44 protein-coding genes and 1 pseudogene are annotated in these 49,430 nt (G+C 42.4%); 32 read left to right on the top strand and 13 right to left on the bottom strand.

Annotation, left to right across the window (positions count from 1 at the left end; genetic code table 11):
- The first annotated feature begins 153 nt into the window (after nt 1–153).
- The 12 genes from pfkA (at nt 154) to ACW6QP_RS14100 (ending at nt 11,501) form a co-directional block, all read left to right on the top strand.
- Complete coding sequence (gene pfkA, locus ACW6QP_RS14155) at nt 154–1,140, top strand: 6-phosphofructokinase (protein WP_457911523.1); 987 nt, start codon at nt 154–156, stop codon at nt 1,138–1,140.
- A 21-nt stretch (nt 1,141–1,161) separates the two neighbouring features.
- Entirely contained in the window at nt 1,162–2,160 is a 999-nt protein-coding gene (gap, locus tag ACW6QP_RS14150) for a type I glyceraldehyde-3-phosphate dehydrogenase (RefSeq protein ID WP_457911522.1), read from the top strand.
- 96 nt (nt 2,161–2,256) lie between these two features.
- Nucleotides 2,257–3,114, top strand: coding sequence for an N-acetylglucosamine kinase (locus ACW6QP_RS14145; protein WP_457911521.1), 858 nt, complete (start codon nt 2,257–2,259; stop codon nt 3,112–3,114).
- Between the two features lie 54 nt (nt 3,115–3,168).
- A complete protein-coding gene (locus tag ACW6QP_RS14140; protein ID WP_457911520.1) occupies nt 3,169–4,707 on the top strand; it encodes a YifB family Mg chelatase-like AAA ATPase in 1,539 nt (512 codons plus the stop codon).
- Between the two features lie 76 nt (nt 4,708–4,783).
- Nucleotides 4,784–5,941 (top strand): DUF2891 domain-containing protein, encoded by a 1,158-nt coding sequence (locus ACW6QP_RS14135; RefSeq protein ID WP_457911519.1) that lies wholly within the window; start codon nt 4,784–4,786, stop codon nt 5,939–5,941.
- Complete coding sequence (locus tag ACW6QP_RS14130) at nt 5,938–7,158, top strand: Nramp family divalent metal transporter (protein WP_457911518.1); 1,221 nt, start codon at nt 5,938–5,940, stop codon at nt 7,156–7,158. The genes ACW6QP_RS14135 and ACW6QP_RS14130 overlap by 4 nt, the downstream gene beginning before the upstream one ends.
- A 9-nt stretch (nt 7,159–7,167) precedes the next feature.
- Entirely contained in the window at nt 7,168–7,905 is a 738-nt protein-coding gene (gene pxpA, locus ACW6QP_RS14125) for a 5-oxoprolinase subunit PxpA (RefSeq protein WP_457911517.1), read from the top strand.
- Nucleotides 7,905–8,636, top strand: coding sequence for a 5-oxoprolinase subunit PxpB (gene pxpB, locus ACW6QP_RS14120; protein WP_457911516.1), 732 nt, complete (start codon nt 7,905–7,907; stop codon nt 8,634–8,636). Before pxpA ends, pxpB begins: the two co-directional genes overlap by 1 nt.
- Complete coding sequence (locus tag ACW6QP_RS14115; protein ID WP_457911515.1) at nt 8,629–9,486, top strand: 5-oxoprolinase subunit C family protein; 858 nt, start codon at nt 8,629–8,631, stop codon at nt 9,484–9,486. The genes pxpB and ACW6QP_RS14115 overlap by 8 nt, the downstream gene beginning before the upstream one ends.
- A 352-nt stretch (nt 9,487–9,838) precedes the next feature.
- Complete coding sequence (locus ACW6QP_RS14110) at nt 9,839–10,222, top strand: hypothetical protein (RefSeq protein ID WP_457911514.1); 384 nt, start codon at nt 9,839–9,841, stop codon at nt 10,220–10,222.
- 22 nt (nt 10,223–10,244) lie between these two features.
- On the top strand, nt 10,245–10,988 hold the full coding sequence (locus ACW6QP_RS14105) for a hypothetical protein (RefSeq protein ID WP_457911513.1): 744 nt from the start codon (nt 10,245–10,247) through the stop codon (nt 10,986–10,988).
- A 126-nt stretch (nt 10,989–11,114) separates the two neighbouring features.
- Nucleotides 11,115–11,501, top strand: coding sequence for a hypothetical protein (locus ACW6QP_RS14100; protein WP_457911512.1), 387 nt, complete (start codon nt 11,115–11,117; stop codon nt 11,499–11,501).
- 112 nt (nt 11,502–11,613) lie between these two features.
- Here ACW6QP_RS14100 and ACW6QP_RS14095 read toward each other — a convergent pair whose 3' ends face one another.
- Both ACW6QP_RS14095 and ACW6QP_RS14090 read right to left on the bottom strand, forming a co-directional pair.
- A complete protein-coding gene (locus tag ACW6QP_RS14095) occupies nt 11,614–12,483 on the bottom strand; it encodes an IS3 family transposase (protein WP_457911524.1) in 870 nt (289 codons plus the stop codon).
- The gene (locus tag ACW6QP_RS14090) at nt 12,480–12,914 is read right to left on the bottom strand and encodes a transposase (RefSeq protein ID WP_457911511.1); all 435 of its coding nucleotides are present in this window, start codon (nt 12,912–12,914) and stop codon (nt 12,480–12,482) included. Before ACW6QP_RS14090 ends, ACW6QP_RS14095 begins: the two co-directional genes overlap by 4 nt.
- Before the next feature lie 687 nt (nt 12,915–13,601).
- Here ACW6QP_RS14090 and ACW6QP_RS14085 point away from each other — a divergent pair.
- The 17 genes and pseudogenes from ACW6QP_RS14085 (at nt 13,602) to argH (ending at nt 33,607) form a co-directional block, all read left to right on the top strand.
- A complete protein-coding gene (locus ACW6QP_RS14085) occupies nt 13,602–14,387 on the top strand; it encodes a sensor histidine kinase (RefSeq protein ID WP_457911510.1) in 786 nt (261 codons plus the stop codon).
- Complete coding sequence (locus ACW6QP_RS14080) at nt 14,384–15,013, top strand: response regulator (protein ID WP_457911509.1); 630 nt, start codon at nt 14,384–14,386, stop codon at nt 15,011–15,013. The genes ACW6QP_RS14085 and ACW6QP_RS14080 overlap by 4 nt, the downstream gene beginning before the upstream one ends.
- Before the next feature lie 76 nt (nt 15,014–15,089).
- Nucleotides 15,090–16,613 carry a bifunctional GNAT family N-acetyltransferase/carbon-nitrogen hydrolase family protein gene (locus tag ACW6QP_RS14075; protein ID WP_457911508.1) on the top strand — a complete coding sequence of 508 codons (1,524 nt, stop codon included), beginning with the start codon at nt 15,090–15,092 and terminating at the stop codon, nt 16,611–16,613.
- 414 nt (nt 16,614–17,027) lie between these two features.
- On the top strand, nt 17,028–18,701 hold the full coding sequence (gene ilvD, locus ACW6QP_RS14070; RefSeq protein ID WP_457911507.1) for a dihydroxy-acid dehydratase: 1,674 nt from the start codon (nt 17,028–17,030) through the stop codon (nt 18,699–18,701).
- Nucleotides 18,702–18,712: 11 nt separating this feature from the next.
- A complete protein-coding gene (ilvB, locus tag ACW6QP_RS14065) occupies nt 18,713–20,446 on the top strand; it encodes a biosynthetic-type acetolactate synthase large subunit (RefSeq protein ID WP_457911506.1) in 1,734 nt (577 codons plus the stop codon).
- Nucleotides 20,446–20,976: an acetolactate synthase small subunit gene (ilvN, locus tag ACW6QP_RS14060; protein ID WP_457911505.1), complete on the top strand. Its 531-nt coding sequence runs from the start codon at nt 20,446–20,448 to the stop codon at nt 20,974–20,976. The genes ilvB and ilvN overlap by 1 nt, the downstream gene beginning before the upstream one ends.
- A 9-nt stretch (nt 20,977–20,985) precedes the next feature.
- Nucleotides 20,986–22,461, top strand: coding sequence for a ketol-acid reductoisomerase (gene ilvC / locus ACW6QP_RS14055; RefSeq protein ID WP_457911504.1), 1,476 nt, complete (start codon nt 20,986–20,988; stop codon nt 22,459–22,461).
- A 1-nt stretch (nt 22,462) separates the two neighbouring features.
- Nucleotides 22,463–23,737, top strand: a complete 1,275-nt coding sequence (gene ilvA, locus ACW6QP_RS14050) for a threonine ammonia-lyase (protein WP_457911503.1) — start codon at nt 22,463–22,465, stop codon at nt 23,735–23,737.
- Between the two features lie 351 nt (nt 23,738–24,088).
- Nucleotides 24,089–24,711 (top strand): annotated as a pseudogene (locus tag ACW6QP_RS14045) (GNAT family N-acetyltransferase).
- 79 nt (nt 24,712–24,790) lie between these two features.
- Nucleotides 24,791–25,978 (top strand): argininosuccinate synthase, encoded by a 1,188-nt coding sequence (locus ACW6QP_RS14040; protein WP_457911502.1) that lies wholly within the window; start codon nt 24,791–24,793, stop codon nt 25,976–25,978.
- Nucleotides 25,975–26,937 carry an N-acetyl-gamma-glutamyl-phosphate reductase gene (gene argC / locus ACW6QP_RS14035; RefSeq protein WP_457911501.1) on the top strand — a complete coding sequence of 321 codons (963 nt, stop codon included), beginning with the start codon at nt 25,975–25,977 and terminating at the stop codon, nt 26,935–26,937. Before ACW6QP_RS14040 ends, argC begins: the two co-directional genes overlap by 4 nt.
- 301 nt (nt 26,938–27,238) lie before the next feature.
- On the top strand, nt 27,239–28,033 hold the full coding sequence (proC, locus tag ACW6QP_RS14030) for a pyrroline-5-carboxylate reductase (RefSeq protein WP_457911500.1): 795 nt from the start codon (nt 27,239–27,241) through the stop codon (nt 28,031–28,033).
- A gap of 2 nt (nt 28,034–28,035) precedes the next feature.
- The gene (locus tag ACW6QP_RS14025) at nt 28,036–29,163 is read left to right on the top strand and encodes an aspartate aminotransferase family protein (RefSeq protein WP_457911499.1); all 1,128 of its coding nucleotides are present in this window, start codon (nt 28,036–28,038) and stop codon (nt 29,161–29,163) included.
- Between the two features lie 117 nt (nt 29,164–29,280).
- Nucleotides 29,281–30,219, top strand: a complete 939-nt coding sequence (locus ACW6QP_RS14020) for an N-acetylornithine carbamoyltransferase (protein ID WP_457911498.1) — start codon at nt 29,281–29,283, stop codon at nt 30,217–30,219.
- 94 nt (nt 30,220–30,313) lie between these two features.
- The gene (gene argB / locus ACW6QP_RS14015; RefSeq protein ID WP_457911497.1) at nt 30,314–31,093 is read left to right on the top strand and encodes an acetylglutamate kinase; all 780 of its coding nucleotides are present in this window, start codon (nt 30,314–30,316) and stop codon (nt 31,091–31,093) included.
- Nucleotides 31,093–32,187 (top strand): M20 family metallo-hydrolase, encoded by a 1,095-nt coding sequence (locus ACW6QP_RS14010; protein ID WP_457911496.1) that lies wholly within the window; start codon nt 31,093–31,095, stop codon nt 32,185–32,187. The genes argB and ACW6QP_RS14010 overlap by 1 nt, the downstream gene beginning before the upstream one ends.
- A gap of 142 nt (nt 32,188–32,329) precedes the next feature.
- Entirely contained in the window at nt 32,330–33,607 is a 1,278-nt protein-coding gene (gene argH, locus ACW6QP_RS14005; RefSeq protein ID WP_457911495.1) for an argininosuccinate lyase, read from the top strand.
- A 169-nt stretch (nt 33,608–33,776) separates the two neighbouring features.
- Here the strand turns inward: argH and leuB are convergent, their stop codons facing one another.
- Genes leuB through ACW6QP_RS13985 form a run of 4 tightly spaced genes read right to left on the bottom strand, consistent with a single transcriptional unit; the run spans nt 33,777 to nt 38,086 of the window.
- Nucleotides 33,777–34,892 (bottom strand): 3-isopropylmalate dehydrogenase, encoded by a 1,116-nt coding sequence (leuB, locus tag ACW6QP_RS14000; protein ID WP_457911494.1) that lies wholly within the window; start codon nt 34,890–34,892, stop codon nt 33,777–33,779.
- Nucleotides 34,893–34,915: 23 nt separating this feature from the next.
- Complete coding sequence (gene leuD / locus ACW6QP_RS13995) at nt 34,916–35,530, bottom strand: 3-isopropylmalate dehydratase small subunit (RefSeq protein WP_457911493.1); 615 nt, start codon at nt 35,528–35,530, stop codon at nt 34,916–34,918.
- A gap of 1 nt (nt 35,531) precedes the next feature.
- On the bottom strand, nt 35,532–36,914 hold the full coding sequence (gene leuC / locus ACW6QP_RS13990; RefSeq protein ID WP_457911492.1) for a 3-isopropylmalate dehydratase large subunit: 1,383 nt from the start codon (nt 36,912–36,914) through the stop codon (nt 35,532–35,534).
- Nucleotides 36,914–38,086 (bottom strand): 2-isopropylmalate synthase, encoded by a 1,173-nt coding sequence (locus ACW6QP_RS13985; RefSeq protein WP_457911491.1) that lies wholly within the window; start codon nt 38,084–38,086, stop codon nt 36,914–36,916. The genes leuC and ACW6QP_RS13985 overlap by 1 nt, the downstream gene beginning before the upstream one ends.
- A gap of 148 nt (nt 38,087–38,234) precedes the next feature.
- On the opposite strand from ACW6QP_RS13985, the gene ACW6QP_RS13980 reads away from it, so the two are divergent.
- A complete protein-coding gene (locus tag ACW6QP_RS13980; protein ID WP_457911490.1) occupies nt 38,235–39,779 on the top strand; it encodes a hypothetical protein in 1,545 nt (514 codons plus the stop codon).
- A gap of 3 nt (nt 39,780–39,782) precedes the next feature.
- Here ACW6QP_RS13980 and ACW6QP_RS13975 read toward each other — a convergent pair whose 3' ends face one another.
- From ACW6QP_RS13975 to panB, 3 genes are read right to left on the bottom strand one after another with little or no spacing between them, the layout of a single operon-like run.
- Nucleotides 39,783–40,505, bottom strand: coding sequence for a hypothetical protein (locus tag ACW6QP_RS13975; RefSeq protein WP_457911489.1), 723 nt, complete (start codon nt 40,503–40,505; stop codon nt 39,783–39,785).
- A 30-nt stretch (nt 40,506–40,535) separates the two neighbouring features.
- Entirely contained in the window at nt 40,536–41,234 is a 699-nt protein-coding gene (locus tag ACW6QP_RS13970; protein ID WP_457911488.1) for an RluA family pseudouridine synthase, read from the bottom strand.
- Between the two features lie 54 nt (nt 41,235–41,288).
- Nucleotides 41,289–42,107, bottom strand: a complete 819-nt coding sequence (gene panB, locus ACW6QP_RS13965) for a 3-methyl-2-oxobutanoate hydroxymethyltransferase (protein ID WP_457911487.1) — start codon at nt 42,105–42,107, stop codon at nt 41,289–41,291.
- A gap of 64 nt (nt 42,108–42,171) precedes the next feature.
- Here panB and ACW6QP_RS13960 point away from each other — a divergent pair, with 64 nt between their 5' ends.
- A complete protein-coding gene (locus ACW6QP_RS13960) occupies nt 42,172–42,636 on the top strand; it encodes a nuclear transport factor 2 family protein (protein WP_457911486.1) in 465 nt (154 codons plus the stop codon).
- Here ACW6QP_RS13960 and ACW6QP_RS13955 read toward each other — a convergent pair.
- The 4 genes from ACW6QP_RS13955 to ACW6QP_RS13940 all read right to left on the bottom strand — a co-directional run bounded on the left by ACW6QP_RS13955 (nt 42,633) and on the right by ACW6QP_RS13940 (nt 47,084).
- On the bottom strand, nt 42,633–43,667 hold the full coding sequence (locus ACW6QP_RS13955) for a formylglycine-generating enzyme family protein (RefSeq protein ID WP_457911485.1): 1,035 nt from the start codon (nt 43,665–43,667) through the stop codon (nt 42,633–42,635). The genes ACW6QP_RS13960 and ACW6QP_RS13955 overlap by 4 nt on opposite strands.
- Nucleotides 43,668–43,788: 121 nt before the next feature.
- Nucleotides 43,789–44,793, bottom strand: a complete 1,005-nt coding sequence (locus tag ACW6QP_RS13950; RefSeq protein ID WP_457911484.1) for an alcohol dehydrogenase — start codon at nt 44,791–44,793, stop codon at nt 43,789–43,791.
- 69 nt (nt 44,794–44,862) lie between these two features.
- Entirely contained in the window at nt 44,863–45,540 is a 678-nt protein-coding gene (locus ACW6QP_RS13945; protein ID WP_457911483.1) for a CPBP family intramembrane glutamic endopeptidase, read from the bottom strand.
- Between the two features lie 110 nt (nt 45,541–45,650).
- Nucleotides 45,651–47,084, bottom strand: a complete 1,434-nt coding sequence (locus ACW6QP_RS13940) for an L-serine ammonia-lyase (protein ID WP_457911482.1) — start codon at nt 47,082–47,084, stop codon at nt 45,651–45,653.
- A 208-nt stretch (nt 47,085–47,292) separates the two neighbouring features.
- Between ACW6QP_RS13940 and dnaK the strand changes: the two genes are divergently transcribed.
- Nucleotides 47,293–49,227, top strand: coding sequence for a molecular chaperone DnaK (dnaK, locus tag ACW6QP_RS13935; protein WP_457911481.1), 1,935 nt, complete (start codon nt 47,293–47,295; stop codon nt 49,225–49,227).
- Nucleotides 49,228–49,430: the final 203 nt, after the last annotated feature.

Genomic DNA, 49,430 nt, shown 5'->3' with positions numbered 1-49,430 from the left:
TTAGCTTTCATACCATGAAAATAATACTATCCTGAATTATTTCCAATAAAAAAGAGACTGCCTTTTCAGACAGCCTCGTTAGTTATTAACCGAAAACGATTGAGATTTTCTGTAAATTAGGTTATATTGTTTAATAAAATTAGATTTGGCCTGATGGCAAAAAAAATTACCAACATTGCAGTACTAACCTCGGGTGGCGATGCCCCCGGAATGAACGCCGCGATTCGCGCCGTTGTTAGAGCTTGTTCTTATTATCATATAAATTGTACCGGAATTTACCGGGGCTACCAGGGCCTAATCGAAGCAGACTTCGAAAAGCTCGATGCCCGGTCGGTTCGAAATATCATCAATAAAGGAGGGACTTTTTTAAAATCCAGCCGTTCCCTGGAGTTCAAAACTCCCGAGGGCCGCAAAAAAGCCCACGATAATCTTACCAAAGCCGGGGTAGATGCTCTGGTGGTAATTGGAGGTGATGGTACCTTTACCGGGGGGCTACTTTTTAATCAGGAATTTGATTTTCCGGTAGTGGGTATTCCCGCAACTATAGATAATGACATTAGCGGTACCGATTATACCCTCGGGTACGACACAGCTCTGAATACTGTAGTAGAAGCTATCGATAAAATTCGCGATACGGCAAGTTCTCATAACCGTCTTTTTTTAATCGAGGTTATGGGTCGTGATGCAGGAGATATCGCGCTAAACAGCGGGATTGGTGCCGGTGCCGAGGAGATTCTGCTTCCGGAAGAAGGCGAGGGAGTTCAGCGAATGATGGATTCTCTTGAAAAAAGTAAAAAGTCGGGTAAAACCTCCAGCATTATCGTGGTGGCTGAAGGTGAAAAAAGTGGAAAAAATATCTTCCAGCTTGCCGAATTTATATCTCAAACCCACGAGGAGTACGATATTCGGGTGTCGGTACTGGGGCATATTCAGCGGGGAGGCTCTCCCAGTTGTTTTGACCGTGTACTGGCCAGTAAGCTTGGCGTTGGTGCCGTAGAGGCGTTAACCGACGGGAAGTCGAATATTATGGTTGGGGTTCATCACCAGAAAGTGGTGCACGTGCCCCTGGAAAGTGCTATCAAAGACGAAAGGCCTTTTGATAACGAATTAAGAAGGGTGGCAAACATCACTTCAGTGTAACAACAATTAAAAATTTAAATTATGAGTACAAAGATTGGAATTAACGGTTTTGGCCGAATTGGGCGAATCGCCTTTAGAATTGCGGCTGAAAGTAAAGATGTGGAAGTAGTGGCGATCAATGACCTGCTTGAGGTAGATCACCTGGCGTATTTGCTAAAATACGATTCTGTACACGGAAAATTCAAAGGAGAGGTAGAGGTTAAGGATGGAAATCTTGTAGTAAACGGGAATACCATTAGAGTAACCGCCGAGAAGAATCCGGCCGACCTTAAGTGGGGAGACGTAAATGTAGACGTGGTACTTGACTGTACCGGAATTTTTAAGGAAAAAGATTCGGCCCAGGCTCACCTTGATGCCGGCGCCAGGAAAGTAGTGATCTCGGCTCCTTCTAAAACCGCTCCAATGTTTGTGATGGGAGTAAACCACGACCAGGTAAAACCGGAAGATACTATTGTTTCTAATGCATCCTGTACTACCAACTGTTTAGCTCCTTTGGCTAAAGTAATTGATGATGAGTTTGGAATCGTAGAAGGTTTAATGACAACTGTACACGCTACTACTGCAACCCAGTTGACTGTAGACGGTCCTTCTGCCAAAGATTTTAGAGGTGGAAGAAGTGCGCTTCTTAACATTATCCCTGCTTCAACCGGAGCTGCAGTAGCTGTAGGAAAAGTAATTCCAAAATTAAATGGCAAACTTACCGGGATGGCCTTTAGAGTACCAACTGCCGATGTATCTGCAGTAGATCTTACCGTGCGTACCGAGAAGTCTGTTTCTTACGATGAGGTAAAAGCCGCTTTCAAGAAAGCTTCAGAAGGAAAATACAAAGGAATCATTTCTTACACTGAAGAAATGGTGGTTTCTCAAGACTATGTTTCCGATGCGCATACCTGTAATTTTGATGCCGAAGCAGGAATTGCTCTTAACGACAATTTCTTCAAATTGGTGGCCTGGTATGATAACGAATATGGTTATTCTGCTAAATTGGTAGAATTGGCTGCACACGTTAATTCACTTTAAAAAAAAGCCTTAATTTAGAGCCTGAAGAAATCTGGAATCGTTTTGGACTTAACTCCCTGATTTCTTCAGGCTTTATACTAACCATATTCTTATTCAATGATATTAATAGCGGACGGTGGCTCGACTAAATGTGACTGGATTCTTCTTAGCGATCAGGGAGAACAGTTGTTAAAAACCCGTACTAAGGGATTGAATCCTGCAGTTTTTCCCGAGCTCATTCTCGAACAACGCATAGAAGAAAATTCAGATCTTCAGGAAGTAAAGGATAAGGTGAAGCGAGTGCATTTTTATGGTGCCGGTTGCGGAACTCCTACTCCCAATAAACTTTTGCAAGGCATACTCGCTAACTTTTTTACCAATGTAGACGAGGTAATCGTAAAAGAAGATATGGTAGCTGCAGTTTACGCTGCCACTACCGAGCCAGGAATCGTTTGTATCTTAGGTACTGGTTCCAACTCCTGTTTTTATGATGGTGAAAATATTCACCAGGCAGTACATTCCCTGGGATATATCTTAATGGATGAAGCCAGCGGAAATTACTTCGGAAAACGCCTTATAAGAGATTATTATTACAAAAGAATGCCTCCGGAACTGGCCGAGATTTTTGGGCAGAAGTATGACCTGGAAAGCGATGAGATCAAGAAAAATCTTTACCGCAAAGAAAATCCCAATACTTACCTCGCCAATTTTGCTGAATTCATTTTCACCAACGAGCGTAACGGGTATTTCTATAAACTCGTGCACGAAGGTTTGACCGATTTTATACATTCCAGGGTATTATGTTACAAACAGGCTCAAAATGTACCGGTGCACTTTATAGGTAGCATAGCCTACTTTAGCGAAGATATTATTCGTGCCGTTGCTCAGCCCTACGGAATTGAAATTGGTAATATAGTTAGAAGGCCTATCGATGCCCTTATTGACTATTATCGAGAAAACGTGCTGAACAACTGATTTTCAAATTTTTAAAAATCTTATTTGCTACATTTAAGAAAAACTACTTCTTAAATGTTGGTAAAAGTATATGGTAGCGCGGTATTTGGCGTAGAAGCCACCACGATCACTATAGAGGTGAATGTGGCCACCGGTATTGGCTACCATTTGGTAGGCCTGCCCGATAATGCGGTACGTGAAAGCAGTTACCGCATCGCCGCGGCCCTGCAAAATTCGGGCTACAACTTCCCAGGTAAAAAGATCATAGTAAATATGGCCCCTGCCGATCTTCGCAAGGAAGGTTCGGCTTATGATCTTAGTTTTGCATTAGGCATAATGGCGGCTACCGGCCAGATGAAAGCGGCAGGACTTCAGGATTATATCATTATGGGAGAACTCTCGCTTGATGGTGGCCTGCAACCTATAAGAGGTGCACTTCCCATTGCTATAAAGGCCCGTGAAGAGGGCTTTAAAGGTTTTATACTTCCCAAACAAAACGCTAAAGAGGCGGCAATTGTAAAAGATCTTGAAGTTTACGGAGTAGAAAACATTAAAGAAGTAGTAGATTTCTTTCATAAGGGAATTCAGCCTGAGCGTTGTATTGTGAATACCCGCGAAGAATTTTACACTCATTATGACGACTCCGATCACGACTTTGCTGATGTAAAAGGCCAGGAATCGATTAAGCGGTGTATGGAGATCGCTGCAGCCGGTGGTCACAACATAATTTTAATTGGCCCACCCGGTGCAGGAAAAACGATGTTGGCTAAACGTTTGCCGGGAATCTTGCCTCCTATGACTTTACACGAAGCCCTGGAAACCACAAAAATTCATAGCGTAGCCGGTAGAATTAAAGACCAGGTAGGGTTAATGACCCGGCGGCCCTTTAGAAGCCCTCATCATACGATTTCAGATGTTGCTTTGGTTGGCGGCGGGGCCTACCCGCAGCCGGGTGAAATTTCCCTTTCCCATAACGGAGTTTTATTTCTGGATGAATTGCCCGAGTTTAAACGCGGCGTTTTAGAAGTGATGCGCCAGCCCCTGGAAGATCGCGAGGTAACTATTTCACGCGCAAAATTTACCGTCACCTATCCTTCCAGTTTTATGCTGGTAGCCAGTATGAATCCCAGCCCCAGCGGATATTTTAATGATCCCGATGCCCCGGTTACTTCAAGCCCGGCCGAAATGCAGCGTTATCTGAGCAAAATTAGCGGTCCTTTATTAGACCGCATCGATATTCATATAGAAGTAACGCCGGTGCCTTTCGAAAAATTGAGTGAAGAAAGAAATGGGGAATCCAGCCTTGAAATTAGAAATCGGGTAATTGCGGCAAGGGAAATTCAGAGTGAGCGATTTTCAGATAATGAGAAGATTCATTACAACGCTCAAATGAGCGTAAAACAAATTCGCGAATTTTGCGATTTAGACGAGGCTTCCAAACAATTGCTGAAAACTGCGATGGAAAAACTGAACCTTTCAGCCCGGGCCTATGACCGGATTTTAAAAGTCTCAAGAACCATCGCCGATTTAGAAGCTTCAGAAAAAATAAAAGGCGCGCATATAAGTGAGGCCATACAATACCGAAGCCTGGATCGCGACGGCTGGTTGGGTTGATTATTAAATGATTCTAAATTTCTAAAGGGTTTAACACTAATCTTTTATCTTTACCCTATCACAACCCGAATTACCAATGAAAAATTACATTATCCTGTTAATTGCAGTTTTCTTCTTGAGCTGTAAAGGAGATCGAGCTGAAGATGCCAATGGCTCTGCTGCAGAAAAATCTGATTCTATAAATATTGACATTTTCAGCAATGGCCTTAGCCAGGCCGAGCCCGTGGATCTTGATCTCGAAGAGGCCAATCGCCTGGCTGAACTTCCGCTCTCCTGTCTTAAGGTAGAATACCCTAATAAACTGGGACAAACCCTTGAAAATGCTGAAGCAATGGGGGAGCCCAGCGAGCTGCATCCTGCCTTTTATGGTTGTTTCGACTGGCATTCGGCTGTACACGCGCATTGGTCGTTGGTGAGTTTGCTGAAGCAGTTTCCGAAGTTGGAAAAGCGTGAAGAGATCAGGCAGGCCTTACAGGAATCACTTTCCGCAGAAAATATTGAAGGCGAGGTAGCCTATTTTAAACGTGAACAATCTTACGCCTATGAGCGTACTTATGGCTGGGCCTGGTTGCTTAAACTTGCCGAAGAACTTAAAACCTGGGATGACCCGCTAGCCAGGGATCTCGAAGAAAACCTGCAACCTCTAACCGAACTTATCGTTAGCCTGTATATAGAATTTTTACCAAAGTTGAATTACCCCATAAGAGTTGGCGAGCACGACAATACCGCCTTTGGGCTGGCTTTCGCCTGGGATTACGCTAAAGCCGCAGAAAATTCTGAATTTCAAAAACTCATTTCTAAACGAGCCAGGGATTTTTATTTAAGCGATGACGATTGCCCCATAACCTGGGAACCGGGCGGATTTGACTTTTTGTCGCCCTGTCTCGAAGAAGTCGATATCATGCGAAGAGTGCTTCCCAGAAATGCATTTTTTATGTGGGTAGACGATTTTATGCCACAACTTCGTAAGGATAGTTTCGAACTTCAAGTAGGAGAAGTTTCCGATAGAAGTGACGGAAAACTCGTGCATCTCGACGGGCTTAATTTTAGCCGCGCCTGGGTTTTACTCGGGCTCGCCAACCAATACCCCGATTATTTCGGGCATTTAAAGCCAATTGCCAATCAACATTTATCCTATTCTTTTCCTAACCTGGTAGGAGACAACTACGAAGGAGGGCACTGGTTAGGCAGCTTTGCCATTTATGCTCTTAATGAAACCCGAAAGGGCAGGTGAGAAACTTTTTAAAAAATCTTGGGCCGGGAATCCTGGTTTCTGCGGCATTCATCGGCCCGGGAACGGTAACGGTGTGTACCCTGGCCGGGGTTGAATTCGGTTATAGCCTGCTTTGGGCACTTTTAATCTCTGTATTTTCGTGTATTATTCTACAGGAAATGGCGGCCCGGTTGGGAGTGGTTTCCCAAAAAGGCCTGAGTGAGGTAATTCGTGAAGAAATTCAAAGACCGGTTTCAAAGGTTTTGGCTATTGCTTTGATATTTTCGGCAATAGTGATTGGCAATGCTGCCTATGAAGCAGGTAATATCACAGGAGCTGTTTTGGGAGCCGAGGCCATCTTCGGAAATCAGAGCTTGCAATTCGGGGATTTTCAACTTAATCTCTGGAGTTTACTTATTGGATTCATCGCTTTCCTTTTGCTTTTCTCCGGAAGCTATAAAACCCTTGAAAAAGTATTCATAGGGCTGGTACTGCTTATGAGCATTAGCTTTGTTCTTACCGCCGTTCTCACCAAACCCGATTTAACTGAAATTTTAAAAGGTTTTATTCCCACCACCAATGCAGCCGGCTTATTAACAGTAATGGCTATCGTGGGCACAACCGTGGTACCCTATAACCTTTTTCTACACGCCTCTTTGGTTAGTGAAAAATGGAAAAATGCCTCTTTTCTTCCTGTGGCCCGAAAAGAATTGGTCGTCTCGATATTTCTGGGTGGCTCGGTTTCTATGGCTATACTCATTTCGGCTGCATCGGCCGGGATTAGCGATGTAAATTCCGCAGCCGATATGGCCGCAAGCCTGCAGCCGCTTTTTGGAAAATTCGCCACCTGGTTTATGGCGCTGGGATTATTAGCCGCCGGCATTACCTCTTCTATCACCGCACCTTTGGCCGCTGCCTATGTGGTACAGGGCTCTCTGGGCTGGCAGAAAGGGATGAAGTCTAAAAAGTTTAAACTGGTTTGGGCATTAGTCTTAATCTTAGGTGTTTTCTTCTCCTCTCTGCAAATAAACCCCATAGAAATTATTCGCTTCGCGCAAATTGCCAACGGAATTCTATTGCCCGTCATCGCGATTTTCTTATTTTGGGTAGTAAATCGGGCTTCAGTCCTGGGTTCGCGTCGTAATAGCAAATGGCAGAATATACTGGGACTTCTGGTGATCGCTTTGTCCATCTTTTTAGGAGTAAAAGCCATTCTAAGCGTCATAGCGAGCATTTAATCTTAAATTATGAAAGAAATACATATAAATTGTGACCTGGGTGAGGGTGGTGAGTACGATGAGGTACTTATGCCGCTTATTTCGGCCTGTAATATTGCCTGTGGGGGCCACGCCGGTACCCTGGAAACTATGCACCACAGTGTGGCTCTTGCGATAGAAAATAATACAGAAATTGGAGCCCATCCTTCCTATCCCGATAAGGAAAACTTCGGAAGAAAATCCCCGGAGATTTCTGCGGAAGATTTACAGCTTTCGCTGGTCGCTCAGATTTTAAGCCTTAAGCAAATCGCGGAAGCCGAAGGCGCAAAACTAAGTCATATAAAACCACACGGGGCTCTTTATAACGATGCCGCAAAAGATGAAAAAGTCGCAAAAATTGTGATTGATTCAGTGTTGGAATTTGATGAAATTCTGCCGCTTTTTGTACCAGAGAATTCGGTGATTTCTGAAATGGCTCAGGGAAAAATCCCGCTGATTTTTGAAGCCTTTGCAGACAGAAATTATAACGAAAATTACAGCCTGGTATCGCGCTCCAAACCCAATGCTTTAATCACCGAAAAGGAGGCCGTTTTTGAGCATCTTTTTTCGATGTTTTTTGAAGGAAAAATTTGCTGTGAAAATGGGGTGGAAATAAATTGTAAGGCAAGCACTTTTTGCCTGCATAGTGACACTCCAAATTCGGTTGAAATTTTGAAATATCTTCACGAAAAACTGGCCGAAAAAAATATTAAAATCAGGAACACTTAATGGCTGAATTTCCAAAAATATCTGCGATGGGAGAGCGGGCAATTCTGGTTCAATTCGAACCGGTAATCGAGGAAAACCTGCTCGAAAAGTTGCTTTTTTATAAAAATGAGCTTGAAGATTTTTATGCTGAAGTAAATGTTGAGGTGATAAATACATATAACTCGTTATTAATTAGTTATATGTTTGCTATAGAAGATGTCTATGGAGAGATTTCAGCCTTAAAAGAGCTCTTAAGAGAGGCTAAGATAACAAAATTATCTAACCGGCAAATTTTTCATCTTCCGGTGTGTTATGATGAAGAATTTGGTTGGGACCTGGAGTATATTTCAGAAGAAAAAAAGCTTACAAAAAAACAAATTATAGACCTGCATAGCGCCCCTCTTTACACGGTTTATTTTATAGGTTTTTTACCCGGATTTTTATACCTGGGAGGCCTGGATAAAAAGCTTCAAATTTCACGTAAAAATGAGCCCCGTTTAAAGATCGAAAAAGGAGCTGTTGGAATAGGTGAAAACCAGACCGGAATTTACCCGAAATCCAGTCCTGGCGGCTGGCAAATTTTAGGCAATTGTCCGGTGAATTTTTTTGATAAAAATTCAAATCAACCCTGTGAAATTTCACCCGGCGATAAGGTGAAATTTTATGCTGTTACCAAAGATGAATTTTTTGAAATTTCTGAAGCCATTTCTTCAGGAAAATTTGAATTGAAAAAAGAAAAGTACAATGGCTGAAATTGAGGTTTTGCACCCGGGATTATTTTCCACCCTCCAGGATTTTGGAAGACGGGGATTTCAGAAATACGGGGTTCCGTTTTCGGGAGCGATGGATAGAAAGGCGCATAAAACCGCAAATCTAATTTTGCGAAATAAGGCCGATGCCGCGGTTTTGGAGATTACACAAATGGGGCCTAAACTTAAATTTTCGGCACCTGCCAAAATCGCCATTAGCGGAGCATATCTAAGCCCTAACCTCAATAATTCGACTATAGAGAATAATGAGGTTATAAAAGTTGAAGCCGGGGATGTGTTGAGTTTTGGCAGGCCTGTTTCGGGTTCCAGGGCTTATCTCGCTATAGCCGGTGGCTTTCAAACCGAAAAGGTTTTGGAAAGCAGCAGTTGGTATGATGGCATTACAGAATACCAAATACTGGAAAAGGGGCAGCAAATAAGATTCAGGGAGGTTAGTGATGAAGTAACCGAGACCCATACTTCAATAAAATTCGATACGTCCTATCTCGAATCCAAATACCTGGAAGTTTATCCGGGGCCTGAGTTTGAATTACTTCCAAAGCAATTAAAGCATAAGTTGCAGGAAAGCACATTCAGCATAAGTAAAAACAACAACCGGATGGCGGTGCAGCTGGAACAAAAACTGGAAAATGAACTGCAACCTATAATCACCGGGCCGGTATTGCCAGGGACCATACAGCTCACCCCGGGAGGAAATCTTATAATCCTAATGCGCGATTGTCAAACCACAGGTGGTTATCCCAGAGTGCTTCAGCTGGGTGAAGATGCCATCAATTGCCTGGCACAGAAAAAAACGGGAGATGAGATTGTTTTTCGAATTCAGTATTTCTAAAACTTTCACTTCGAGCGGAGTCGAGAAGCTGTCGGAGTCGAGAAGCTGTCGCAGTCGAGAAGCGAAATCAGCAAGATATGTTAAAAAGGGGATTTTTCCCCTTGTATGCAGGAATAGCTTAGGTTACATTTGTATCAGTCATTTTAGTTAGCTAAAGTGTTTTGGGGCAAAAGAGTGTCGTTAAGGTGAAAAACTAATTGGTAGGGTAGTTGGTTTTTCGATATACCGCAACGGCACTTTTTTATTTTATACTGCTTAAGTTACTTGCCATATTCCGTTGATTTTAAATATTTCTATTTTTTATCTACATTTAGCTTAACAAAATTTTAAGGAAACCAACAAAATCAACTTTATGAAAAAACCAGCCAAATGTATTACCAGGGAAGCAGCTAAAGATCTGCAACTTAGATGGTGGAAAACCAGAGGAAAAGCTATAGAGACTTCGGAAAAGCATAAAGATGTATGTGCAGTAAAATTCAGTGTAGCCGAATTGGAGGAATATCTTCAATACGTAAAAGAAAAATCTGAAGGCATCCAGGATCCCGGAATTTGTATTTGGATGGGATCTTATGCTCCTGAGAATGGAAAACCCGGCCTAAGTACTGTGTTCCTTTCAGCAACTAAAGAAAAGTCAGAAGAAGTTGAAAACGATGAAAATGATTTTGAAGAAAATCCTGAAATCGAACCTTATAATACCGGTAGTGGTTTATGGCCTCCCGGTGTGTATGGGGAATAATTTTATCTAAAATCTAATTTTTTTGAACGAGCTGTTTGATTTCTATATAGAAAAGAAAATCTATGTAACCTTCTTAATGGAATTTTTAGCTGCTTTTACCGGCAGTTTATTCTTATTGATGCATTCCAAAGTCGCTAAGAATAAAAGATTATTTGTATACTTTCTTTGGTCGATTTTCATAATTGATTTTTTAGGAGGTTATTCACTTTGGGCTTATTTCGATAATTATCAAACCGTTCCTTTCTTAAAAGATTCTCCATTCCAAAGAAATACCTGGTATTTTAATTTAGCCCAAATCTATTTTATCCTGTGCTATTCCTATTTTATTCAGTCTGAAATACTAAATCCTAAATTTAAAATTTTTATTAGGCGTGGCGCTGCTTTATACCTTATATATTCTGCGGTTTTAATCATTTTGGGTAGTGATATTTTTCAGGCTTATAATGTACCCATTATACTGGTTGGAGCCATTTGGGTATCGCTAAGTGTAGGACTATATTTTTATGACTTGTTTACCAGTGATAAGATATTATATTTTAAAAATAACCTTTTTTTCTACGTTTTCACGGGGATATTTATTTACTATTTGGTTGTTCAGCCTATAAATATTTACTCCGCTTACTTTTTGGAAGCAAATCCTGATTTTATTAATCTTTTTGCTAATGTGTTGAGGTATGCCAACATTTTTCTCTACGGAATATATATCATTGGATTTATAATAGTGTTTTTGAATAAAACAGAAAGGCAGGGTTTAAAGAAAGTCTAATCTGAAAGTCTGGATTAAGAGATAATCAATCTTAGTTTTCGTCAATTTATAGAATTGTTTTATTTAAAAACTTTATATAGATTTATCTTAACAAAATTTTAAGGAAGCCAACCAAAATCAACTTTTATGAAAAAACCAGCCAAATGCATTAGCGTTGAAGAGGCGCGTAAAGAACAGGACGAATGGGTTAAAACCCGAGGGAAAGATATTGAACGGGGCCAGGGATATAAAGATACCCGAGAATTCTGGTATAGCCTGGACGAATTACAGGAATACCTGGATTATGTTCGCGAGAAATCTAAGGAGCAAGGGGTAGAAAAACCGGGAATTCGGTTTTATTTAGGGGCTTATCCTACAACTAATGGAAAAAAAGGCTATGCCACTATGTTCCTGGCTCCTACGAAACAAGCTCAGGGAGATACTGAAACTGCCGGGGAAGATTCTGACCCTAATAATTATGAAATTGAGCCAATGAATATAATCCAAGGTGGTGATCCTCCAAGAAATTATTAATGCAAAGTCTTACATTTCTAGTAATTCTTCTGGTAGGTTTTGCGGCCATTTCCGGATTATATGTCTAGTCCTAAATAACCGATACAGATTATTAAAGGATTAAATTTATTAATTAAAGCTGAACAATGGGAGCATTGTTCAGCTTTTTTGATTTATACTGTTTTCTTTTCAAGGTGCTTTGCTTGTGCATTTTATTTGGTGTCAACATATGGTTAGATAAATGAGGCCTTAACGAGTTGTAGAGATTGATAGCATCTCTGACCATTAACTTTTTTGTTGCCAGGTCTGTAGTATAAGCAGCTATTGAAAATTCTTGTTTCAATATCCCGTTTACCCGTTCAGCAATAGCGTTTTCATATGGGTCGTATTTTTCTGTCATACTTGTGCTTATAGTATTATCACTTAAGATTCCCTGATATTCATTAGAGCAATACTGCAAGCCTCTGTCTGAATGGTGTACCAAAGGTTGATCCTTATAACTTCTTTTTTTTAAGGCCATTTCAAGAGCCCGTACTGAACCATTTACCTCTAAACTGCTCGAGACATCATACCCCATTATTTTTTTGGAGTAAGCATCGGTAACCAAGGCGAGATAGGATGGGTTTTTCCTGTCGCCTATATAGGTTAAATCGCTTACCCACACTTGTTCCGGCCGCTCAAATTCCATTTGGCTTATTATATTTTTATGCTTTCTGAACCTATGATGGGAGTCCGTTGTTATTTGGTAACTTTTTTTAGGAACAATAAGCATCTTATTGGCCTTTAGTATCCTAAATAATTTATCCCTTCCAACATTGATTTTGCTGAGTTCAGCCCTGAGCATATGGTATAGTTTTCTGGTGCCCAGTCTGGGCATCAGGTTCCTTATAGAGCGTACTAGGGCAATAACCTGTTTGGCTATCAGCTGTCTATGTTTTTTGGATTTTATAGCTCTGTAATATACCTGTCTATTTACCCCGAGTAATTCACAGGAAGAGGTTATCGTCTCTTTTTGGGCTTCTTGGTAGCATTTGATAACTCGGGTCCGTAATTTTTTCTGATTTGGATATCATATTCCTTTTCGGCCATATCCACAAGCATATCGAAGATAATTACCTTCTTATCAGCGCGCTCAGCAAGATGCTCAGCCCTGGCCTTCTGCTTTTCTAGCAGCTTGACTTTTGCTTCTAGTTCAAGTATTTTCTGTTCAGGTGTTTTTGCCACGGTTATTTTCGATTGGTTTTCCCAATCAAAGTTACCATATTTCCTAAGCCATTCCCTCACTGTAGATTTAGCTTGTATGCCATATTTATGACAGGCTTCAGTTCTTCCAAGCGCCCCGGACTCAATTTCCTGGACCACTTGAAGTTTAAAAGAAATAGAATAATCTTTTTGGGTACGCTTTACATACCCAGTCTTTGCTGAACTTTTCATTACACTACTGGTTTGTGTATCGCTATTTCAGGACGGGACAATATTATATTCAAAAAAAGCCGACTGATAAAGCGGTCGGTTTTTTTTCCTATTTCTTATTATTTACTTTCATTGTGGAAGCACTAGCTTCAATTCCCAAAATAATTTACTGGAATGAGCCTCTACATTTTCTAAAAGAAACTTTTCTTTACAATAATTTCTGGCTTTATAATCCTTACCTTATTATTAGTTTCGTAGTTTATATTCTATATTTCACCTGGAATATATCAAATAGAAAAATAAGACATGTGGTTAAATCGAGCTTGATCTTTTACACTATTATCTGTGTTATTAATCTGATTTTTTCAGATGTATTTTTTAAAAGTCATTCTGTAGTGACCTACATCTTAGGAAATTTTTTGCTGTTAGGAGTGATTTTCTATTATTATTTTGAAATTTTACTGAGTTCTAAAATTCTAAACATCAAAAGAGAGATCAGTTTTTATATTTCCATTCCTGCACTTCTGTTTTTTTTAACTACTACACCTATTTTGATTTATTATAAATATTATACTTCTCAGAGTCCGGAATTTATTAAACTAAGTAGATCTGTTTTAATTGGTTTGAATATTTTTATGTATAGTTTCTATAGCATTGCTTTTTTAAGCCTCGCCAATAAGAAAAAATCACCTTCTAAGAATTTAAAAAATGCTTTCTAAAGAAGAACTCTTACTTATTGTTTATTTTATAGTAGTCATCTTGCTGCTAACGGCCTTTGTAATCGTTTTTTTTGTGGTTTACCAAAGACGCAAGAATAAAATGCTTCAGGAGCAATTTGAGGCTAAACAGCGCTTTGAGCGGGAAATTTCTAAATCGCGTTTAGAAATGCAGGAGCAAACTCTAAAGAATGTGGGTTGGGAGCTACACGATAACATTGGCCAGCTCCTTTCGGTAGCCAAAATGCAGTTGAATATTTTCTCAAAAACTTTACCTAAAGAAGCAAAATCTTCAGCTTCAGAAATCCAGGAAACCGTGGCCAATTCGCTTCAGGAAGTTCGCTCGCTTTCAAAGTCACTTAACAACCAGGTAATTGGTTATGCCGGTTTGGTGGTTTCGGTAGAAAATGAACTGTCAAGGTTTCAACGAATGGGCGTTATTGAAACCAATTTAAAAGTGACAGGGGAAAAACAGGAAATTCCGCAGCAACACAGCATTATTTTATTCAGGATACTTCAGGAATTTTTCTCTAATGTGATCAAGCACGCCCAGGCTTCCCACCTAGAGGTAAACATCGATTTTTCTTCAGAAGCTATCCTCATCAAAGCCTCTGATGATGGGAAGGGTTTTAATCCCGAAAGCGTAGATAAAAATTCGGGGCTGTTCAATATGGAAAGTCGGGCTTTACTGGTAAACACGAACTTTTCCCTTAATTCTTCTATAGGTAAGGGAACTTCTTTATCTTTAACCTATCCAACAAAGGGGCAAAAATTATGAGCAATTCGATCGCTATTGTAGATGATCACAATTTATTTGCAACATCGCTTAAGAATCTGGTAGAGTCTTACAACGATTTTGAGGTTTCGGGCCTATTTAAAAACGGGCGGGAACTGGTAAATCACTTTGAAGCCGGGCAACCAAAACCCGATCTTGTTCTACTCGATATTAGAATGCCACAAATGGATGGGCCCGAAACGATGGCCTGGCTCAAAACCAATCATCCAGATCAAAAAGTTTTGGCCCTCACTATGGAAGACGATGAGGACACCATTTTTAGAATGGTTAAACTGGGATGCCGCGGTTATTTGCTGAAGGATATTGAGCCTGAAGAATTTCAGTTTGCCCTGAATGAAGTCATGGAAGAAGGATTTTATTATACCGAAGAAGTTTCAGACGCCATCAAACATCACGAAGATTCCAATGCTGAGAATCTCACTCCCCGGGAACTGGAATTTCTAAGCCTGGCCTGTACCGAAATGACCTATAAGGAAGTGGCTCATAAAATGAATCTAAGTCCTAAAACCATAGATGGATATCGGGAGTCTTTGTTCCATAAATTAAACGTGCGCAGCCGTATTGGTCTGGTGTTATACGCTATTAAGCACAAGATCTACTTGCTTTAAATCTAATTTTGCAACTTCTTAACTTTTAAAGCAGCCATTCCTGCTGTATCTTCGCATTGTCTAAAAAAGCAATCCTGTGAGCGAAACTTCCAAAATTGAACTAAGAAATTTAAGGTTAAAAGATTATCAGGAACTTAAGGTTTCAATGATCAAGTCTTACCAGAAAATGCCCGATGAATATTGGAGCAAAGACGAAATTCGGAATCTGGTAAACAAATTTCCTGAAGGTCAGTTTTGTATCGAAATCGACAATAAAATTGCAGGTTGTGCCCTGGCGATCATTATAGATTCTAAAAAATTTGATGAAAATCATACCTACGAGGAAATCATTGGCGGGGAGAATTTTTCTACCCACACCAAAAACGGAGATATCCTCTACGGAATTGATGTTTTTATCCACCCCGAATATCGCGGGATGCGACTGGGTCGAAGGCTTTACGAAGCCCGAAAGGAACTTTGCGAACAGCTCAATTTAAAATCGATCGCTTTTGGCGGAAGAATTCCGAATTATGCCAAATACGCCAAAGAACTCACTCCCAAGAAATATATTGAAAAGGTGAAATTGCAGGAAATTCACGATCCTGTTTTGTCCTTCCAGCTGTCGAACGATTTTCACGTGCGAAAAGTAATTAAGGGCTATTTGCCCGGAGATGCTGAAAGCAAGGAATTTGCGGTGTTGATGGAGTGGAATAATATCTATTACACCAAATCTACCAAATTGCTGGACACGCCCAAAACCGTGGTGAGACTTGGCCTGGTACAATGGCAGATGAGGCTTTTCAGGGATTATGATGCACTGGTTTCTCAGATAGAATTCTTTGTAGATGCGGTGAGCGATTACCAGAGTGACTTTATTCTTTTTCCTGAGCTCTTCAATGCGCCTTTGATGGCCGAGTTCAATCATTTGAATGAACCTGAAGCCATCCGCGGACTTTCGACTTACACCGATCGCCTTTTGGAGACTTTTCGTGAGTTCGCGGTAAACTACAATATCAATATCGTCACAGGAAGTATGCCTATGGTTATAGGCGAGCATATGTACAACGTGGGCTTCCTTTGTCGTCGCGACGGAACTTATGAGCGCTACGAAAAACTGCACATCACCCCGGCTGAAGAATCGGCCTGGGGAATGAAAGGCGGTTCAAAACTGGAAACTTTCGATACCGACTGTGGTAAAGTTGGCGTGCTTATCTGCTACGACGTAGAATTTCCTGAATTAGGCCGAATCCTGGCCGAGGAAGGAATGAATATTCTCTTCGTTCCCTTTATGACCGATACCCAAAACGGGTATTCCCGCGTTAAAATTTGCGCCCAGGCCAGGGCCGTAGAAAACGAATGTTATGTGGCTATCGCCGGCTCGGTGGGGAATTTGCCCAAGGTGAATAATATGGATATTCAATACGCACAGAGCGCGGTATTAACTCCCTCAGATTTTGCTTTTCCAGTGAACGGGATTAAAGCCGAAGCCACGCCCAATACCGAAAGCACCCTATTGGTAGACATCGACCTGGATCTGCTTAAAGAGCTCCATAATTTTGGTAGCGTTCGAAATATGAAAGACCGCAGGAAGGATTTGTATTCGTTGAAGAAGAAAAAGTAGTGATCAGTTCTCTGTTCTCGGTTCTCTGTTCTCAGTTGTGAGTTGCAGTTTGGGACGTCATTGCCAGGCCGCAGGCCGAAGCAATCTATTGTGGTGAATTCAAAAGCCATTTAAATTGTGGATTCCCTAAAAATTCACCTTTAAAATCCAAATTCTCTAACCGAACCTCAATTAAATACAAAATCCTCAGAAAGTCGCTTTTTACCAATTTTTTCGAATATTTCTGGCCCGAAATTCTTTCTTGCTGGACTGGATTTTCAGCTATCGTAATTAAAAAGACTTTAAGATGCTGAAATTCAAATAATTAAAGGCTTATTTTTCTATTTGGCAGTAAGTAAGCTCTTATACAAGCAAGTCTTACCAAAACATATCAGGCTACTTTTAATCTTTCCTAAGTGAAAGAAGAAAAAAGCAATGCCTAATAAATTCAGCAAAATTTTAACACAAAGCGATTCGCAACCCGCTTCTCAGGCGATGTTGCACGCCATAGGTTTAACCAAGGAAGATTTTAAAAAACCTTTTGTGGGGATCGCCAGTACCGGTTATGAAGGCAATCCCTGCAATATGCACCTAAACGATCTGGCAAAACTGGTAAAAAAAGGGTGTACAGAGGCCAATCTTGTTGGACTGATCTTCAATACCATAGGCGTAAGCGACGGGCTTTCGATGGGAACCCCGGGGATGAGATATTCTCTTCCTTCCCGGGATATCATAGCCGATTCTATGGAAACCGTGGTGCACGCGATGTCTTACGACGGGATGGTTACGGTTGTTGGCTGCGATAAAAATATGCCCGGCGCGCTAATGGCAATGCTACGCATTAATCGTCCGGCGGTTTTGGTCTATGGGGGGACCATCTCTTCCGGCTGTCATAATGGGAAGAAACTCGATGTGGTTTCGGCATTTGAAGCCTGGGGTGCAAAGACCGCCGGCGATATCGATAAGGAGGAATACGAAAGCATCATTGAAAAAGCCTGTCCAGGTGCGGGTGCCTGCGGTGGGATGTACACCGCGAATACTATGGCTTCGGCTATTGAGGCCCTGGGAATGTCTTTGCCTTATAATTCTTCAAATCCTGCAACCGGAGAGGAGAAAAAAACCGAAAGTATCGAAGCCGGAAAGGCGATGCGTTTATTGCTGGAAAAAGATATCAAACCAAGGGATATAGTAACTAAAAAATCACTGGAAAACGCGGTTAGATTGCTAACTGTTCTTGGCGGTTCTACCAATGCGGTGCTGCATTTTCTGGCGATCGCTAAAGCTGCTGAGGTGGATTTCAGTCTGAATGAATTTCAAAGAATCTGCGACAGCACGCCGTTTCTGGCCGATCTCAAACCCAGCGGAAAATACGCGATGGAAGATGTTCACCGAATTGGAGGAATCCCGGCAGTATTAAAATATATGCTGCAAAACGATATGCTACACGGCGACTGCCTTACTGTAACCGGAAAAACTTTAGCCGAAAACCTTGCTGGAGTACCCGACCTGGAAGCGGGGCAGGATGTGATTCGGGATTTGAAAAATCCTATCAAGAAGACCGGGCATATTCGTGTTCTCTACGGAAACCTGGCAGAAGAGGGTTCGGTGGCCAAGATCACCGGGAAAGAAGGATTGCATTTTACAGGAACTGCTAAGGTTTTTGATTCAGAATATGCCGCGAATGATGGGATTTCGGAAGGGAAAGTGAAAAAAGGAGATGTAGTGGTGATTCGCTATGAGGGTCCCAAAGGCGGCCCGGGAATGCCCGAGATGCTGAAACCTACATCGGCTATTATGGGTGCGAAACTGGGGAAAGACGTGGCTTTGATCACCGATGGAAGATTTTCCGGCGGCACCCACGGTTTTGTGGTAGGTCACATAACTCCCGAAGCCCAGGAAGGTGGTTTGTTGGCATTATTGAAAGATGGGGACCAGATCACCATCAACGCCGAAACCAACAGGATAGAGGTAGCCCTTTCCGAAGAAGAAATACAAGAAAGAAAGAAAAACTGGAAAGCCCCTGCGCTAAAATTCAGCAAAGGCGTGCTTTACAAATATGCAAGAACGGTTGCCTCGGCCTCACAGGGCTGCGTAACCGACGAATTTTAATAAGGTGAATTATGGAAGTAAAGACAGCTAGTTTCGAAAAGCTTGCCACCCCTGCCACCACAACGGTTTCTGGAGCTGAGGCCGTAATAAAGTGTTTGCTGGAAGAAGGAGTGGAAACCATTTACGGGTATCCGGGAGGAGCGATTATGCCTGTTTATGACGAATTGTACAAGTACCAGGATAAGATTCACCACGTCCTCACGCGCCACGAACAGGGCGCTACGCACGCGGCACAGGGTTTTGCCAGGGTGACGGGAAAGGTTGGAGTGGCAATGGCTACCTCAGGCCCTGGAGCGACTAACCTGGTCACCGGCATTGCCGATGCGATGATAGATTCTACCCCTATGGTATGCATCACCGGGCAGGTGGGTTCTCATTTGCTGGGAAGCGATGCCTTCCAGGAAACCGATATTGTTGGAATTTCAACTCCAATTACCAAATGGAATTACCAGGTTACCAGGGCTGAAGAAATCCCCGAAATCATCGCCCGTGCATTTTATATCGCCAGGTCTGGTCGTCCCGGGCCGGTGTTGATCGATATCACCAAAGATGCCCAGTTTGCAAGCCTGGAATTCAGCTATAAAAAATGCTCGGGAATTCGAAGCTATAAGCCGGTTCCTGAAGTGAATTTGCTTCAGTTGGAAAAGGCTGCGGAAGCGATCAATTCAGCTAAAAAACCATTTATTGTTTTTGGCCAGGGTGTGATCCTTGGAGGTGCCGAAAATCTGCTGAAGCAATTGGTGGAAAAAACCGGTATCCCTGCCGCCTGGACTATTCTTGGTCTTTCTGCTCTACCTACCGATCATCCGCTTAATGTTGGGATGGTAGGAATGCACGGCAATTACGCGCCGAATATGCTCACCAATGAGTGCGATGTGCTGCTTGCCATTGGGATGCGCTTCGACGACCGGGTAACCGGAAATCTGGAGAAATATGCCAAACAGGCGAAGGTTATTCACTTTGAAATAGACCCTGCCGAAATCGATAAAAATGTAAAAGCCGATATCCCCGTGCTGGGAAATGTAAAGGAAACCCTGGCTTTATTGCTTGATTTGGTAGAGCAAAATAATCACCAGGCCTGGCATCAGGAATTTAAGGACCTGTATAAAATTGAATATGAAAAAATCATCAAAAACGACCTGAATGCCGAACGCGGCAAAATTGGAATGGCCGAGGTGATCGACGAGATCAATACCTGCTCCAAAGGCGATGCGGTGATCGTTTCAGATGTAGGGCAGCACCAGATGGTGGCCTGCCGCTACTCAAAATTCAACCAAACCCGTAGCAAGGTGACTTCCGGCGGATTGGGAACTATGGGCTTTGCATTACCCGCAGCGATAGGAGCAAAAATGGGTGCGCCAAATCGCGAGGTAGTAGCGGTAATCGGCGATGGTGGATACCAGATGACCATACAGGAACTGGGAACAATTTTTCAAACCCAAACCCCGGTGAAAATCGTGATTCTAAACAATGGTTTTCTCGGAATGGTGCGCCAGTGGCAGCAACTTTTCTTTGACAAACGCTATGCTTCTACCGAAATGGTAAACCCCGATTTCGTGACCATTGCAAAGGGATATCATATTAAAACCAATCAGGTGACCGAAAGAGCTCAATTAGCCGATGCGGTGAAGGAAATGATGCAGTCTAAAGAAGCTTATTTCCTTGAAGTAAAAGTTGAACAGGAAGAAAACGTGTTCCCGATGGTACCAACCGGGGCGGCAGTTTCAGAAATATTATTGGAATAATGGAAAAGAAAAATTATACGGTTTCGATTTATACCGAAAACAACGTGGGGCTTTTGAGCCGAATTGCGGCCATCTTCCTAAAAAGACACATCAACATAGAAAGTGTGACCGTGTCTAAAAGCGAAGTGGAAGGCGTGATGCGATTTATCATCGTAGTAGAGGTAACCGAAGAACAGGTGCAAAAGGTGGTAAAACAAATCGAAAAACAAATTGAAGTGATCAAGGCTTTTTATCATACCGATGAAGAAATGATCTACCAGGAGACTGCGCTTTATAAGGTGAATTCGGAAGAATTTGTGGAAGATATGAGCATTCAGGATTTTATCAAGGAAACCAACGCGCGCATCGTGACGGTAACCCCCAAATTTTTCGTAATCGAAAAGACCGGCAAACGCAGTGAGACCGATAGCCTTTACGAAAAACTTAAACCTTACGGCTTGATGCAATTCGTAAGATCGGGAACCATTGCGGTGACCAAAAACGAAATGCCGATTTCGAACATTTTAAAACAATTTGATACAACCAATTAAATAAAAGTGATGACCAATTATTTTAACAGCCTGCCATTGAGAGAGCAACTGGCCCAGTTAGGGACCTGTCGTTTTATGCAAAGCGACGAATTTAGCGATGGTGTAGCTGCCTTAAAAAATAAAAAAATAGTGATTGTTGGCTGTGGAGCCCAGGGCCTTAACCAGGGCCTGAATATGCGCGACAGCGGTCTTGACATTTCTTATGCGCTTCGGGAAGGAGCGATTAAAGAAAAGCGGCAATCTTATAAAAATGCTTCAGAAAACGGATTTAAAGTTGGCACTTACGATGAGTTGATCCCAACGGCCGATCTTGTAATTAATCTTACGCCCGATAAGCAACATACTTCGGTAATAAATGCCATTCAGCCACATATCAAAAAAGATGCGGTGCTTTCCTATTCCCACGGTTTCAATATTGTGGAAGAAGGAATGAAAATCCGTGAAGATATTACCGTGATTATGGTGGCGCCAAAATGCCCCGGAAGTGAGGTTCGCGAAGAATACAAAAGAGGTTTTGGTGTCCCAACATTGATCGCCGTTCATCCTGAAAACGATCCTCAGGGGATCGGATTTGAATGGGCGAAGGCTTATGCTGTTGCCACCGGTGGTGACCGTGCCGGAGTTTTGGAATCTTCTTTTGTTGCTGAAGTAAAATCTGATCTAATGGGCGAGCAAACCATACTTTGTGGGGTATTGCAAACCGGGTCTATTCTGAGTTTCGACAAAATGGTGGCCGATGGAGTCGAGCCTGAATATGCCGCAAAACTCATTCAATATGGATGGGAAACCATTACTGAAGCCTTAAAACACGGTGGTATTACCAATATGATGGATCGGCTTTCGAATCCGGCGAAATTAAGAGCCAATGAAATTGCTGAAGAATTAAAAGTCAAAATGCGTCCACTTTTTCAAAAGCATATGGATGATATTATTTCGGGAGCTTTCAGCAGTAGAATGATGAAAGACTGGGCCAACGACGATAAGGAACTGCTAATCTGGCGCGAAGAAACCGGTCAGACCGCTTTTGAGAAAACCGAAGCAACTTCCGAAGAGATCAAAGAACAGGAGTATTTCGACAAAGGAATATTGCTCACTGCTTTTGTAAAATCGGGTGTGGAGCTGGCCTTTGAAACTATGGTGGAAGCCGGAATTATCGAAGAATCGGCTTATTATGAGTCGCTGCACGAGGCGCCGCTTATCGCTAATACTATCGCGAGAAAGAAATTGTACGAGATGAACAGGATTATTTCAGACACTGCAGAATACGGTTGTTACCTGTTCGACCACGCGGCTAAGCCTTTGATCAAGGATTATGTGAATTCCTTACCTAAAGAGGTAATTGGTCATTCCTTCGGGACTGAATATACAGGAGTTGATAACCAGGAATTAATTGCAGTGAACGATGCAATAAGACAACATCCTGTTGAAAAGGTAGGCGCTACCTTAAGAAAGGCGATGACCGCAATGAAGAAAATACACGAATAAAATGAGCACTTTGCTGGCAGAAACAAAAATATACAAACCCTCTCTGGAAGCGGTAAAAGAGGCTGCTGAACGCATTTCGAAAGTGGTGGTGAAAACTCCGCTGGGGCCTTCTTTCACTTATAGCAACCGCTATGGAGCAAATATTTTGCTGAAGCGGGAAGATTTGCAACAGGTAAGATCCTATAAAATTCGGGGGGCTTATAACAAAATCTCCAGTCTATCGCAGGAACAACTGGACAGGGGAGTAATTTGTGCCAGCGCCGGAAATCACGCACAAGGTGTTGCCTTTGCCTGCAATAAACTGCAGGTAAAGGGCGTGATTTATATGCCGGGAACCACACCGCGCCAAAAGGTAGAACAAACCAAAATGTTCGGTGGCGAGTGGGTTGAGGTTGTTTTAAAAGGCGATACCTTTGATGATGCCTTTAAAAATGCGATGAAACACCGCGAGAAATTTGGTTTGGTTTTTATTCATCCTTTTGACGATGAAAAAGTTATTGAAGGCCAGGCGACTATTGGCCTGGAAATCCTGGAGCAAGCCAATGATCCAATAGATTACGTGTTTGCACCTCTTGGCGGTGGCGGACTTCTAGCCGGGCTGTCTTCAATGTTTAAAGAATTATCGCCAAAAACCAAAATTATAGGGGTAGAACCCGAAGGCGCTCCTTCAATGACCTCTTCTTTGGAAAAAGGGAAAGTGGTGGAACTGGGCGACATAGAAAGATTTGTAGATGGCGCGGCGGTTCAAAAAGTAGGTAGCCGGAATTTTGCGATCTGCAAAGAAAATCTGGATAAAATGATCACCATTCCTGAAGGAAAAATATGCCAAACCATTCTGGATCTTTATAACCAGGATGCCATAGTAGTAGAGCCTGCCGGAGCGATGGCTATTTCGGCTCTGGATTATTTTTCTGAAGAGATCAAAGGAAAAAACGTGGTGTGCATCGTGAGCGGAAGCAACAACGACATCACCCGAACCGCCGAGATCAAAGAAAGAGCCTTGTTGTACGCAGGCCTGAAACATTATTTTGTGATTAGTTTCCCGCAGCGGGCAGGAGCTTTAAAGGAATTTGTGGCTAAAGTGCTAGGTCCAAACGATGATATCACTCATTTTGAGTATTCAAAAAAACATCACCGGGAGAACGGCCCGGCGGTGGTAGGCATAGAATTAAACGACCCGGCCGATTTTGAGCCGCTGGTTGCCAGGATGAAAGCGAAGAATTTTTTCGGGGAATATTTGAATGACAAACCAAATTTATTTCAATTTTTGGTGTGATTTTTTTGTTGGTTAAAAAATTGCATTACATTTACAACGTGATAAAAACGACACAAATAATATTCCCCGTTATTCGCTTGCGCCGCATCCGCCGCTGCTAGGCGATTAACCCGTTCTGACCTTTTTTTAATATTATTTGATTATCACATTTTGAAAAACCTTTTTAACATATTAGCTTCAGTTCTCTTCAGAAATTTTTCTGAAAAGCCGGCTTATGTTTTAGTTCCAACCAGGAACCCCCGCTTTACACGTCGCCGCCCCGGGCGTATGTAATTTATTGGAACTTAGGTGAGTCCGGTTCCCCCTTCAGCGAAAAATTAAAAATTCATTTCATCTTTAAAACTTTAGTCAGTGAAAATAATCATTGCTAATACTTCTCATTCCCAGTATGCCGGGATCATTTGCGACACTATTGAAGAGTCGGCAAAGGTTCGGGGTACCGGGATCGCCCGAAGAACGCCAGAATACATCATTAACAAGATGGAAAAAGGCAATGCGGTAATCGCCCTTGATGGTGAAAAATTCGCCGGTTTCTGTTATATCGAGACCTGGAGCCACGACAGGTATGTGGCTAATTCAGGGCTTATCGTGCATCCCGATTACAGGAATCAGGGCCTGGCGAAAGAGATCAAGGAGGTAATCTTTGCGCATTCCAGAAAGAAATATCCGCAGGCAAAGATCTTCGGAATCACCACCGGGCTGGCTGTGATGAAGATCAATTACGAGCTGGGTTATCAACCTGTGACTTTTTCTGAACTTACCGATGATGAAGCCTTCTGGAAAGGTTGTCAAACCTGTAAGAATTACGATATTCTTACCAGAACCGAGCGAAAAATGTGTTTGTGTACAGGAATGATGTATGATCCCGAAAGAAAGAGACGAAAAAATAACAGAAAAAAGAGACTTTGAACGATAAAGCTTTTAAAAGGTTGAAGAGCATTAAGCAGACCTTATTTTATAAAAAGGAAAAATAGACCCCTCCCGGCCTCCCTTTCGGGGAGGAGAAAAAACAATAGTGAATTCGTGGCCAAAAACCACATCAGAAATTAAAAAATGAAAAAAGTAGTCATAGCATATAGCGGAGGTTTGGATACTTCTTACTGCGCAAAATATTTATCTAAGGAAGAGAATTTTGAGGTACACGCGGTGAGCGTGAACACCGGCGGATTTTCAAAAGAAGAGATTAAGAAAATAGGCGAAAATGCACAAAAAATAGGGGCGAAGACCTATAAGAATATAGATGCGATTTCCTCATTTTACCAGAAGGTTGTGAAGTATTTAATCTTCGGAAATGTGTTGAAAAATAATACCTATCCGCTTTCTGTAAGTGCCGAGCGAATCGTGCAGGCCATCGAGATTGTGAATTATGCGAAAAAGATAGGCGCAAAATACATCGCCCACGGCAGCACCGGCGCCGGAAATGACCAGGTAAGATTCGATATGATCTTTCAGATCATTGCGCCTGAAATCGAGATAATCACTCCTATAAGAGATAAGCAACTCAGCAGGCAGGAAGAGATCGAATATTTGCAAAAAAACGGGGTGGAGATGAACTGGGAAAAGTCGAAATATTCGGTGAACAAAGGTTTATGGGGCACCAGTGTAGGTGGCGCCGAAACCCTGACTTCAGAAAAAGCTTTGCCTGAAAGTGCTTACCCATCTCAACTTCAGGAAAAAGAATTGAAACAGATTAGTTTGACTTTTACCAAAGGGGAGCTTACTGCAATTAATGGAGAAGAAAATTCCCCGGAAAAGAATATTGAAATCCTGGAGAGTATAGCTTCTAAATATGCCATTGGAAGGGATATTCACGTGGGCGACACGATTATTGGGATTAAGGGCAGGGTTGGTTTTGAGGCTGCTGCAGCCATCATCACGATTAAAGCCCATCATCTACTTGAAAAACATACGTTGAGTAAATGGCAGTTGCAGCATAAGGATTATCTGGCGAATTGGTACGGCACGCATTTGCACGAAGGCCAATATTTGGATCCTGTAATGCGCGACCTGGAGGCATTTCTGGAGAGTTCGCAGCAGCAGGTTAGCGGGGAGGTTTTTGTGACTTTACACCCATATCGCTTCACCTTAGATGGGATTAAATCTGAAAATGATTTGATGAATAGCGGTTTTGGAAATTATGGCGAGGAAAACAAAGCCTGGACAGCCCAGGATGCCAAAGGATTTATCAAGATTCTCTCGAATGCGGGGAAGATTTATAATCACGTAAACGGAGAAAAATGATTACAGCAGGAATAATTGGCGGTGCCGGCTATACGGCCGGAGAACTCATCAGGATTTTGATCAATCATCCTAAAGTGGAACTGGATTTTGTTTACAGCACCTCAAAACCAGGAAATCCGGTGGCCGGCGTGCACCAGGATTTGCTGGGTGAGATCGATTTAAAATTTACAGGAGAGATCAATAAAAATGTAGATGTGGTTTTTCTGTGTTTGGGACACGGGAATTCGGTGAAATTTCTGAAGGAAAATCAGTTTTCTGAAAAAACTAAAATCGTAGACTTAAGCACCGATTACAGAATGCAGGGAGAGCACACTTTTGTGTATGGCTTGCCGGAATTCAACAAGGAACAAATTGAGAAAGCCGATTTTATCGCAAATCCGGGGTGTTTTGCCACGGCGATTAGCCTGGCGATTCTTCCACTCGCAAAAGCCGGATTACTAAATGATGAGGTTCACGTAAATGCGGTTACCGGCGCAACCGGGGCAGGGACTTCGCTCTCGGCGACCACGCATTTTACCTGGAGGGATAATAATTTTTCGAGTTATAAAGCTTTTGAACATCAGCATTTAAATGAAATAGGGCAGAGCTTGAAGCAACTTCAGCAGGAAAAGTTGCCCGGGATAAATTTTATTCCGAATAGGGGGAATTTTTCTCGCGGAATTCACGCTACGGCTTACACCAAATTTGAAGGAAGCCTGGAGGATGCAAAAAAGATTTATTCCGAAACCTACCGGGATGCGGCCTTTACTTTTGTTGTGGAAGAAGATTTACATCTCAAACAGGTGGCGAACACCAATAAATGCCTTTTGAAACTGCAAAAATTTGGAGATAAGCTATTAATTACCAGTATAATCGATAACTTACTGAAGGGAGCTTCGGGACAGGCCGTTCAAAATATGAATTTGATGTTTGGCTTCGAAGAAACCGCGGGATTAAAATTAAAAGCGAGTTATTTTTAAAATAGCCGCGAAAACACAAATATTAATAAACCTGACAGGTTTCAAAAACCTGTCAGGTTTGAGAAGGGATTGAAAGTGACTTCGAGCGCAGTCGAGAAGCGAGTACAGGCCAGAAGCGGACGCTGTGGAAAAACAGATTGCTTCTCCCGCTAAATAGCCGGCTCGCCATGAAAATTATGATTAAGAGTTTTTACAGAACATTCGTGGAGTCGTGGCAAACTGATTAAAAAAATATAAGAAGACCTCACAGGTTTTTAAAACCTGTGAGGTCTAAGAGCATATCAATTAAAAAATCTAATCAATGAAAATAGCCATCATAGGAGCCGGGAATCTGGGCCTTTCCATAGCAAAAGGTCTTATCGTGAACAACGCCTTTACCAGTCTGTACCTTAGCAAAAGGAAACTGGATGCGCTTCAGAAGTATCGAGAGTATTCTAAAGTGGAGGTAACCAGTGATAATAGGGAAGCTGTTCAAAATTCCGATATTTTGATCTTTGCAGTACAGCCAACCCAGTTTCAGCCTATTTTGGAAGAAATAAAGGACCTGCTTACCGAGAAGCATGTGATTATTTCTACAATTACCGGTTTTAAAATTCCGTCCATCGAATCCGTGATTGGAGAAGAACAGTTTATTATCAGATCTATGCCCAACACGGCTATCGCCGTGGGGAAATCGATGACCTGCCTATGCAGCAACGAACAGGGAAAGAAGCGCATCGCGATCGCTGAAGCTATTTTTAATCGCCTTGGAACAAGCATAATTATTCCTAGGAACAAAATGCAGGCGGCTACCGTGATCTGCGCCAGCGGAATCGCTTTCTGGATGCGGCTTATTCGAGCCACAACTCAGGGGGCAGTGCAACTTGGTTTCGATGCGAAAGAGGCGCAGCAACTCGCTATGCAAACTTGTTTGGGTGCCTCGAGCTTACTAATCGATTCAGGCAAGCATCCCGAAGAGGAGATCGACAAGGTGACCACGCCCCGGGGCTGCACCATTGAAGGTTTGAACGAAATGGAACATAACGGGCTAAGCTCCTCGCTAATCAAAGGAATTCAGGCTTCCTTTAAAAAAATAAATACTATCACAACCGATTAATTATGGAGTTATTCGATGTTTATCCGCTTTACGATATCACTCCGGTGAAAGGGGAAGGCGTGTATGTTTTTGATGAAAATGAAAAAAAATACCTGGATCTGTACGGTGGTCACGCGGTGATTTCCATAGGCCATTCGCATTCCTCTTATGTTGGTGCGATTATAGAGCAGGTTGAAAAGCTTGGCTTTTATTCCAATTCGGTTAAAAATCCGATGCAGCTTGCATTGGCAGGCAAGCTCGGGAAAGCTTCCGGACTAAAGGGTTATAGCTTGTTTTTATGTAATTCTGGTGCTGAAGCCAATGAGAACGCTTTAAAAGTCGCTTCATTTCATACCGGAAAAGAACGGGTGATCTATTTTGAAAAAGCCTTTCACGGAAGGACTTCTGGAGTAGTGGCCGTGACCGATAATGAGAATATCAAAGCCCCGTTCAATCAGAATCATAAAGCGACCAAACTTGCATTTGAAGATGCTGAAGCTCTTGAAACCGAGTTGAAAAAAGGCGACGTGGCGGCGGTGATTTTTGAGGTAATTCAAGGAGTTGGCGGGCTCGATGAAGCTTCAACCGAATTTTATCAAATGACTGCCGAATTATGCAAAAACTATAATACAGTTTTGATCGCAGATGAAGTTCAATCGGGATACGGTAGAACAGGTGATTTTTTCGCTTTTCAGAAACACGGGATACGACCTGATATTATTTCTATGGCAAAGGGAATGGGTAACGGATTTCCGATTGGTGGAATTTTGATCGATAAAAATATTAAGGCCAAATCTGGAATGCTGGGTACCACTTTTGGCGGGAATCATCTGGCCTGTGCTGCGGGGATTTCGGTTTTGGAAACTATCCAGAAGGAGAATTTGCTAAAAAATGCCAGCGAACTTTTTGAATATGTAAGGGAAGAAGCGAGTGAAATTCCGCAGATCAAAAAGATCAAAGGCCGGGGACTAATGATAGGTCTGGAATTCGATTTTGAAATCGCGCAACTCAGGAAAGATTTATTGTTTAGGCATCAAATCTTCACCGGGGCGGCGGCTAATAAGAATCTGCTTCGAATCCTTCCTCCCCTAAACATTAAAAAAGAGCATTTTGATGAGCTTTTTGATGCTATGAGAAGTCTGTTAAGCTAGACCTTGCGGGATGTAGACCTCACAGGTCTCCAAGACCTGTGAGGTCTTTATAGAATTAACTGAATATATACCAGACAGGTTTTTAAAACCTGTCTGGTCTTAAAAAAAAGAAACACTATGAAAAACTACACAGAATTATCAGATATAGACGATCTCCAGCAATTGATCACCGAAGCCCTGGAACTTAAAAAGGGCTCTTCAACTCTTGAAATTGGGAAGGGAAAAACTTTGGGGATGCTGTTTTTTAATCCGAGTCTGCGAACCCGCTTAAGCACCGAAAAAGCAGCAAAATTGCTGGGAATGGAGGTGATGGTGATGAATGCCGGCAGCGATAGCTGGAAACTGGAGTTTGAAGATGGCGCGGTGATGAATTCCGATAAAGCAGAGCACATTAAGGAAGCAGCCGCTGTGCTTTCACAGTACTGCGATATCATCGCAGTTAGGGCTTTTCCTGAATTACAGGACAGACAAAAGGATGAAGCTGAAACAGTATTAAAAAGTTTCAAAAAATACGCTTCGGTACCTGTGCTGAATCTTGAAAGTGCTACGGGCCATCCCTTGCAGGCGCTTACCGATGCGATTACAATTTCAGAATTAAAGAAAAAAGACAGGCCGAAGGTTGTGCTAAGCTGGGCGCCCCACCCAAAGGCACTGCCACAAAGCGTGCCCAATTCTTTTGCTAAAATTATGCAGAGAATGGATGTTGATTTCGTGATCACCAATCCCGAAGGCTATGATCTAAACCCGAAAATCACCAAAAACGTTCCGGTAATTCACAACCAGGATGAGGCCTTGAAAGACGCCGATTTTGTATACGTGAAAAACTGGAGCAGTTATGAGAAGTATGGACAAAAATTAAGCGAGGACCAAAGCTGGACATTTTCTGCTGAAAAATTAAAGCAAACCAATAATGCAAAGGTGATGCATTGTTTGCCGGTGCGAAGAAATATGGTCATTGCCGACGAGGTTTTGGATTCGGAGAATTCAGTAGTGATCCAACAGGCCGGGAACAGGACCTTTGCTGCGCAGGCGGTATTGAAGAGGATATTAGAATAAGCCCTCCCGAAGTAAATTCGGGACAGGCCCTAGCCCCCGAAGGGGGAATCCTATAGATTGGAAATTTGAGTATTCGTGAATTTGTGGCAATATTATGAAAAGACAGGTTTTGAAAATTGTAAAAATAGGAGGGAAGCTCATTGAAGATGAGGCGAAATTTGCTGAATTTTTAGGTGATTTTGTGGCTTTGAAAGGCCCGAAAATTTTGGTGCACGGTGGGGGGAACCTGGCTACCGAAATCGCCTCCAAACTCGGTTTCAAAACCCAGATGTTTGAGGGCCGTAGAATCACCGATGCCGATTCGATCAAAGTAATCACGATGGTTTACGGCGGACTCATCAATAAGAATATCGTAGCTCAACTCCAGGCCCGAGGCTCAAATGCGATTGGCTTATGCGGTGCCGATGGAAAAAGCATAATTTCCAAAAGGCGGCCTGTAAAAGAAGTAGATTTCGGCTTTGTGGGAGATGTGGAAAATGTGAATTCAGAATTTATAAATTCACTTTTAGAGCAGAATATTACGCCGGTTTTTTCAGCAATTTCGTATACGGACGATGGCATACTTTTAAATACCAACGGAGATTCGGTAGCGGCCGAAATCGCCAAAGCGATGAGCTTAATTTATGAAACCGAACTCTATTTCTGTTTTGAGAAAAAAGGAGTGCTGGCCGATGCCAGGGATGATGACTCGGTGATTTTAGAAGTCAATTCTAAAAAATATCAGGAATTGCTTCAGAAGAAAATAATCAGCGACGGGATGCTTCCGAAACTACATAATTCATTCGAAGCCATTAAAAACGGGGTTTCAGCGATCTACCTGGGAGATTTCAGACTATTAAAAGGAAATTCAATTCACACCAAAATTCTGAACTAATGCAGCTAACAGAACTTCAGCAAAAGGCGATTTTTCTTCTGAAGAATTTGATCGAAACGCCGTCTTTTTCGAAAGAGGAAGATAAAACTGCAGCGCTTTTGGAGGAATGGTTTCAGAAAGAAAAAATCCCTTACGATCGGTTCTTGAACAATGTTTGGGCGAAAAACAAGCATTTTAACCCTGAAAAACCCACGCTTTTGCTGAATTCCCATCACGATACCGTGAAGCCCAATTCGGCCTACACCCGCGATCCCTTTGAAGCTAAAATCGAAAATGGAAAATTATATGGCCTGGGCAGTAATGATGCAGGCGGTTGCCTGGTCTCGCTTCTGGCTACCATCACCTGGTATTATGAGGCTGAAGATTTAAATTACAATCTGATTTTCGCAGGAACTGCTGAAGAAGAAATCAACGGGAAGAACGGAATAGCGGCCTTAATTCCAAAAATTCCAAAAATCGATGTGGCAATCGTGGGAGAGCCTACATTAATGGATTTGGCAGTCGCAGAAAAAGGTTTGATCGTTTTCGATGCCAAAGTAAAAGGCACGCCTTCGCACGCGGCTCACCCCAATAGTAACAATGCGATTTACAAAACCGCCGAAGTTCTAAAATGGTTTGAAAATTTTGAATTTCCGAAGGAATCTGATGCTTTGGGAAAAGTAAAGCTCACCGTAACCCAGATCAATGCCGGTAGCCAGCATAATGTGGTGCCGGGACACGTAGACCTGGTCATCGATGTTCGGGTGACCGATGCTTATTCCAACCAGGAAATCTATGAGATTTTACAGGAAAAAGCACCGGTTGACGAGTTAAATCCGCGATCCCTGCGACTCAATTCATCAAAGATTGAAATGGACCATCCATTGATACAGGCCGGGTTAGCATTAGGAATGAAAACCTACGGTTCCCCAACTTTGTCAGACCAGGCTTTGCTGAATTGTAAATCTCTGAAATTAGGTCCCGGGGATTCCACCAGGTCACATTCGGCTGATGAATTTATTTATGTCAAGGAAATAGAGGAGGGCATAGAAAAATATATTAAGTTGTTGGCCCCCCAACCCCCGAAGGGGGAGCAGCGTAAATCGGTCGGATAATTTTACTTAAAGCTGCAAGGTCTGCGAGACCTTGTAGGAGTGAATCTAAGTGTCGTGGTGATTATCACGAAAACTGTTTTTGAAATATATTAAAATACCTACAAGGTTTTTAAAACCTTGCAGGAAAATAAGATCATAAATTATGAAACTCTGGGATAAAGGATTAGAGATAGATAAGAAAATTGAAAATTTCACGGTGGGCAACGACCGGGAATTAGATATGCATTTGGCTAAATATGATTTAAAGGCCTCAAAAGCTCACGCCAGGATGCTGGGAAAAGTGGGAATTTTAGAATCTGATGAAGTTTCACAGATCGAAAAGGAATTGGAAAAACTTCAGCAGCAACTTGAAAATGGAACTTTTGTGATCGAAAAAGATTTTGAGGATGTGCATTCCAAAATCGAGTTTGAACTCACCAAGGCCCTGGGCGATACCGGGAAAAAGATTCATACTGCCCGTTCCCGAAACGACCAGGTTTTGGTGGCGATGAAGTTGTATTTCAAGGAAAATCTTAAAAAAATATCAGCTAAAACGAAAGAATTGATTGAGGTTCTTTTGGGGCTGGCCGAAAAGCATCAGGAAAAACTGCTTCCGGGTTATACGCATTTGCAGGTAGCTATGCCTTCAAGTTTTGGATTATGGTTTTCAGCTTATGCAGAATTGCTTATTGACGATTTGTATTTGCTTGAAGCCGGGTTAAAAGTTGTTGACCAGAATCCGTTGGGCTCGGCTGCGGGTTATGGATCGTCATTCCCTATAGATCGGGAATTTACCACCAAAGAACTGGGATTTTCCGAATTAAAATACAACGTAGTGGCAGCGCAGTTGGGAAGAGGAAAATGCGAGCGAACGGTGACTTCCAATATCGGTTCGGTAGCCAATACACTGTCCAGGTTTGCGATGGATGTTTGTTTGTATATGAGTCAGAATTTCGATTTTATCACCTTCCCTGATGAACTTACCACCGGTTCCAGCATTATGCCGCATAAAAAGAATCCCGATGTTTTTGAACTCATTCGTGGGAAGTGCAACAAGCTGCAAAGCATTGCTAATGAAATGATCCTGATCACAAATAATCTGCCAAGCGGATACCATCGTGATTACCAATTGATCAAGGAAAACAGTATTTATGCTGTAGAAAATATCAAGGAAATCCTGGATATTTTCACGCATTCTATCGCGCAGGTTGTGGTCAAGGAAGTGGATTTAAGGGAGGAGAAATATAAATATCTCTTTACTGTAGACAGTATCAACGACCTGGTGATGCAGGGAAAATCATTTAGAGAGGCGTACCAGATCATTGGCGGACAGGTGCAGGAAGGAAAATATGAAGCTGCTGAAGGCAAAAAACATTCGCATTTGGGGAGCAAGGATAATCTGGCCCTGGAAGAGATTAGAAGGAAAATGAAGGAGGTTTAGGGATAGAGTTTTCGGGATTGATAGCTCCCGATTTTCATCGGGATAGTTCCACCAACATTTTTCAGTCAGCTTTTTCAAGCTGCTCGAAAAATGGGTGTCACTAAAAAACCCTCCGCGAGCACCACACAAACACGAAGGGTTCAAAACATAAATGAAGAAAAAATTAATCTTAGATAATTGTCATTTGTCCTAAATTCAGGTTTTCGTTGTTAATTCTTATGTTTTCAATTTCGCTGATCAATCCCTCGAGAAAATCGCCCACTTTGCTTGTGGTATAATGATTATCACGATTTATATCCTGGGTACAAACATTTAACTGAATGCTAAGTTCTACCGCTTTTCGCACTGCTTCAGCTTCTTCATTTAACCCGAAATGCTCCAATAGCATCGCCGCCGATAAAATTGAAGCTACCGGGTTGGCAATCCCCAGGCCGGCTGCCTGCGGAAAGGAACCGTGAATGGGCTCAAAAAGTGCATTCTCCTCTCCTGTTGAGGCCGAAGCCAATAATCCTATACTTCCGCCAATCACGCTGGCTTCATCAGATAATATATCGCCAAACATATTTTCAGTAAGAATTACATCAAACTGTTTCGGATTCAAAATCATCTGCATAGCCGCATTGTCTACAAACAGAAAATCCAGGGCTACTTCAGGATAATTTTGAGCAATTTCCTTTACAGTTTTTCTCCAAAGTCTTGAGGTTTCCAGCACATTGGCCTTATCTACCAAAGTGAGTTTTTTATTTCGTTTTTCAGCGGCCTGAAAGGCAAGATGTGCGATGCGTTCAATTTCTTCAGTAGAATAAGAACAAAGATCGGAGGCGCTTTTGCCATCTTCAGCAGTGCTTTTTTCTCCAAAATAAATTCCACCGGTAAGTTCGCGGTAGATCACCATATCGGCCCCGGCGATGCGTTCTGGTCGAAGCGGGGATTGATCCAGTAATTTATCATAGGCTTTTACAGGCCTGATATTGGCAAAAAGGCCCAGTTCTTTTCTCAGTTTCAACAAGCCCTGTTCGGGTCTAACTTTTGCATCGGGATTGTTGTCGTATTTAGGGTCTCCAATAGCCCCAAACAACACAGCATCGGAATTTTTGCATAATTCCAGCGTAGCTTCCGGAAGCGGATTTTCCAACAAATCTATTGCTGCCGCTCCAACCAGGGCTTCTTCAAATTGAAATTGATGGTCAAATCTATCTGCTACTGCTTTTAAAATCTTCACCGATTGCTGTGTGATTTCGGGACCTATCCCGTCGCCGGGTAAAACTGCTATCTTTAATTTCATCGCTTTATGTTTTGATTTTTCTTCTAAACCTGTGTGGCAGGTTGTGCAATTTTTTCTCTTTTTTCTTCAAATTTTCTAATCGCCTCCAGCTTGCTTACCAAAAAATCTATATCATCAAAACCATTGATCATACAGGTTTTTTTGTAAGGGTCTATTTGGAATTTTTCTGAAATTTCTTTCTTCGGAATGCTGATTTTCTGAGCTTCAAGATCTATCTTAATTTCTACGGAAGGATCTTTCGTGATTTCCTGAAAAAGCTGCTCTAAAAATTCCGGACTCACCTGCACCGGAAGCAATCCGTTGTTGAGGGCGTTTCCTTTAAAAATATCGGCAAAATAGCTGGAAACCACCACTTTGAATCCGTAAGCTTTTAGGGCCCAGGCGGCGTGTTCGCGGCTCGAGCCACAGCCAAAATTATTTCCGGCAACAAGAATTGAACCCTGGAATTGTGGTTGGTTAAGCACAAATTCGGGAATTGGCTCATCATTTTTATCATAACGCCAGTCGCGGAATAGGTTTTCGCCAAAGCCAGCTTTATCGGTAGCTTTTAGAAAACGGGCAGGGATGATCTGGTCGGTATCTACATTTTCTACTTCCAAAGGAACCGCAGTATCGCTAAGTGTGATAAACTTTTCCATCTTAATTCAGTTGTTTTGTGAAGTCCGTTATTTTCCCGGCCACTGCTGTAGCCGCCGCAGTTAACGGACTCGCTAAAATTGTTCTGGCACCCTGTCCCTGGCGTCCTTCAAAATTCCGGTTACTGGTGGAAACGCAATATTCCCCGGCCGGGATTTTATCGTCGTTCATCGCTAAACAGGCCGAGCAGCCGGGTTGCCTAAGCCGAAAGCCGGCATTTTCAAAAATCTCGCGTAAACCTTCTGCTTCGATTTGAGCGGCCACCTGCCGTGAACCGGGCACGATTAGCGCATTTACATTAGCAGCTTTCTGTTTTCCTTTTATGTAATTGGCAGCTTCTCTAAAATCTTCGATTCTGGAATTGGTACAACTCCCAATAAAAATCCAGTTCACCGGTTTTTCCAACAATGATTCTCCGGGTTTAAAGCCCATATAGGCCAGGGCTTTGGCATCGCTTTTTCCGCCTTCTGCAGGAATTGCTCCTGTAATTTTGATTCCCATCCCCGGGTTGGTGCCGTAAGTGATCATAGGTTCGATATCTTCAGCTTCAAAAGAATATTCCTGATCGAACTCGGCATCCTCATCGGATTTTAAGGTTTCCCAATAAGCTTTTTTGGCTTCAAATTCTTCGCCTTTTGGAGCGAATTCTTTGTTTTTTACATATTCAAAAGTGGTCTCATCTGGGGCTATAAGTCCGCCGCGAGCACCCATTTCAATGCTCATATTACAAACCGTCATACGGCCTTCCATAGACATCTCTTCAAAAACATTTCCGGCGTATTCACAAAAATATCCGGTTCCTGAGTTCGTTCCGAGTTTGGAAATGATATAAAGGATTACATCCTTGGGTAAAACTCCTTTTTTGAGCTTACCATTAACGTTTACCCGCAATTTTTTCGGTTTCTCTACCAAAAGACACTGGCTTGCAAAAACCTGAGCTACCTGGCTAGTACCAATTCCGAAAGCGATAGTTCCAAAGGCACCGTGCGTAGAGGTATGGCTGTCGCCGCATACCATTGTCATTCCCGGCTGAGTGATACCCAATTCGGGAGCCATTACGTGTACGATCCCGTTGTAGGGATGCCCCAGGCCGTAAAGCGTGATATTATTTTCCTCGCAATTTTGGGATAATTCTTTTAGCTGTTTTCTGGAGAGCAAATCCTTAACCGGCAAATGCTGATTTTCGGTAGGGGTATTATGATCGGCCGTGGCCACGATTTGTTCTGGTCTTGCCACAGGTATTTTTCGCTCTTTCAGCTCATTAAAAGCCTGCGGACTAGTAACCTCGTGAATAAGGTGTTTGTCGATATATAAAATATCGGGCCCGTTTGGGATAGATTCTACCACGTGCGCATCCCAGATTTTATCGAATAGAGTCTTTTTCATTAGGCAATGGCGATATTATTTTTACGGGATAACTCCATTATTTCGTGGATATCATTATCCTGTACTTCTTTTTTATCGTCGGCGAAATTTAGAAATGCGGTATAAACTCCGTCTAATTCCAGCTTGGTTAATTCATAACCCATTTTTTTAGCTTTATAGGCAAGGGCCGCTCTTCCGCTGCGAGCGGTTAAAACGATGGCCGATTCGGTCACCCCAACATCGGCAGGGTTGATAATCTCGTAGGTTTCACGGTTTTTGATCACGCCATCCTGGTGAATTCCCGAACTATGGGCAAAAGCATTGGCGCCAACTATAGCTTTGTTTGGTTGTACCAACATTCCCATTTCGCGGGAAACCATTTTACTGGTATCAAATAAATATTTCGGATTTACATTGGTATGTAAATTCAAATGCGGGTGTTGTCTTAAGATCATGACGACTTCTTCCAATGCGGTATTTCCTGCGCGTTCTCCTATCCCATTGATGGTGCATTCGATTTGGCGTGCGCCGTTGGTCACTCCGGCTATGGCATTGGCAGTGGCCATTCCAAGATCATTGTGACAATGGCAAGAAATACGTACATTTTCGATGCCCCGAACATTCTCTTTTAAATATTTGATTTTTTGACCGTACTCTTCCGGAAGACAATATCCGGTAGTATCGGGGATGTTTAAAACCGTGGCTCCGGCTTTAACTGCCGCGGTACAAACCCTGGCAAGAAATTCATTATCGGTACGGCCGGCATCTTCAGCATAAAACTCCACATCCTGTACAAATTTTTTCGCATAGGAAACTGCAGCGATGGCTCGATCTATAATTTCACCTCGCGTAGATTTGAATTTGTATTTGATGTGGGAGTCGGAAGTTCCAATTCCCGTATGAATTCTTGGTCTTTTCGCATATTTCAAGGCTTCAGCAGCCACTTCGATATCTTTTTTAACGGCACGGGTTAATCCGCAAACGGTAGCATTTTTAACCAGTTTTGAGATTTCAACAACCGATTTAAAATCGCCGGGGCTGGAAACCGGAAACCCGGCTTCAATCACATCTACTCCCAGTTCATCCAGTCGGGCAGCGATTCTGAGTTTCTGTTCGGTATTAAGCTTGCAGCCTGGTACCTGTTCTCCGTCTCGTAATGTCGTGTCAAAAATTTCTACCTTTTCTGTGCTCATAAGAGATTTTTTTTGCTTTATCTTTAACTAAAGTATTGTTTTACATAGCCTTCAGAGCTGTTTTTAAAAAAAGCATTACGACAATTGAAAACGATATTCTTAGATAAAACTCACTGATTATCAGGGTATTGAAAAGCTTTCTATTACAATGACCAACGAATTATCTGACAACCTATTTTCTTTGATTAAATCGCTATCTCCATCAGAAAAGCGACAATTTTCGCTGTATGTTGGTCGAATTGGAGTAAATACCGATAGTAAATTCCTCAATCTTTTTAAGCTGATGTCCCGGCTAAAAAAGTATGATGAGAAGGAAATTTTGCAGAAAACAAAAATCAGCAAGCAGCAGTTAAGCAATGTAAAGGCGCATTTGTATAAGCAAATCCTGGTGAGTTTAAGACTGAACCCGTCGAATCAAAGCATCCCTGTACAAATTAGGGAGCAGCTGGATTTTGCTTTTATTTTATATAGAAAGGGGCTTTACAACCAGGCATTAAAATTACTGGATAAGATAAAATCTACTGCCCTGCACTATGAGGAGAATAGCCTGGGCTATCAAATCCTGGAATTGGAGAAAATCATCGAATCTCAATACATCACCAGAAGTATACGCAACAGGGCTGAGATTCTTATTCAGCAAACCGAAAATCTTAGTAGGTTAAATCATTTGAATGCCAGGCTCTCCAATTTGTCACTGGAACTTTACGGTACTTTTTTAAAGATGGGATACGCGCGAACCGAAGAGGAAGCTGCTGCAATACGGGAATATTTTCACGAAAACCTTCCGGAATATACTTTTTCTGAATTGGGCTTCCACGAAAAACTCTGGATGTACAAGGCCTGGTTGTGGTTTAGTTTTATCACACAGGATTTCCTGGCCTGTTACCGGTATTCGATGAAATGGATCGATCTCTTCGATGAATATCCGCATCTTGTAAGTCTGCACCCGGTTTCTTATATCAAAGGAAACCATTATTTGCTGGAATCGCTATTCTATCTGAATCATACCACCTTATTCGAGAAGGCATTGAAGAAAATGGAAGCCACCTTAAAAGATCCTAAAATCCCCGATGATGACAACATCAAGGCATTGTCATTTTTGTACCTGTACTCCAATAAATTGAATCTTCGGTTTATGAAGGGAGAATTTGCAGGAGGTGAGGAACTTGTGGAGAAAATTCAGAAGAAAATCAACAAATTTAAAGGTAGGATCGATGAGCATCATATTATGGTGTTTTATTATAAGATCGCCTGTTTACACTTCGGAAATGGAGAAAATAAACAATGCATTTTCTACCTGAAAAAAATCATCAATAACAAATCGCTTGAAATGCGGGAAGATTTAATGTGCTTCTCCAGGATTCTGAATCTGGTTGCGCATTATGAAGCCGGGATGGACTACCATTTAGAAAGCCTCATAAAGTCTACCTATAAGTTCCTGATTCGAATGAACGATTTACACGAGGTGCAAAAGGAAATGATCAAATTTTTGAGAAACCTTCCCGATGTTTCTCCTTTAGATATTAAGGATGAGTTCAGAAAACTTCATGCTACTTTGAAGCAATACGAAGATCACCCCTATGAGCGTCGTGCATTTTTGTATTTGGATATTATTTCCTGGTTGGAAAGCAAAATCGAAAACAAACCCGTAGCCGAGGTGATCGCTGAAAAAGTCGCGGTTATGAGTCGTTAGAAATTAGTCAAACACTACGGGGAGCGTAAAAGATCCATTTCTGGGCTCACCTAATTTTTTTCCGGGTTCCCAGGCTGGCATTTCTGAGATTAGTCGGTAAACTTCGGCCATATAATATAGATCATTGGATTTCTCAACAAATTTGATATTATAAGGTTTCCCTGTTTTATCGAGATGGAAAAGAACTACTACTCTTTCACGCTTATGGTGGGTATTTGGTATTCTTTTATTTTCTATAAGATATTTTCGGAAAGCTTCCATCCCGCCAGGGAATTTAGGTGGTTCATGATGATCAAAATGTTCAATTTCTTCCCCTTTATTATTCCAGACGGTACCCGATTTAAATTTGCCGTTTTTAAAAATATCTACTCGTCTTTTTGAACCATTAGGCCAAAACCCTTCGAGAATACCATCCATCTTCCCTTTCTTGTAATTGACGCTAAAAAAAAACTCTCCTGAATCATACCACCAGGAATACTTGCCTTCAAGGACCTTTTTACCATTTTTAATATAATATGACCTTTCAAAATGTTTTTTACCATTTATAAAATAGGTCGTATTGATAAAGTCATATTTTTCACCATCGACCGGCTTAATGACTTTATAGAATTCAGCATTAACTTGAGAGTCTAATTCTGAATAAAATTTATCCATATAAATAGTGTCCTGAGCAAAAACTGAAGAGAAGACAAGTGTAAATAGTAGGCTTAAGTAATAACTCTTCATATAATTTTCAAATGGGGTTAGTTTTGATAATTATTTCAAAGCGCTCCAAATGGGATCGGCTTCAGGCAAGTCAGCCACGAGATGAATTTCCTCCTTTTTTACCGGGTGAATAAATGTCAATTCCCGGGCGTGCAGGTGAATGCTGGCATCTTTATTACTGCGATCAAAGCCGTATTTTAGATCTCCTTTAATTGGGCAGCCAATTGCAGAAAGCTGACTGCGAATTTGATGATGCCTTCCGGTGTGCAGGTCTATTTCCAGGAGATAATAATTGTCCAATTTCTTCAGAATTCGATATTCCAGGATAGCTTTTTTGCTTTCAGGCACTTCCTTGATATGAGCGTATGATTTGTTCTGTTTTGGGTTGCGGTTTAAAAAATGAGTTAAGGTATCTGCATCTTTGGGCGGAGCATTCTTCACAATAGCCCAGTAGGTTTTTTTTGCTTCTTTTTGCTGAAAAAGTTTATTGAGCCTGGGCAGAGCCTTTGAGGTTTTTGCGAAAACCACAATTCCGCTGGTGGGACGATCTAACCTATGTACGACTCCCAGATAAACATTCCCGGGTTTATTGTATTTTTCCTTTAGATAAGATTTTACCACCTCACTTAGCGGTTTATCGCCGGTTTTATCACCCTGAACGATATCTCCCGGGCGCTTATTCACCACTATGATATGATTGTCCTCATACAGGACCTGAAGATTATTTTTATCTGAAATTATCTTTTCCACAAAAGCGAAATAAAGAATGAATCACCTCCCCAATGGGGAGGCCGGGAGGGGCTTTTAATACTGCTCTTCATCACTGGGGAAGTTTTTATTCTTCACGTCATCCCGGTAATTTTCGAAGGCTTTGGTCATTTCGGTATGCAAGTCGGCGTAGCGTCTTAAAAATCTCGGATTGAACTCGTGGGTCATTCCCAGCATATCGTGCACTACCAGCACCTGGCCGTCTACACCATTTCCGGCGCCAATTCCTATTACCGGAATGCTGATGCTTTCAGCTACTTCTTTGGCCAGTTTAGCAGGAACTTTCTCTAAAACTATTGCGAAACAACCGATTTTCTCTAACAATTTCGCATCCGATTTTAGTTTTTCGGCCTCGGCTTCTTCCTTGGCGCGAACCGTATAAGTTCCGAATTTATAGATAGATTGCGGCGTAAGTCCAAGATGTCCCATCACCGGAATCCCGGCGTGTAAAATACGTTTCAGGGATTCTTTGATTTCTTTCCCGCCTTCCAGCTTAACGGCGTGAGCGCCGCTTTCTTTCATAATTCTAATTGCCGATCGCAGAGCTTCTTTAGGGTCGCTTTGGTAACTTCCGAAGGGAAGATCTACCACCACAAGCGCACGGTGAATAGCCCTAATCACACTTTGGGCGTGATAGATCATCTGGTCTAAGGTTATAGGCAGGGTGGTTTCGTGCCCGGCCATCACATTACTGGCCGAATCTCCCACCAAAATCACATCTATCCCGGCGCCATCTACGATTTTCGCCATCGAATAATCGTAAGAGGTGAGCATCGCAATCTTCTCACCGTTTTGTTTCATATCTACCAGGGACTTGGTGGTTACCCTTTTATATTCCTTTTTTGCAACAGACATCTATCGAATTTTAAATTTGAGTAAAAGTAGTAAATTAGTGCGCATCCATCAAAAAGCTTCGCCTATGAAATCGCTCTTATTGCCTTTATTGTTGCTCTTTTCGAGCTTTGGTCTATCACAAACAATCCCGGAAGAAGAATCGGCCAAAAAACTGGTAACCGACTTTTTCGAGGCTTTTCACCAACAGGATGGCAGCAGGCTTAAAAGTTTTGCGTATCAGGATGTGATTTTGCAGAGTATTTTGGTGTCTGAAACAGAAGAGGTAAAACTTACCACCTATACTTACTCAGATTTGGTAGACAGGATAGTATCGATTCCCAAAACCACCAAATTTGAAGAGATATTACACGATTTTGAAGTCTCCATTCACGGGAAAATGGCCAATGTCTCAACCCCGTATTCATTTTACTTAAATGACGAATTTAGTCATTGTGGGATGAATACCTTTCAGCTTATGAAAGTTGGAGAAGACTGGAAGATCATTTACCTGGTAGACACCCGTCAAAAAACCGGATGCCCTGAATATTAAATGTCTTTCACGCAGCGAAAGCCAAGATGCTCCAGGCTGCTATCGGGGGTAGAGCTCATTCTGGCCGAATTTCGGTAGCCGGTGCAATAAGATTCACTGCAGAGAAACGACCCGCCGCGAATAACCTTATGCTGGTCTGGCTTAAAATATTCTTTCAAATATCCGTCGGTTCTGCTCTCCAGCCTACTGTAGGCATTGGGATAGTAGGTGTCCAGGCACCATTCCCAGGCGTTTCCGGCTATTTCATAAAGCCCGAATGCATTCTCCGGAAAACTTTTTACCGGCGCTAAACCTTCAAAATTATCTTCTGCAGTATTGTTTGACGGAAAATTTCCCTGGTGAAAATTGACAAATTCTGAAGCTATTGAAAAGTCATCTCCCCAATGGTAATTTTTACGATCCTTGCCGCCGCGGGCAAGGTATTCGAATTCAGCCTCGGTGGGCAGGCGTTTCCCGGCCCATTTGGCATAGGCCATAGCATCGTACCAGGAAACCTGCACTACGGGAAGATCATCTTTTTCTTCAATATCGCTGCCCGGTCCCTTTGGATATTTCCAGTTGGCTCCCTCAACAAATTTCCACCAGGCTTGCGGGTTTGTTGCATCAAAAACCATAGCCCCGGCTGGGTAGGCCTGGCCGTTAATTTCAAATTCTCTTTCAGCAGTTGTTACATAGCCTGTGGCTTCAATAAATTCCCTAAATTTTGCATTGGTCACCTCGGTTTCATCTACCCATAGATCATTAACCTTCTCTTTATGCTGCGGAAATTCGTCCTGCCGCGCCTGTTGTGAATTACCTCCCATGGTATAGGTGCCGCCTTCAATTTTTATCATTCCACTGGTTGATTCAGAATTATCCCGGGGCGGAATTTGCTCAATTTCAGCCATCATTTTTTTATGCAATTCCAGCGGATTTACTTCTGAAGCGGATTCTGAAATTTCTTCTGAATTGTTTTCAGATTCAGAATTCTTACAGCCGGCAAAGCTTAAGCATAACAGTAAATAAAGGATAATCTTTTGATTAAGAACCATCAGGGAGAATTTTCAGCTAAGATAAAAAACCAGAATGATTCAGCAGAAACTTCAAAAATTGGAAGACCCTCCAGAAACTTTTTCCTGAAGGGTCTTTATTTAATAAAAGAAACGAAATGGCCTATGGTTTTAGTACCACCCTAAACCGGGCTTTGTTATTTATCATTTTGTCATAGGCCTCGTTAACTTTATCTAAGGGGTATTCTTCAATTTTGGCCCTGGCACCGGTAAGGGCGCTGAAATTTAGGGTATCTTCAGAATCCATCGCCGTTCCGCTGGGCCAGCCAGCCACTGATTTTCTCCCCATAAGTAGTTCCATTGGCGAAACCTCAATTGGGTCTCCCGTCGCGGCCACCATTAGCAGCTTCCCGTCTATTCCAAGTCCGCCGATCACCGAGGTGATGGCCTTACTATGCGGTGCAGTTGCCAGGATGAGTTTTGCGCCACCCAGGTTTTGTAATTCTTCGGCAGCGTCTTTCTCGTCGGTATTAATAAAATGGTGAACGCCGAGTTCTTTCGCGAGATCTTTTTTATTATCGCTGGTAGAAATCGCCACGGTGCGCATTCCCATTTTGGCAGCGTATTGAATGGCAAGGTGACCAAGACCTCCAATTCCCTGTACAGCCACTAAATCTCCTGGTCTTATTCCTGAATTTCTTAATGCATTAAAAACCGTGATTCCCGCGCAGAGCAGGGGAGCCGCTTCAGCCGAAGATAATTCTTCAGGAACGGCTGCAATGGCTTCTTTAGGGGCGCACATATATTCGGCATAGCCGCCGTCATAAGAAATTCCACTAATTTTCGCATTCTGGCAGCTTATAAAATCGCCGCGGCGGCAGGGTTCACATTCGAAGCAATGTCCGCCGTGCCAGCCCACGCCAACCCGTTGACCTTTTTTCCAGTTATTTACATTTTTTCCGGTTTCTTCTACGATTCCCACAACTTCGTGACCGGGAACCCTGGGATATTCAATTCCGGGGAAGGCACCGTCTTTTACAAAAGCGTCGCTGTGACAAATGCCACAGGCTTCAACTTTAATCAATACTTCATTTTCTTTTGGGCTGGGTTTGTCCATATTCACCAGGACAAATTCCCCTCCTTTTTCCTGTACTTGTGCAGCTTTCATAATTTTTATTTGGTTTTAAGCCATAAGTTACGAAATGCTCAAAGGAACAACTTGTAAGCCTTTGTTAATTTAGAGCAGAGAGGGAAGAAGGAAAAACACCACAATACCATTGTTCATCGCATGCAAAAGGATTGGCCAAAGCAGACTATGGTTTTCAATTTTCACCTTTCCGAAGAAAAATCCTGCAATAATGCGCGGAAAAATCATAATAAATAGAATGAGATCGAACTGCCAGCCTTCAACATAATTCCAAATGTGTACCAGGCCGAATAGAATCGCGGTAAACCACCAGATTACTTTATAATTTCTGTGCAGAAGAATTCGAAATTTCCGAAGAATTCTTAAAGGTTTTAGTGCTGAAAAGAACAAAAACAGCAGAAATGCCGAGAGTACCAGCAGGCCATATTTCAAGAGAGAATTCGCCTCTTCGGGAATGAAGGCCAGTGCCAGAAAACAAAAGGTAGCGCAAATAAAAATATAGATTTCTGAAATGCTGGGCTTTACCAGGCTTCTGAAAAGGCTTTCCTCCAAAACCGGGGCGACGACCACTGCCATTAAAATAAAAGCCAACGGACTTTCATTCATAAAATCAAACAATTCGGTTTGTTGATATTGTTCCAGGTCTATGGCAGGGATCATTGTGGTTAGGAACCCCAACAGGAAGAAAAATAAAAAATAGGATCCCAACATCAACCAGTAATTGCGAAACAGGTTTTTGGTTTTTGGAGAAAATTTAGGGAATTGCAAAATTTTAAATTTTACTGCAATTTAAAACTGTCTTTGATTAATGCCACGAATTCACGAATATTTATTTTCACTCCCCCCTCCTTCGGAGGGGGGCAGGGGGGAGGCTTTTCCTAACAATCGCTCAAACTTACCTTTACGGCCAGACCACCTTCAGAGGTTTCCTTATATTTTGAGTTCATATCTTTTGCGGTGTCCCACATGGTTTCGATCACTTTATCCAGCGGCACCTTAGCCTTACTGGCGTCGCTTTCCAGGGCGATTTCTGCAGCGTTTATGGCCTTGATCGCTCCCATTGAATTTCGTTCTATACAGGGTACCTGTACCAGCCCGGCAATGGGATCGCAGGTTAGACCAAGATGATGTTCCATCGCGATTTCGGCGGCCATTAGAGTTTGCTCTGGAGTACCACCTAACAGATCGGTGAGCCCTGCTGCGGCCATCGCTGAAGAAACCCCGATTTCGGCCTGGCAGCCACCCATAGCAGCCGAGATGGTGGCTCCTTTTTTAAATAAACTACCCACTTCTCCCGCAACCAGCATAAAGCGTTTCAGTTCTTCGAAAGTAGCCTGGTGATTTTCGATCACCATATAATACATCATCACGGCGGGAACCGTTCCGGCGCTTCCATTTGTGGGAGCGGTCACCACACGACCAAGCGAGGCATTTACTTCGTTTACACTAAAGGCAAAACAGCTTACCCATTTAAGAATCTGACGGAATTTCACCTCGGTTCTTCTAATGGCAGTGATCCACTCTTCGGCATTGCTATATTGTTCATCGCCAATTAATCTCTGGTGCATTTCAAAAGCACGGCGTTTTACGTTGAGTCCGCCGGGGAGGGTACCTTCGGTATGACAACCTACATACATAGAGTCCAGCATCACTTCCCAGATTTGGCGCAGGCCGGAATCGATTTCTTCCTCGCTACGAAGCGATCTTTCATTTTCCAGCACGATCTCTGAAATGCTCTTATTCTGCTCTTTGCAATACTCAAGCAGTTCGGTAGCTTTCTCGATAGGAAAAGGAAATTCCTGGAAGCTCTGCATTTTTTTGCTGGCATTCTTGCGTTCTTTTTTAACTACGAATCCGCCGCCAATGGAGTAAAAAGAAGAACTGTATTTTTTGCCATTTTTGAGCGTAGCTCTAAAGGTCATTCCGTTAGGGTGAAATTCAAGGAATTTTCGGTTGAATTTCACATCGGTATCCATCTTGAATTCAATGGGGCGCTCCCCATTTAAGAGTAAAGTATGCTCCTTTTTGATCCTGTCGATTTCAGGCTCGATAAGGCTTATATCCATAGTCACCGGGTCGTGACCTAAAAGCCCCAAAAGGCTGGCAATATCTGTAGCGTGGCCTTTTCCGGTGAGAGAAAGGGATCCAAAAAGATCTACGTGAAGTTTTTCAACTTCCTCGAAACAGCCTTTCTTTTTAAGTTCAGCAATAAAACGCTGGGCTGCCCGCCAGGGACCAAGGGTATGAGAACTGGATGGGCCAACGCCCACCTTCAGCATATCAAAAACGCTTATGCATTCAATTTTTCGCATTCAGGAGTCAATTTGGGTGCAAAAATAGTGAATTGCCAATCGCTCGCATAGCAGAAAGCAGAAAGTTTCTAACGTTTTCGTAAGGCAGATTTGGCAAGGCTTTTCAGAAAAAGTGACAACCTGTCATAAGTTTTCTGCTGGCATAATGATTGACTTTAACAGAGCGAATTCAAGAAATCTAATAAGTAAAAATTCAACGTATAAAGTTATGAGTAAAATAATTGGAATTGACTTAGGTACTACCAACTCGTGCGTTGCCGTAATGGAAGGTAACGAGCCAACGGTAATACCTAATGCTGAAGGTAAGAGAACTACGCCTTCTGTCATTGCCTTTGTGGAAGGCGGCGAAATAAAAGTAGGAGATCCTGCAAAGCGTCAGGCTGTAACTAACCCTGAAAAAACTGTTGCGTCTATCAAGCGTTTTATGGGGAACAAATATTCTGAGTCTTCAAAAGAAGCCGGAAGGGTTCCTTATAAAGTGGTGAAAGGAGATAACGATACTCCACGTGTTGATATCGACGGAAGAAAATATACGCCTCAGGAACTCTCAGCAATGATCCTTCAGAAGATGAAGAAAACCGCTGAAGACTACCTTGGGCAGGATGTAACCGAAGCGGTAATCACCGTTCCGGCTTACTTTAACGATTCTCAGCGTCAGGCTACCAAAGAGGCTGGTGAGATCGCAGGGCTTAAAGTTCAGCGAATCATCAACGAGCCTACTGCAGCAGCCCTGGCTTACGGATTAGACAAAAAATCACAGGACCAGAAGATCGCGGTTTATGACCTTGGTGGTGGTACTTTCGATATTTCTATCCTTGAATTAGGAGACGGAGTTTTTGAAGTATTATCTACTAATGGAGATACTCACCTTGGTGGTGACGATTTTGATGAGGTGATCATCGACTGGCTTGCCGATACTTTCCAAAAAGCTGAAGATATCGATCTAAGAAAAGACCCAATGGCACTTCAGCGTTTGAAAGAAGCTGCTGAAAAAGCTAAAATCGAGCTTTCGTCTTCTTCTCAAACCGAGATCAACCTACCATACGTTACCGCTACTGCCAGCGGGCCAAAGCACCTTGTAGAGACTTTAACAAGATCTAAATTCGAGCAATTGGCCGATACTTTGGTGAAGCGTTCTATGGATCCTGTACAGAAAGCTTTAAAGGACGCAGGACTTTCAAAAAGCGATATCGACGAGGTAATCCTTGTAGGTGGATCAACCCGTATCCCTAAGATTCAGCAGGAAGTTGAGGCTTTCTTCGGAAAAAAACCTTCAAAAGGAGTAAATCCAGATGAGGTTGTGGCCATTGGTGCTGCGATCCAGGGTGGAGTTTTAACCGGAGATGTAAAAGATGTATTGCTTCTTGATGTTACCCCACTTTCTTTAGGTATTGAAACTATGGGTGGTGTAAACACTAAACTTATCGAGGCGAATACTACGATCCCAACCAAGAAATCACAGACTTTCTCTACCGCTGCAGACAATCAGCCTTCAGTAGAAATTCACGTGTTACAGGGAGAGCGTCCTATGGCTGCCGATAACAAGACCATTGGTAGATTCCACTTAGACGGAATTCCACCGGCACCAAGAGGAACTCCTCAAATTGAAGTAACCTTTGATATCGATGCCAACGGAATTATTAAAGTAAGCGCTACCGATAAGGCTACCGGAAAATCTCAGGATATTCGTATTGAAGCTTCTTCAGGGCTTACTGAAGAAGAAATCCAAAAGATGAAGCAGGAAGCCGAGGCTAATGCTGAAACCGATAAAAAGGCCAAGGAGAAAGTAGACAAGCTTAACGAAGCCGATGCTATGATCTTCCAAACCGAAAAGCAACTTAAAGAGTTTGGTGATAAACTTTCAGACGACAAGAAAAAGCCTATCGAGGAAGCTTTGGAAGAGTTGAAGAAAGCTTACGAAACCAAAGAAGTTGAAACCATTCAACCTGCATTGGACAAGATCAATGAAGCCTGGAAAACGGCATCTGAAGAGATGTACAAAGCACAGGCTGAAGCCCAGGGCGGAGCAGCCGGAGGCCCACAAGGAGGTCCCGGAGCCGGCGCCGAAGGCGGCCAGGCCGGAGGAGGTGACTCCAAAGGTGGTGACGATGTAGAAGATGTAGACTTCGAGGAGGTTAAATAAGCAGAGAGCCATAATTCAAAGCGCGAAAAGCGCTTTGAATTATGTGCGAATCGCTTATCCCGAACTTGTTTCGGGATTAAGCCCCCTCCCATACCCTCCCCCAATAGGGGAGGCTTGAACAAAAGCAAAAGAGGCTGTCTGAAAAGGCAGTCTCTTTTTTATTGGAAATAATTCAGGATAGTATTATTTTCATGGTATGAAAG

The sequence above is a fragment of the Salegentibacter haimaensis genome (genome assembly GCF_054121495.1).
The sequence above is the reverse complement of the archived record's forward strand: the minus strand, read 5'-3'. Positions and strand labels throughout refer to the sequence as shown.

Bases quoted from the DNA above. Each gene is read 5' to 3' on its own strand.
- argB (WP_457911497.1), top strand. From the start codon at position 30,314: ATGAAAAGACAGGTTTTGAAAATTGTAAAAATAGGAGGGAAGCTCATT.
- ilvB (WP_457911506.1), top strand. From the start codon at position 18,713: ATGGAAGTAAAGACAGCTAGTTTCGAAAAGCTTGCCACCCCTGCCACC.
- leuB (WP_457911494.1), bottom strand. From the start codon at position 34,892: ATGAAATTAAAGATAGCAGTTTTACCCGGCGACGGGATAGGTCCCGAA.
- ACW6QP_RS14020 (WP_457911498.1), top strand. From the start codon at position 29,281: ATGAAAAACTACACAGAATTATCAGATATAGACGATCTCCAGCAATTG.
- argC (WP_457911501.1), top strand. From the start codon at position 25,975: ATGATTACAGCAGGAATAATTGGCGGTGCCGGCTATACGGCCGGAGAA.
- ACW6QP_RS14115 (WP_457911515.1), top strand. From the start codon at position 8,629: ATGGCTGAAATTGAGGTTTTGCACCCGGGATTATTTTCCACCCTCCAG.
- ACW6QP_RS14080 (WP_457911509.1), top strand. From the start codon at position 14,384: ATGAGCAATTCGATCGCTATTGTAGATGATCACAATTTATTTGCAACA.
- ACW6QP_RS14090 (WP_457911511.1), bottom strand. From the start codon at position 12,914: ATGAAAAGTTCAGCAAAGACTGGGTATGTAAAGCGTACCCAAAAAGAT.
- ACW6QP_RS13985 (WP_457911491.1), bottom strand. From the start codon at position 38,086: ATGAGCACAGAAAAGGTAGAAATTTTTGACACGACATTACGAGACGGA.
- pfkA (WP_457911523.1), top strand. From the start codon at position 154: ATGGCAAAAAAAATTACCAACATTGCAGTACTAACCTCGGGTGGCGAT.
- pxpA (WP_457911517.1), top strand. From the start codon at position 7,168: ATGAAAGAAATACATATAAATTGTGACCTGGGTGAGGGTGGTGAGTAC.
- ACW6QP_RS13960 (WP_457911486.1), top strand. From the start codon at position 42,172: ATGAAATCGCTCTTATTGCCTTTATTGTTGCTCTTTTCGAGCTTTGGT.
- ilvD (WP_457911507.1), top strand. From the start codon at position 17,028: ATGCCTAATAAATTCAGCAAAATTTTAACACAAAGCGATTCGCAACCC.
- leuC (WP_457911492.1), bottom strand. From the start codon at position 36,914: ATGAAAAAGACTCTATTCGATAAAATCTGGGATGCGCACGTGGTAGAA.
- ilvA (WP_457911503.1), top strand. From the start codon at position 22,463: ATGAGCACTTTGCTGGCAGAAACAAAAATATACAAACCCTCTCTGGAA.
- ACW6QP_RS14100 (WP_457911512.1), top strand. From the start codon at position 11,115: ATGAAAAAACCAGCCAAATGCATTAGCGTTGAAGAGGCGCGTAAAGAA.
- ACW6QP_RS13950 (WP_457911484.1), bottom strand. From the start codon at position 44,793: ATGAAAGCTGCACAAGTACAGGAAAAAGGAGGGGAATTTGTCCTGGTG.
- ACW6QP_RS14085 (WP_457911510.1), top strand. From the start codon at position 13,602: ATGCTTTCTAAAGAAGAACTCTTACTTATTGTTTATTTTATAGTAGTC.
- ACW6QP_RS13940 (WP_457911482.1), bottom strand. From the start codon at position 47,084: ATGCGAAAAATTGAATGCATAAGCGTTTTTGATATGCTGAAGGTGGGC.
- ilvN (WP_457911505.1), top strand. From the start codon at position 20,446: ATGGAAAAGAAAAATTATACGGTTTCGATTTATACCGAAAACAACGTG.
- dnaK (WP_457911481.1), top strand. From the start codon at position 47,293: ATGAGTAAAATAATTGGAATTGACTTAGGTACTACCAACTCGTGCGTT.
- ACW6QP_RS13975 (WP_457911489.1), bottom strand. From the start codon at position 40,505: ATGAAGAGTTATTACTTAAGCCTACTATTTACACTTGTCTTCTCTTCA.
- ACW6QP_RS14140 (WP_457911520.1), top strand. From the start codon at position 3,169: ATGTTGGTAAAAGTATATGGTAGCGCGGTATTTGGCGTAGAAGCCACC.
- ACW6QP_RS14025 (WP_457911499.1), top strand. From the start codon at position 28,036: ATGGAGTTATTCGATGTTTATCCGCTTTACGATATCACTCCGGTGAAA.
- gap (WP_457911522.1), top strand. From the start codon at position 1,162: ATGAGTACAAAGATTGGAATTAACGGTTTTGGCCGAATTGGGCGAATC.
- ACW6QP_RS14110 (WP_457911514.1), top strand. From the start codon at position 9,839: ATGAAAAAACCAGCCAAATGTATTACCAGGGAAGCAGCTAAAGATCTG.
- panB (WP_457911487.1), bottom strand. From the start codon at position 42,107: ATGTCTGTTGCAAAAAAGGAATATAAAAGGGTAACCACCAAGTCCCTG.
- ACW6QP_RS13955 (WP_457911485.1), bottom strand. From the start codon at position 43,667: ATGGTTCTTAATCAAAAGATTATCCTTTATTTACTGTTATGCTTAAGC.
- ACW6QP_RS14135 (WP_457911519.1), top strand. From the start codon at position 4,784: ATGAAAAATTACATTATCCTGTTAATTGCAGTTTTCTTCTTGAGCTGT.
- argH (WP_457911495.1), top strand. From the start codon at position 32,330: ATGAAACTCTGGGATAAAGGATTAGAGATAGATAAGAAAATTGAAAAT.
- ilvC (WP_457911504.1), top strand. From the start codon at position 20,986: ATGACCAATTATTTTAACAGCCTGCCATTGAGAGAGCAACTGGCCCAG.
- ACW6QP_RS14040 (WP_457911502.1), top strand. From the start codon at position 24,791: ATGAAAAAAGTAGTCATAGCATATAGCGGAGGTTTGGATACTTCTTAC.
- ACW6QP_RS14010 (WP_457911496.1), top strand. From the start codon at position 31,093: ATGCAGCTAACAGAACTTCAGCAAAAGGCGATTTTTCTTCTGAAGAAT.
- proC (WP_457911500.1), top strand. From the start codon at position 27,239: ATGAAAATAGCCATCATAGGAGCCGGGAATCTGGGCCTTTCCATAGCA.
- leuD (WP_457911493.1), bottom strand. From the start codon at position 35,530: ATGGAAAAGTTTATCACACTTAGCGATACTGCGGTTCCTTTGGAAGTA.
- ACW6QP_RS14145 (WP_457911521.1), top strand. From the start codon at position 2,257: ATGATATTAATAGCGGACGGTGGCTCGACTAAATGTGACTGGATTCTT.
- pxpB (WP_457911516.1), top strand. From the start codon at position 7,905: ATGGCTGAATTTCCAAAAATATCTGCGATGGGAGAGCGGGCAATTCTG.
- ACW6QP_RS13980 (WP_457911490.1), top strand. From the start codon at position 38,235: ATGACCAACGAATTATCTGACAACCTATTTTCTTTGATTAAATCGCTA.